The organism is Corallococcus sicarius, from assembly GCF_003611735.1.
GTDB lineage: Bacteria > Myxococcota > Myxococcia > Myxococcales > Myxococcaceae > Corallococcus > Corallococcus sicarius.
Map to the genome: position 1 here is coordinate 1 of NZ_RAWG01000025.1, position 53212 is coordinate 53212.

Annotated in this window: 39 protein-coding genes; 25 read left to right on the forward strand and 14 right to left on the reverse strand. The window is 69.5% G+C overall.

Annotated features, from left to right (window positions below; genetic code table 11):
* The 16 genes from D7X12_RS05845 to D7X12_RS05920 all read left to right on the forward strand — a co-directional run.
* Positions 1 to 1040 (forward strand): type VI secretion system domain-containing protein (locus D7X12_RS05845; protein WP_208718841.1); only part of this gene is annotated, 1040 nt, incomplete at its 5' end.
* Positions 1041 to 1067: 27 nt separating this feature from the next.
* Entirely contained in the window at positions 1068 to 1580 is a 513-nt protein-coding gene (tssB, locus tag D7X12_RS05850; RefSeq protein ID WP_120624270.1) for a type VI secretion system contractile sheath small subunit, read from the forward strand.
* A gap of 18 nt (positions 1581 to 1598) precedes the next feature.
* On the forward strand, positions 1599 to 3089 hold the full coding sequence (gene tssC / locus D7X12_RS05855; protein WP_120624271.1) for a type VI secretion system contractile sheath large subunit: 1491 nt from the start codon (positions 1599 to 1601) through the stop codon (positions 3087 to 3089).
* Positions 3090 to 3217: 128 nt separating this feature from the next.
* On the forward strand, positions 3218 to 3709 hold the full coding sequence (gene tssD, locus D7X12_RS05860) for a type VI secretion system tube protein TssD (RefSeq protein WP_120624272.1): 492 nt from the start codon (positions 3218 to 3220) through the stop codon (positions 3707 to 3709).
* A 63-nt stretch (positions 3710 to 3772) separates the two neighbouring features.
* The gene (tssE, locus tag D7X12_RS05865; protein ID WP_120624273.1) at positions 3773 to 4168 is read left to right on the forward strand and encodes a type VI secretion system baseplate subunit TssE; all 396 of its coding nucleotides are present in this window, start codon (positions 3773 to 3775) and stop codon (positions 4166 to 4168) included.
* A gap of 37 nt (positions 4169 to 4205) precedes the next feature.
* Positions 4206 to 5957 (forward strand): type VI secretion system baseplate subunit TssF, encoded by a 1752-nt coding sequence (gene tssF / locus D7X12_RS05870; protein WP_120624274.1) that lies wholly within the window; start codon positions 4206 to 4208, stop codon positions 5955 to 5957.
* Entirely contained in the window at positions 5921 to 6967 is a 1047-nt protein-coding gene (tssG, locus tag D7X12_RS05875; RefSeq protein WP_208718843.1) for a type VI secretion system baseplate subunit TssG, read from the forward strand. The genes tssF and tssG overlap by 37 nt, the downstream gene beginning before the upstream one ends.
* 115 nt (positions 6968 to 7082) lie before the next feature.
* Positions 7083 to 9683, forward strand: coding sequence for a type VI secretion system ATPase TssH (gene tssH / locus D7X12_RS05880; protein ID WP_279637150.1), 2601 nt, complete (start codon positions 7083 to 7085; stop codon positions 9681 to 9683).
* A 17-nt stretch (positions 9684 to 9700) separates the two neighbouring features.
* Positions 9701 to 10720 carry a hypothetical protein gene (locus D7X12_RS05885; RefSeq protein WP_147443537.1) on the forward strand — a complete coding sequence of 340 codons (1020 nt, stop codon included), beginning with the start codon at positions 9701 to 9703 and terminating at the stop codon, positions 10718 to 10720.
* A gap of 64 nt (positions 10721 to 10784) precedes the next feature.
* Positions 10785 to 13385: a type VI secretion system Vgr family protein gene (locus D7X12_RS05890; protein WP_120624277.1), complete on the forward strand. Its 2601-nt coding sequence runs from the start codon at positions 10785 to 10787 to the stop codon at positions 13383 to 13385.
* 9 nt (positions 13386 to 13394) lie between these two features.
* Positions 13395 to 13892 carry a hypothetical protein gene (locus D7X12_RS05895; RefSeq protein ID WP_120624278.1) on the forward strand — a complete coding sequence of 166 codons (498 nt, stop codon included), beginning with the start codon at positions 13395 to 13397 and terminating at the stop codon, positions 13890 to 13892.
* Positions 13893 to 13900: 8 nt separating this feature from the next.
* A complete protein-coding gene (locus tag D7X12_RS05900; RefSeq protein ID WP_147443538.1) occupies positions 13901 to 14401 on the forward strand; it encodes a hypothetical protein in 501 nt (166 codons plus the stop codon).
* Between the two features lie 17 nt (positions 14402 to 14418).
* On the forward strand, positions 14419 to 15105 hold the full coding sequence (locus tag D7X12_RS05905) for a hypothetical protein (protein ID WP_120624280.1): 687 nt from the start codon (positions 14419 to 14421) through the stop codon (positions 15103 to 15105).
* Between the two features lie 12 nt (positions 15106 to 15117).
* Positions 15118 to 16134 (forward strand): DUF2169 family type VI secretion system accessory protein, encoded by a 1017-nt coding sequence (locus tag D7X12_RS05910; protein WP_120624281.1) that lies wholly within the window; start codon positions 15118 to 15120, stop codon positions 16132 to 16134.
* Positions 16135 to 16162: 28 nt separating this feature from the next.
* On the forward strand, positions 16163 to 16627 hold the full coding sequence (locus tag D7X12_RS05915; protein ID WP_120624282.1) for a DUF4150 domain-containing protein: 465 nt from the start codon (positions 16163 to 16165) through the stop codon (positions 16625 to 16627).
* A 24-nt stretch (positions 16628 to 16651) separates the two neighbouring features.
* Positions 16652 to 19252: a TIGR02270 family protein gene (locus D7X12_RS05920; RefSeq protein WP_120624283.1), complete on the forward strand. Its 2601-nt coding sequence runs from the start codon at positions 16652 to 16654 to the stop codon at positions 19250 to 19252.
* Between the two features lie 9 nt (positions 19253 to 19261).
* On the opposite strand, the gene D7X12_RS05925 is transcribed toward D7X12_RS05920, so the two are convergent.
* The 14 genes from D7X12_RS05925 to phnD form a co-directional block, all read right to left on the reverse strand.
* Entirely contained in the window at positions 19262 to 20002 is a 741-nt protein-coding gene (locus D7X12_RS05925) for an Imm49 family immunity protein (RefSeq protein ID WP_120624284.1), read from the reverse strand.
* A gap of 35 nt (positions 20003 to 20037) precedes the next feature.
* On the reverse strand, positions 20038 to 20646 hold the full coding sequence (locus D7X12_RS05930; RefSeq protein ID WP_120624285.1) for an imm11 family protein: 609 nt from the start codon (positions 20644 to 20646) through the stop codon (positions 20038 to 20040).
* 17 nt (positions 20647 to 20663) lie between these two features.
* Positions 20664 to 21341, reverse strand: coding sequence for an AHH domain-containing protein (locus D7X12_RS05935; RefSeq protein WP_120624286.1), 678 nt, complete (start codon positions 21339 to 21341; stop codon positions 20664 to 20666).
* 17 nt (positions 21342 to 21358) lie between these two features.
* Positions 21359 to 21925 (reverse strand): DUF6484 domain-containing protein, encoded by a 567-nt coding sequence (locus D7X12_RS05940; RefSeq protein WP_147443539.1) that lies wholly within the window; start codon positions 21923 to 21925, stop codon positions 21359 to 21361.
* Positions 21926 to 22051: 126 nt separating this feature from the next.
* Complete coding sequence (locus D7X12_RS05945) at positions 22052 to 23269, reverse strand: glycosyltransferase family 4 protein (RefSeq protein WP_120624288.1); 1218 nt, start codon at positions 23267 to 23269, stop codon at positions 22052 to 22054.
* A 91-nt stretch (positions 23270 to 23360) separates the two neighbouring features.
* Complete coding sequence (locus D7X12_RS05950) at positions 23361 to 25226, reverse strand: hybrid sensor histidine kinase/response regulator (RefSeq protein WP_120624289.1); 1866 nt, start codon at positions 25224 to 25226, stop codon at positions 23361 to 23363.
* A 129-nt stretch (positions 25227 to 25355) separates the two neighbouring features.
* Positions 25356 to 28511 carry an efflux RND transporter permease subunit gene (locus tag D7X12_RS05955; protein ID WP_120624290.1) on the reverse strand — a complete coding sequence of 1052 codons (3156 nt, stop codon included), beginning with the start codon at positions 28509 to 28511 and terminating at the stop codon, positions 25356 to 25358.
* 13 nt (positions 28512 to 28524) lie between these two features.
* The gene (locus D7X12_RS05960; RefSeq protein WP_120624291.1) at positions 28525 to 30120 is read right to left on the reverse strand and encodes an efflux RND transporter periplasmic adaptor subunit; all 1596 of its coding nucleotides are present in this window, start codon (positions 30118 to 30120) and stop codon (positions 28525 to 28527) included.
* Positions 30117 to 31364, reverse strand: coding sequence for a TolC family protein (locus D7X12_RS05965; RefSeq protein WP_158619975.1), 1248 nt, complete (start codon positions 31362 to 31364; stop codon positions 30117 to 30119). Before D7X12_RS05965 ends, D7X12_RS05960 begins: the two co-directional genes overlap by 4 nt.
* Before the next feature lie 51 nt (positions 31365 to 31415).
* Positions 31416 to 32402 carry a M56 family metallopeptidase gene (locus D7X12_RS05970; protein WP_120624293.1) on the reverse strand — a complete coding sequence of 329 codons (987 nt, stop codon included), beginning with the start codon at positions 32400 to 32402 and terminating at the stop codon, positions 31416 to 31418.
* The gene (locus tag D7X12_RS05975) at positions 32399 to 32791 is read right to left on the reverse strand and encodes a BlaI/MecI/CopY family transcriptional regulator (protein ID WP_120624294.1); all 393 of its coding nucleotides are present in this window, start codon (positions 32789 to 32791) and stop codon (positions 32399 to 32401) included. The genes D7X12_RS05970 and D7X12_RS05975 overlap by 4 nt, the downstream gene beginning before the upstream one ends.
* Positions 32792 to 32878: 87 nt before the next feature.
* Positions 32879 to 34501 (reverse strand): methyl-accepting chemotaxis protein, encoded by a 1623-nt coding sequence (locus D7X12_RS05980; RefSeq protein ID WP_120624295.1) that lies wholly within the window; start codon positions 34499 to 34501, stop codon positions 32879 to 32881.
* Complete coding sequence (locus D7X12_RS05985; RefSeq protein WP_120624296.1) at positions 34498 to 35769, reverse strand: ABC transporter substrate-binding protein; 1272 nt, start codon at positions 35767 to 35769, stop codon at positions 34498 to 34500. Before D7X12_RS05985 ends, D7X12_RS05980 begins: the two co-directional genes overlap by 4 nt.
* A gap of 47 nt (positions 35770 to 35816) precedes the next feature.
* Positions 35817 to 36809 carry a phosphate/phosphite/phosphonate ABC transporter substrate-binding protein gene (phnD, locus tag D7X12_RS05990; RefSeq protein ID WP_120624297.1) on the reverse strand — a complete coding sequence of 331 codons (993 nt, stop codon included), beginning with the start codon at positions 36807 to 36809 and terminating at the stop codon, positions 35817 to 35819.
* Positions 36810 to 37472: 663 nt separating this feature from the next.
* Between phnD and D7X12_RS05995 the strand changes: the two genes are divergently transcribed.
* From D7X12_RS05995 to D7X12_RS06035, 9 genes are all read left to right on the forward strand, one after another.
* Positions 37473 to 37886 (forward strand): PaaI family thioesterase, encoded by a 414-nt coding sequence (locus D7X12_RS05995; protein ID WP_158619976.1) that lies wholly within the window; start codon positions 37473 to 37475, stop codon positions 37884 to 37886.
* A gap of 170 nt (positions 37887 to 38056) precedes the next feature.
* Positions 38057 to 41785 (forward strand): AMP-binding protein, encoded by a 3729-nt coding sequence (locus D7X12_RS06000; protein ID WP_158619977.1) that lies wholly within the window; start codon positions 38057 to 38059, stop codon positions 41783 to 41785.
* A 61-nt stretch (positions 41786 to 41846) separates the two neighbouring features.
* Complete coding sequence (locus D7X12_RS06005) at positions 41847 to 42677, forward strand: fatty acid desaturase family protein (protein ID WP_120624300.1); 831 nt, start codon at positions 41847 to 41849, stop codon at positions 42675 to 42677.
* Positions 42678 to 42738: 61 nt separating this feature from the next.
* Positions 42739 to 43581: a hypothetical protein gene (locus tag D7X12_RS06010; RefSeq protein ID WP_120624301.1), complete on the forward strand. Its 843-nt coding sequence runs from the start codon at positions 42739 to 42741 to the stop codon at positions 43579 to 43581.
* A 74-nt stretch (positions 43582 to 43655) separates the two neighbouring features.
* The gene (locus D7X12_RS06015; RefSeq protein ID WP_120624302.1) at positions 43656 to 46472 is read left to right on the forward strand and encodes a type I polyketide synthase; all 2817 of its coding nucleotides are present in this window, start codon (positions 43656 to 43658) and stop codon (positions 46470 to 46472) included.
* A gap of 17 nt (positions 46473 to 46489) precedes the next feature.
* Positions 46490 to 49774 carry an aminotransferase class III-fold pyridoxal phosphate-dependent enzyme gene (locus D7X12_RS06020; RefSeq protein WP_120624303.1) on the forward strand — a complete coding sequence of 1095 codons (3285 nt, stop codon included), beginning with the start codon at positions 46490 to 46492 and terminating at the stop codon, positions 49772 to 49774.
* The gene (locus tag D7X12_RS06025) at positions 49771 to 50172 is read left to right on the forward strand and encodes an acyl carrier protein (protein WP_120624304.1); all 402 of its coding nucleotides are present in this window, start codon (positions 49771 to 49773) and stop codon (positions 50170 to 50172) included. Before D7X12_RS06020 ends, D7X12_RS06025 begins: the two co-directional genes overlap by 4 nt.
* 41 nt (positions 50173 to 50213) lie before the next feature.
* A complete protein-coding gene (locus tag D7X12_RS06030) occupies positions 50214 to 51794 on the forward strand; it encodes a long-chain-fatty-acid--CoA ligase (RefSeq protein WP_120624305.1) in 1581 nt (526 codons plus the stop codon).
* Positions 51795 to 51829: 35 nt separating this feature from the next.
* A partial coding sequence (locus tag D7X12_RS06035) for a type I polyketide synthase (protein WP_147443541.1) occupies positions 51830 to 53212 on the forward strand: 1383 nt, incomplete at its 3' end.

Here is a 53212-nt window from a genome sequence, read left to right on the forward strand (position 1 = left end):
CGCCGGTCCTCTCCCTGCCGCCGGCTCCCAGCACGGAGCTGGCCAGCCCCGAGGCCGCGACGGACTTCCTGCGCAACGTGGGGGCGTCCCTCGCGAGCGCCGCGGGCCTGGTCCGCCGGGCGAACACGGCGGATCCGCTCGCCTACCGGATGCTCCGCACCGGCCTGTGGCTGCACCTGTCGCAGCCGCCCGCCCCGGGCGCCAACGGGCGCACGTCGCTGCCCCCCTTCCCTCCCGCGATGCGGGAGCGGCTGGAGCGCATGGCCACCCACTCGCGGTGGGCGGAGCTGCTCGAGGAGGCGGAGTCCGCCCTGGTGCAGCACCGCTTCGCGCTGGAGCTGCAACGCTACGTCGCCAACGCCCTGGCGGGGCTGGGCCCCACGCACGCCACCGCGCGCGAGGCCCTGGTGTTGGAGTTGACCGCGCTGCTGCGCCGGATGCCCGGCGTGGTGGAGCTCATCGCTTCGGATGGCACGCCCCTCACGGACGCCACGACGAAGCAGTGGCTCGGCACAGAGGTCCTGTCCCAGCAGGCCACGCCCTCCGCGCCGCGCGCCCAGAACGTCTTCCTGCCGCCGCTCCAATCCGAGACACCGGCCCCCGCTGGCGGAAGCGCGGCCCTGGAAGAACAGGCCCGTGTCTTGTTTGACACCGGCAAGCCCGAGGAAGCCCTCGCGCGGCTCCAGGCCGCGGTGAATGCGACCACGACCGGACGGGCGCGTTTCATGGCACGCCTTTCCCTGGCACGCATGTGCGCCAACTCCGGCAAACTCTTACTTGCCCAGACGCTGTTCGAGCAGCTCGACGCGGAGTGCAGCGCGAAGCAGCTGGATGCCTGGGAGCCAGCGCTCGCGGCCGCGTGTCTTGAAGGACTCCTGACGTCTGTCATCGCGCAGGCAAAAAGCGAGACACGTCTGGAAATGAATCTACAGCTTCGCTATCGTCGTCTCGCGCAACTGGATGCACCGGCCGCGTTGCGCGTGCGCGTCGAACGACTGGAAGCGACAGCGGAGTCCAACCCGGACCCGACCGCTTCCTAACCCTTTCACCCCAGGAGAAAGCCGAAGATGAGCAAGGAAAACTCCGTCGCCCCGACCGAACGCGTCAACATCGTCTACAAGCCCGCCACTGGCAATGCGCAGGAGCAGGTGGAGCTGCCGCTGAAGACTCTCGTGATGGGAGACTTCACCGGCCGCGAGGACGACCGACCGCTGGAGCAGCGCGCTCCCATCAACGTCGACAAGAGCAACTTCAACGACGTGATGGCCCAGCAGGACCTGCGCGTCACGCTCTCCGCCGCCGACAAGCTCTCCAACGAGGCGGGCGCCACCATGTCCGTCACGCTCCAGTTCAAGAACCTGTCTGACTTCGCTCCCGAAAGCGTCGTCAACCAGGTGCCGGAGCTGAAGAAGCTGCTGGAATTGCGCAGCGCGCTCAACGCCCTCAAGGGGCCCCTGGGCAACCTCCCGGCCTTCCGCAAGAAGTTGCAGTCCATGCTCAACGATGAGGAAGGCCGCAAGAAGCTCATCGAGGAACTCGGCATCAAGCCGGAAGCCATCGCCGCCGCCCCGACCAAGTAATCCGAAACGAGCGCGAACATGAGCACCCAGACCCAGACCCCCAATTCCGCCGCGGAAGCCGCGATCGCTCTTGGCTCCCCCTCGTTGCTCGACGAAATCCTCTCCGAGGCGAAGCTCAAGCCCAAGGACGAGGGCTATGACATTGCCCGCAAGGGCGTGCAGGCCTTCATCACGGAGATGCTGGCGCCGGACCGTGGCGAGGAGCGCATCGACAAGGCGCTGGTGGACGCGATGATCGCGGAGATCGACCAGCGCATGAGCGCGCAGGTCAATGAGATCATCCATGACAAGCAGTTCCAGACGCTGGAGTCGTCCTGGCGCTCGCTCAAGTTCCTGGTGGACCGCGTGGACTTCCGCGAGAACACCCGCGTGGAGATGCTCAACGTCTCCAAGGCGGACCTGCTCAAGGACTTCGACGACGCCCCGGAGGTCGTGAAGTCGGGCCTGTACCGCATCGCCTACTCCAACGAGTACGGCGTCTTCGGCGGCAAGCCCTACGGGCTCATCACCGGCAACTACGACTTCGGGCCCGGCCCGCAGGACGTGGACCTCTTGCGCAAGTGCGCGTCCGTGGCGGCCATGGCGCACGCGCCGTTCATCGCCAACGCCAGCCCGGAGTTCTTCGGCGAGGAGAGCTTCCTCAACCTGCCGAACCTCAAGGACCTCAAGTCCTTCTTCGAGGGCCCCCAGTACGCGCGCTGGCACTCCTTCCGGGAGAGCGAGGACGCGCGCTACGTGGGCCTGTGCCTGCCGCGCTTCCTGCTGCGCCTGCCGTACGGCGAGAAGACGGTTCCGGTGAAGGCTTTCAACTTCACCGAGGACGTCGTGGGCCACCATGACCGCTACCTGTGGGGCTACGCCTCCACGGCGTTCGCCACGCGCGTGACGGACTCGTTCGGCAAATTCCGCTGGAGCCCGAACATCATCGGGCCGCAGTCCGGCGGCGCGGTGGAGACCCTGCCGCTGCACCAGTACGAGGCGATGGGGGAGATCCAGACCAAGATCCCCACGGAGGTCATGCTCACGGAGCGCCGCGAGTTCGAACTCTCCGAAGAGGGCTTCATCGGGCTGGTGTTCCGCAAGGACGCGGACAACGCGGCGTTCTTCTCCGCCAACTCCACGCAGAAGCCCAAGTTCTTCGGCTCGTCGCCGGAGGCCAAGGCCGCGGAGACGAACTACCGGCTGGGCACGCAGCTGCCCTACATGTTCATCATGACCCGGCTCGCGCACTACGTGAAGGTGCTGCAGCGCGAGCAGATTGGCAGCTGGAAGGAGCGCGCGGACCTGGAGCGCGAACTCAACCAGTGGATGAGCCAGTACATCGCGGACATGGATGATCCGGCCCCCGCGGTGCGCTCCCGCCGTCCGCTGCGTGCCGCGCGCGTGACGGTGGAGGACGTGGAGGGTCAGCCGGGCTGGTACCGCTGCAACCTCCAGGTGCGCCCGCATTTCAAATACATGGGCGTGTCCTTCACGTTGTCGTTGGTTGGAAAGCTCGACAAGGAGTGAGCCCCTCACAGCTGAAGTCGCCTGTCGCATCGCCCACGTAGTCAGGGGGGGCTCCATCACACCCGATCCGCCCTCCCGCGGGCCGGGTCCAACGCGCAAGAAGCCAAACGCGCACGAGGTGGCCGAAAATGGCTGAGACAGTACACCTGTACCTGAAGGCGAACGGCAGCGACATCAAGGGTGAGAGCACCCAGACGAGCCTGGGGCGCGAAGGCTCCATCGAGTGCGTCTACTACGAGCAGGAGGTCATCACGGCCCGCGAGGCGGGCTCCGGCCTGGCCACGGGGCGCCGCCAGTACCCGCCCCTGCTCATCCGCAAGCGCATCGACAAGAGCTCGCCGCTGCTCATGAAGGCGCTCGCGGAGAACCAGGTGGTGGAGGGCGTGCTGAAGTTCTTCCGCCCCAACCCCACCGGTGACGGCACCACCGAGCAGTTCTACACGGTGGGCTTCGCGCAGGGCCGCATCGGCAGCATCAAGCAGACGGTGCCCAACACCATCATCCCCGCCACCTCCACCGAGCCGCCCCTCGAGGAGGTCACCTTCGTGTTCCACACCATCAACTGGACGTACACGAACGGTGGCATCACGCACGAGGATTCCTGGGCGACGCAGCGCTAGTCGCAGCCTTCGCGGGGCGTCCTTCCCACGCGGGAAGGACGCTTCGCGGCTGCCCTCTTCCCCATGGCTGAACGAGGACTGCTCTCCCGACTCGCCGCCGGTCAGGGCTCGCTGGTGTCCCAGGGGGACATCGTCGAGTCGGTGGCCGCGCACCTGCGCGTGCTGCTCAACACCCGCCGGGGCGAATCCGCCGCGGCACCGAACTTCGGCATCCTCGACTTCAACGACGTCGTGCACACGTATCCATCCGCCATCCCCAAGATGCAGCAGTCCATCCGCATGGCCATCCAGGAGTTCGAGCCGCGCCTGAAGGGCGTGGTGGTGACGCACCAGCCCAACGAGGACGACCCGACGGCGCTGATGTTCGACATCAGCGCGCAGCTGTCCTGGCGGGGCCAGCGCGGCGCCCTGCGCTTCCACACGCACGTGCACCCGGGCGGCAAGGTGGAGCTGTGGTGAGCCGGGGCCGCGCCACGCGACAAGAGGGGGGACGGGGATGTTCAGCAAGTACTACCTGAGCGAGTTGTCCTACCTGCGGGAGATGGGCCGCGCCTTCGGGCTGGCCAATCCCAGCGTCGCGGGCCTGCTGGTGGAGCGCGGCGCGGATCCGGACGTGGAGCGGCTGCTGGAGGGCTTCGCCTTCCTCACCGCGCGCATCCGCGAGCGCCTGGACGACAACGTCCCGGAGATGGTGCACGGCCTCACGGAGCTGCTGCTGCCCCACTACCTGCGGCCGCTGCCCGCCACCACCATCGTGGAGTTCACCCCGCAGGTGCGGGCGCTGCGCGGACGCTCGCGCATTCCGGCCGGGGCGGAGGTGGCGTCGCAGCCGCTCGACGGCACGTCCTGCGTCTTCCGCACCACGACGGACGTGGACCTGCTGCCGCTGACGCTCCAGGACGCGGTGCTGGATCGCTCGTCGCTGACGTCGCCCGTGCTGCGCCTGTCCTTCCAGACGCACGAGCAGGGCCGCGCGGAGGTGTTCCGCGCTGCGGGCGTGCGCCTCTTCATCCAGGGGGAGTTGTCCGCCAGCTCGCTCGTGCTGCTGTGGCTGTTGCGCTACTGCAAGGCCGTGCGCGTGCGCGGGGCCTCCGACAGCGGCCCGGGCGTCCGGCTGCCACCGGACGCGGTGCGCGCGGCGGGCTTCGAGCGCGACTTCAAGCTGCTGCCCTGGCCCAAGGCCACGGAGGGCTACCGGCTGCTCCAGGAGTACTTCACGCTGCCGGAGAAGTTCCTGTTCTTCGACGTGCGGGGCCTGGACGCGGGCGCCTCCATCGCGGAGGACCGGTTCGAGATCGCCTTCGAGTTGGAGCGTCCGCCGCCCATGGACGCGCGAATCACCCGGGAGATGTTCCGCCTGCACTGCGCACCGGTCATCAACCTGTTCCAGGTGCCCGCGGATCCCATCCTCCACCACGCGTTGGACCGTGAGCACCTGCTGCGGGCCTCGGACCTGCCGCCGCAGCACGCGGAGATCTACGCGGTGGACGCGGTGACGGGCATGCAGGCCGGCCGCAACGAGCGCCGCGCGTACCGGCCCTTCTTCGACTTCGAGCACACCCGGGGCGAGGGCGCGGAGACGTCCTTCTTCCGCGTGCGGCGCGTGCACTCGCCCATCGACGACGGCATCGACACCTACCTCACGCTGGAGACGCCCCGGGACGTGGCGCCGCTGCTCGGCTCGGAGGAGGTGCTCTCCATCGACCTGACGTGCACCAACCGCTCCCTGCCCTCGCGGCTGCAGGTGGGCGACCTCACGGCCTCCACGTCGGCGTCGCCCACGCAGGCGAAGTTCAGGAACATCGCCCCGGTGAGCCGGCCCGCGCGCGCGCCCCTGGGCTCGGAGCTGCACTGGCGGCTCTTGTCGCACCTGGCCGTGAACCAGCGCTCGCTGTCGGACGCGGCGGCGCTGCGGCGGCTCTTGGACCTCTACAACTTCCAGGCGCTGGCGGACAACCTGGCCTCGCGCGCCAGCCGGCAGCGCGTGGACGCCGTGCGGGCGCTGAACGCGAAGCCCGTGACGCGCTTCCTGGAGGGCTCGCCCCTGCGCGGCAGCCTCACCGTCATCGACGTGGACGAGAAGAACTTCCAGGGCGTGGGAGACGCCTTCCTCTTCGGCTGCATCCTGGACGAACTGCTGGCGTCGAACGTGACCATCAACTCCTTCAGCGAGCTGAACGTCCGCCTCCACCCCTCTCAGACGGAGTTCTCGTGGCGCCCGAGGAACGGCTCCCAGCGCATCTCGTAGAGGCCGGCCGTGAACTCGCGGACGCCGCACCCCGGCTGGGGTTCTTCCCGCTCGTGGCCTACCTGGAGCGCCTGACGGAAGGCGCCGTGCGGGTGGGCGACGTGGGGCCGGTGAGCGAGGAGATGATCCGCTTCCGGCACGACCCTTCGCTGGGCTTTTCTTCCGGAGACGTGAGCAGCGTCACCCTGCGCGAGGTGCCCGTGCGCGCGGAGGACCCGTCCGCGCGCCGTCCCCTCTTCGAGGTCGCCACCCGCTTCCTCGGGCTCACCGGCACCGTCAGCCCGCTGCCCATGTACCTGGCGGAGGAGGTGGCCCAGGAGGACCCGGACCACGCCGTGCGGCGCGAGTTCCTGGACCTGTTCCACCACCGGCTCCTGTCCCTGCTCTACCGGCTGGAGGCCCGCTACCGCGTCACCAGCGAGTCCAACACCGGCTTCACGGACCAGTGGTCCCGGCGGCTGCTGGCGCTCGCGGGGTTCGACACCTACGAGCAGCACGCCGACAGCAAGCTGCCCACCGCGCGGCTGCTGCGAATCGTCCCGCTCCTGGCCAGCCAGGTGCGCACCGCGGAGAAGCTGGAGGTGGCGCTCCAGGAGGCGTTGGGCGAGGACCTGGAGGGGGCGTCCGTCACCGTGCGCCAGTTCATCGGGCGCTGGGTGGATATCGACGCGCGGACGCGGCTGGGCCACTCGTTCCACCAACTGGGGCGCAACATGCTCCTGGGCGGCAAGGCGTTTGACAGGACGGGGAAGCTCCAGCTCGCCATCGGCCCGCTTCCGCCGCGCGCCTACAAGCGCCTGCTGCCGGACGGGGACCTCTTGCCCCTGGTGCGCGAGGTGATGGCGCTCTTCCTGCGCGACCCCCTGGAGTACGAGCTGGAGCTGGGGCTCACCGAGAGCGTCCGTCAGACGTTCTTCCTTTCGATGCACGACCACAGAGCGTCGCGGCTGGGCCGGGACACGTGGCTCGGCAACGGCCAGCAGAACCGTTTGAGCGTCCCCGGCGCGTGACCTTCGCGCCACCGGCTCCCTGGGGCTCACGGCCCCCAGGGAACCCGGGCCCCCGTTTCATGCCGTCGAGGAGGGTGTTCCCATCCGTGTCGACCCCAAGGCGCTCGTCCGTCGCCTGACGCCTACGTCCACCCGCCTGTTGGAGGCGGCCGTCGCCCGCGCCAGCACGGGACGCTTCTATGAAATCGTCGTCGAGCACCTGCTCGCGCAGTTGCTGGAGGCGGAGGACTCCGACGTCGCGCGCATCCTGAGCCACTTCCAGGTGGACCGCCGGAGGCTGGCCACGAGCGTGGACCGCGCCCTCCAGGGCATGCGCGCCGGCACCCCGGGCCGGCCCGTGTTCTCCGAGACGCTCTTCCAGTGGATTGAGGACGCGTGGTTGCAGGCGTCCGTGGAGCAGGGGGCCACGCGCCTGCGCTCCGGCGTGCTGTTCGCCCAGTTCATCACCCGGCGCAGCCGCTACACGGCGGAGCTGTTCCCGGAGCTGGACGCCATCTCGCGCGACGAGCTGATGGACTCGCTGGAGGTGGTGCTGCGCCCGTCCGCGGAGACGGTGGAGGTGGCGCCGCCGGAGGCTTCCACGGGAGGAGGCGCGCAGGGCGCGCAGGCGGGAGGGCGCGGGGACGAGTCGCTCAAGCGCTTCACCACGTCATTCACCGGCCGCGTGCGCGAGGGGAAGATCGACCCCATCTTCGGCAGGCACCGGGAGATCCGCCAGATGGTGGACATCCTATCGCGGCGCCGGAAGAACAACCCCATCCTGGTGGGCGAGCCGGGCGTGGGGAAGACGGCGCTCGTGGAGGGGCTGGCGTGGGCCATCGTGAAGGGCGAGGTGCCGGACGCGCTGAAGAACGTGGAGCTGCTGGGGCTGGACCTGGGCCTGCTGCAGGCCGGCGCGGGCGTGCGCGGTGAGTTCGAGAACCGCCTCAAGGCCGTCATCTCCGAGGTGAAGGCCTCCCCCACTCCCATCGTGCTCTTCATCGACGAGGCGCACACCATCATCGGCGCGGGAGGCTCCGCGGGCGGCAGCGACGCGGCGAACCTGCTCAAGCCGGCGCTCGCGCGAGGCGAGCTGCGCACGCTCGCCGCCACCACCTGGAGCGAATACAAGAAGTACTTCGAGAAGGACGCCGCGCTGGAGCGCCGCTTCCAGCCCGTGAAGGTGGAAGAGCCGGGCGTGGAGGACGCGGAGCTGATGCTGCGCGGCCTGAGGGCCACCTACGAGGCCGCGCACGGCGTCACCATCCGCGACGAGGCCGTCACCGCCGCCGTGCGCCTGTCCCAGCGCTACATCTCCGGCCGGCAGCTTCCGGACAAGGCGGTGGACCTGCTCGACACCGCGGCGGCGCGGGTGAAGATTGAACAGTCCACGCGGCCCGACGAGCTGGTGGCCCTGGAGCAGCAGATCGCCGGCCTGGAGCGCGAGCGCGATGCCCGCCAGCGCGACCTGTCCGAAGGCCACCCGGGTGACGCGGGCGCGGTGGAGCAGGTGGAGGAGCGGCTGGCCGCGGTGAGGGATCAGCTCGCCACGCTGCACGGCCGCTGGGAGGTGGAGCGGGCGGCGGTGGCGCGGCTGTCGGCGGCACGCAAGGCGCTCGCCACGTCCGCGCCGGATGCGGACCGGCAGCCGCTGCGGGCGGAGGTGGACGGGGCCTCCGCGAAGCTCTCGCAGGCGCGCGGTGAGGAGCCGCTGGTGCACGCGGACGTGGACGCGGACATCGTGGCGCGCGTCGTGTCGAGCTGGACGGGCGTGCCCGTGGGCAAGATGCGCAGCGACCTGATTGAAGCGGTGCTGAGCCTGGAGACGAAGCTGGCCTCGCGCGTGCGCGGTCAGGACGCGGCGGTGCGCAAGGTGGCGGAGATCATCCGCATCTCCCAGGCGGGCATCCGCAACCCCGACACGCCCATTGGCGTGCTGCTCTTCGTGGGCCCCAGCGGCGTGGGCAAGACGGAGACGGCGCTCGCGCTGGCCGACAGCCTCTACGGCGGCGAGCGGTTCATGACGACGCTCAACATGAGCGAGTTCCAGGAGAAGCACACCGTCTCCCGGCTCATCGGTTCGCCCCCGGGCTACGTGGGCTACGGCGAGGGTGGCCTGCTGACGGAGGCGGTGCGCCAGCGGCCCTACTCCGTGGTGCTGCTCGACGAGTGCGAGAAGGCCGACCTGGAGGTGATGAACCTCTTCTACCAGGTGTTCGACAAGGGGATGCTCACGGACGGCGAGGGCCGCGCCGTGGACTTCCGCAACACGGTCATCATCCTGACGAGCAACCTCGCGTCGGAGCTCGTGATGCGGATGTTCGAAGGGGACGCGACGCCCACGTCCGACCAGGTGACGACGGCGATCCGCCCCGCCCTGAGCCAGCACTTCAAGCCGGCGCTGCTGGCGCGCATGACCATCGTGCCCTTCGGGCCGGTGCAGCGCGACGTGATGCGGCAGATCGCCGAGATGAAGCTCGACAAGCTGGTGGGCCGGCTGCGCACGGCGCACGGCGTGGAGACGACGCTCGCGCCGGAGCTGTTGGACGAGCTTGCCCGCCGCTGCACCGAATCCGAGACGGGCGCGCGCAACCTGGAGCAGATCCTCCAGGGCTCGCTGATGCCGGCCCTGTCGCGTGAATTGCTGCAGAAGCTGGCGGGCGGCGCGGTGCCTCCCCGCCTGCACATCGCACTGACCGCCGAAGGGGACTGGGCCCTCCAGTTCTCCGGAGCCTGAGCCGGATGGCGACCTCCATGATGAAACGACAGGGATTGCTCACAGCCGTCGCGCTGGGCCTGCTGGTGGGGTGCGCCACCACCGCGCCCGCGCCCCGGCTCTGCCAGAAGGACGCCGGTTTCAACGAGCGCTCCGCGCCCACGCCGGACCTGTGGTTCGCGCTCTTGCTGCACGGCTACGACAAGGACCGCAACGTGGTGCCCCGGCCCGCGGTGGACTGCTCGGGCGCGCCCGTGGTCTGGCAGGACCCGAACCAGGACGAGTGCCGCGAGCCGGGCCCGCCCTCCGAGCCCCTGCCCCCGCCGGCGCAGCTGACGGAGCAGGACCTGGTGCTGGAGACCCTCCAGGCCCGCGAGCGGCTGGTCTGGGTCATCACGCGCCGGTACACCAACGGCGAGGGCGTGGGCCCCGTCGCGAGGGTGCACACGACGGAGACCGGCTTCTCCGTGGAGGCGCTGGGCACGCTGCGCGCGCTGCCGCTGCACGCGAAGCTGCGGATGGAGCGCGTGGCCGGCACGGAGGTCCTGGTGGCGGAAGGGGACGCCTGCACCACCGACGCGTCGGAGGAGCAGGTCTGCCGGCGCGCGGTGCGCATCATGCCCCTGCGCAGCCACCGCTTCTTCGGGGAGGCCGTGTCCAGCAAGGACAAGGCGTGCCTGGGCGCCGCGTGGTTCCCGCTCAGCCGCGAGCTGTCGTTCACGCTGCCCAACGGCCTGCGCCGGACGTATGAGCTGGCCTCGACGGTGTCGTTCAAGTCCGACGGCATCACCGTGCAGGAGCAGGTGCAGGTGAGCGATTCGGATCCGAAGCAGCCGGCCGTGGCGCCCCGCCTCTACCGCCGCGCGCAGGACCACCGGGAGCTCACGGTGCAGGACAGCGTCCTCACGGGCAGCGCGCCGTCGCTGTGGGTGCGGATGATCGAGCAGCAGGTGCTGGCCGGAGCGAAGCCGCTGCCGGAGCAGGTGGTGGTGCCGCTCGAGGCCCCGCCCGAACCGAAGGACAGCGCTCCGAAGACGGCGTCCGGCGCGAAGCCCTGAAGCTCTTGCCGTAGCGATTCCACCTTCGTCGGAAAAACGCCCGGGAATGCGGGCGGGGGGCTGTATGGCACGAACGCAAGCACCGGCCTATTCGCTGCAGGTCGGCTCCCACGGGGCGGACACCCTCGTCGTGAGCCGCTTCTCCGGCACGGAGGCCCTCAGCCGTCCCTATGAGTTCGTCATCGACTTCCACGCCATGGACGGGGAGCCGCTGACGCACGCGGAGCTGATCAACACCCCCGCGCTGCTCCAGGTGCGGGTGGGCCAGGCCGCCGCGAGGAGCGTGCACGGGCGCGTGTTCCGCGCCGAGTCCCTGGGACAGGTGGGCGGGCGCTGGTGCTACCGGGTCTGGGTGGGCCCGCGGGTGCTGAGCCTCCAGCACGTGCGCCGCAGCCGGCTCTTCCAGCACCAGACGGTGCCGGAGGTGGTGAAGGCCGTGCTGGACGAGGCGGGCGTGGAGCTGAATCTCTCACTCCAGGGCAGCTACACCGCGCGCGAGTATTGCGTGCAGTACCGCGAGTCGGACCTCGACTTCGTCCGTCGGCTGCTGGAGTGGGAGGGCATCTTCTTCTACTTCCAGCACACCGGGGACTCGCACACGATGGTGCTGGGAGACAGCGCCGGTGCGCACGAGCCGCTGCCCGGGGGGAGCACCCTGCCGCTGCGCGACGACGACGGGCGCACGGTCGAAGGCGAGTACCTCCACGCCCTGCAGGCCGTCCGGCGACTGCGCCCGGGCGCCGTGCACCTGAAGGACTACGACTTCGAGAAGCCCGCGGTGGACACCTCCGCGAAGGCCGCGTCGGAGGGCGTGGCGGCCCTGGAGCTGTACGACTACCCCGGCGAGTACGTCGCTCCTACCACCGGCAAGGGCGCGGCGAAGGTGCGCATGGAGGAGAAGGCGCAGGGCAGCCACACCTTCGCCGGCGAGAGCGTGTGCCCCAGGCTGACGCCGGGCTACCAGTTCGACGTGGACTCGCCCGGGGACGGCGCCTTCGCCGGGGAGTACACGGTGGTGGAGGTGGTGCACACGGGGCTGCAGCCGGACACGCTCGGGGGGGCTGAAGCGCTCCAGGGGCTGTACCAGAATCACTTCCGCCTGCTGCCCGCGAGCGTGCCCTTCCGGCCCCGGCGCCTCACGCCCGTGCCGCACATCTCCGGCGTGCAGACGGCGACGGTGGTGGGGCCCGCGGGAGAGGAGATCCACACCGACACGCACGGCCGCGTGAAGGTGCTGTTCCACTGGGACCGGGAGGGCGCGCGGACCGACAAGTCCTCGTGCTGGGTGCGCGTAGGCCAGGCCTGGGGAGGCCCGGCCTGGGGGCATGTCTACCTGCCACGCATCGGCCAGGAGGTGCTGGTGCGCTTCCTGGAGGGCAACCCCGACCGGCCGCTCATCGCGGGCACCGTCTACAACGGCGGCAATCCCACGCCGTACGCCCTGCCGGACGAGAAGACGAAGTCGACGCTGAAGAGCGCCTCCAGCCTGGGCAGCGAGGGCTTCAACGAGTTCCGCATCGAGGACGCCGCGAGCGACGAGGAGATCTTCATCCATGCGCAGAAGGACAAGGACCTCCTGACGGAGAACGACAAGGCGCAGGCGGTGGTGGGCTACGAGGACCTGCTGGTGAAGAAGGTCCGCGTGAGGACCATCGAGGGTCACCAGACGCTGTCCGTCTCGCTGGATGACGCAAGCGTCGTGGAGGGCGACCAGACGCTCCAGGTGCGCGGCAACCGCTCCACGGGCACGGTGGCGGACCACGCCGAGGAGGTGGAGGGCAACCAGTCCGTCGTCGTGGCGAAGACCTTCACGGGCTCCATCACCCAGGCGGCCCTGGAGACGGTGGGCGCGGCCAAGGCGCTCACCATCGGGGGTGGCTACGCCGTCAGCGTGGGGCTCGCGATGAACGAGGCGGTGGGCGGCCTGGCGTTCCGTCAGACGGGCGCGGCCTACACGGAGCTCGTCCTGGGCAGCCGCCAGGAGACCATCGCGAAGGACAAGGACGCGAAGGTCGGCGGGGATTGGAACTCGGAGGTGACCGGGGGCGCCACGGTGACCGTGGGCAAGGACACGGGCGAGAACAGCAAGACGACCCACCTGCAGGTGACGGAGCCGGCGGCGTGGCTCGCGAAGACCTTCCAGTTGAAGGCCGACACTTTCTCCATCATCGTCAACGGCAAGCGCGTCATCCACGTCGAGAAGTCCGGCAAGGTCCTGCTCCAGGCGAAGACCTTCACGCTGGACGGCTCCTCGGACATCAAGCTGAAGGGCAGCAAGGTCCAGATGCTCGCTGCGGCCGCCCCGCCCTCCGCGCAAGTGCAGGCGCTCAAGCTCGCCGCCATCCCCGTCAACAAGCCACCCAACCCCCATGGGAAGAAGGGAGGGCCGGAACACCAGGCCAAGACCCAGGAAGTGGTTGACGGCATCAGATCACGAGGTCTTCAACCACGCCCGGAGTACCGGGTGAAGACTCCCGGCGGTGCCAAGAAAGCGAGATATGTCGATGTCGTGGGCATAGACCGTGATACAAAGCAAGTGGTCGAGATGCACCAGATCGGTCGACAGACAATGGGGGGCAACCCGGTTTCGCGCGAGGTGAAGGCGCTCGACGACATCCAACGCGCCACCGGAGTCCGGCCTCAGTTCCATCCCTACAATCCTTGAGGCACATCCATGGGACGGCAGATTGCACTTTGCCTTTTGGACAGCGACTTGGAGCTCTTGGAAGGGGAGCTTCGGAAGGGAGAAGACTTCCGGATCATCCAGGACCTGTCGGACAGGCCTGAAGCCACCGAGGCGGTGGGGGGACTCCGCCAGCAGCGGCAGATGGCATTCCTGGTCCTGACCAAGGACCTGCCGCACGTCCGGCTTCGACCGATTCCGGGCAAGACGAGCTACTACGTGGACCAGCTCACGTCCCCAGTCATTGAGTTCTCCGCGTGCTGGTGGAATGGCTCGGAGATGCGCCCGGGGCGATTGTTCTTCGACCCCAAGCCCTATTTCGAAGGGACGACACAGGTTGAGAAGCCCGAAGGCTTCCTGAAGTGGTCGAACTGGATCATGGCCACCAGCCGAAAGGTCCTGACCTTTGATCGCGAAACGGGGGCACTCTGGGGAGCGGAAGCCAGGAGATTGCGTGACGCATCGGGAGTGAAGCTGCTTTCCTTGTGACGCAGCCCATGGACGCCCTGACCGCCCTCAAGAAGCACCCGAAGTTCCCCTTCTCCGGCTACCGCGAGGACGAGGAGCAGTTCCTGATGTCGCAGATGTACTGGCTGGAGCTGTTCAAGTCCGTAGCCCAGCAGACGAAGGACTCCTGGACGGGGTGGATGGCGCCCCTTCCGGACAGGGACGGCTCACTCATCTTCAGCACGCTTTGCCCCGAACTCGCCCGCGGAGTCATCTTCAATCAATACACTCCCACTGTGGACGACGTGCTGCACGACCAGGGGGGCAATTACCATCCTTTCGTCGCCTGGGTGGCCGAGTTCGGGGATGCTCAGGATGGACCCGTTATCGAGCACCTGACCATCAACAGCGAGATCTCCGCCGGGTGTGAACCGCTCTGCCTGCGCTTGTTGACGGCATATGTCGTGGAGAAGCGCTCCCGTCCGGAGATGGAGGAGATGATCCGCACGCTGGAGGAGCAGCTCTACGGCCCGGTGGTTTCCCCTCCCTGATTCTCTGCCAGGAGCCCATGCGCATGGACAACGTGCAGCGGTTGGTGGCGCGGCGGGTGGAGAAGCTGCTGGAGCAGCTCGCGTCGCTGGTGGCGCGGGGACGGACGGGCGAGGACCTGCCTGCCATTGGCGTCACGCTGCACCTGGCGCATGGCCATCAGGTGAGCGGCGAGCTGCTGGACTACCTCCCGAAGGAGGCGGTGCTGCTGGCGTTGAAGAAGGAGGCGCTGTCACGGTCCGAGTCGGTGACGTACGTGGACCTGGCGTCGGTGGTGGCAGTGACGGTGACGGACGCGGGCCGGCTCGCACAGGTGCCCGGGATGGTGCGGCCCCTGCCCACGCGCTCCGACCTGCAGAAGCTGGCGGAGCAGCTCGCCAAGGGCATCACCGAACAGTTCTGGCCCAGCGAGGGAACGCTGGGCGGGCAGGTGCTGCGCTTCGAGGTGGACTGGGTGGGGCTGGACGACGAACCGGGGCGGCTCGCGATGGAACTGGCATTGAACGTCGCCGCGCATGCGTTGAGGGAGCTGGGGCGGAGCGAGAAGCACGGACGTGACGCCATCCGGAGCATCGCGACCGTGCGCTTCGTGAAGGGCAAGGAGACCGCGGCGAGCCTGGACGGGGACACCGGCACCGTGACGGTGGGCCCCGGGGGCGCGCCCACGGTCCAGGCATTCCGAAAGGGCTTCACCGCGGGGCGGTGAGCGCATCCATCCATGGGACATCCCTCCATCGAGAACGAGACGCCGTTCGCCCACGCCCTGATGGGGCTGGCGGACGAGGAGGGGCGTCCCCTGCTCCTGATCGTGGTCAAGGCCACGTACACGTTGACCGCGACAGGGCTGCGACTCGCGGAGCAGCAGGTGCCCGTCAATTGGAGTGGCGAGTCCTGGGGCAAGCCCGGCGAATCCAGCGAGCGGTACGAGTCCGAGGGGGCCTTCTTCAAGCCCGCGACGGACGTGGTGCTCCTGGGCCATGCGTATCCGGAGCGCAAGGGCGCCACGGAGGCGCTGGTGGTGCTCCAGGCAGGCCCGCTGAAGAAGGCCGTGCGCGTGGTGGGCGAGCGCACGTGGTTCAAGAGCCTGGGACGCGTCGCCGCGACGAAGCCCCTGCCCTTCGACAGGCTTCCGCTGACATGGGAGCGCGCGTTCGGAGGTTGGGACCGGACGGACGCGCAGCGGCCCGCCTTCGAGCCACGCAATCCCGTGGGCACGGGCTTCCGGGCCAGTCCCCGCCACTTCGAGGAAGGGCTGATGCTGCCCAACCTGGAGGACCCGGTGGACCCCGTGCGCGACTTCGGCCAGCGGGTGACGCCAGCGGGGTTCGGCTTCACGTCGCCGCACTGGCAGCCGCGCGCGAAGTACGCCGGCACCTACGACGACGCCTGGCACCAGACGCGCAAGCCGCTGTTGCCCAGGGACTTCGACCGGCGCTTCTTCAATGCGGGAGCGCCGGGGCTTGTCGCTCCCGGCTACCTGAAGGGTGACGAGCCGATCATCATCGCGGGGGCGTCCCCCCTGGGCCGACTGTCCTTCACGCTCCCAGGTCAGTCACCCGAGGTGACGGTGGAACAGGCCAGCGCAGAGGACTCCAGGCCCGGCATGCCCCTGGACACGGTCATCCTGGATCCAGATGAGAACCAGGTGCTGCTGCTGTGGCGAGGACACGTGGTGCTGCGGGACGGTATCCATGACGTGCGAGGGCTGCGCATCACGGTGGCGAAGCAGCCTTGAGGCAAACCAACAACGTTGGAGGTAACCCGTGCCTGTCAATACCGGAGTGAACAAGCTGTCCGTGGTGACCAAGGACAGCGGTGGTGTCACCACCGCATTCCCGGACGTGTGCAAGACGCCCAGTCCGGCGGGCCCCATCCCCATTCCCTATCCCAACATCGCGCAGTCCTCGGATACCGGGAAGGGCACCAAGAAGGTGTCCGTGGCGGGCAATCCGGTATGCGTGAAGGACTCGAACTTCAGCACCAGCACGGGTGATGAAGCGGGAACGGCCGGGGGCGGCGTGGCCTCAAGCAAGACCAAGGGCAAGGCCGAGTTCATCAACTACTCCTTCGACGTGAAATTCGAGGGCAAGAACGTAGCGCGCGCCTTCGACCTGATGCTGCACAACGACAAGAACACGCCCCCCTTCCCGGTCATGCAGGGTCCCATCATCGCCATGGGCGGTGATGCTGGGCCGGCCAGGTGCCTCTGCTGCGAAGAGGATGTCTAGGCAGGTTGCCGGAAGGACGCGCTGATGCTCTCCATGGAAGCCCATCGCCGCACCGACGCGACCTCCGCGCCGCACGATGCCTCCCCCCGAATGGACATGGCGCGGGACTTCCTCGCGGATGCCGCCTTCTTCTGGGCGCAGCGCGAACAGGCGCTGGTCGCTCCCGACTACACCCTCCAGGAGCTCCTGGAAGGCCCCGAGCAGCGGCTGCTGGCCTGTCTTGATGCACTGGTATTGGGTGGACCGACTGTCACCCGGAAGCTGCTGCGGCCTGCCCTGGCTTCGGAGGAACTCGAGACCGTCGCCTGCGCGTGCTCCGCCCTCCTCATGCAGGATGGAGCGGAGGAACTTGATGCCGTGCTCACCGCGCTCCGTGTCGATGCAGAGCCGACGGGCCAGGGGGCGGCACGGGCCCTGGCGCTCACCCGTCGCGTGGAGGCGGTGGCTCGGCTGCAGGGGCTCCTGAAGGACGCCCCCCCCGGGGTCCAGGCCCGGGTACTTGGCATCCTCACGCAGTGGGAGGCGGATCCCGGTCAAGACCTGGACGGGCTCCTCTCTGCGGACAATGCACCGCTGGCCTGTGCGGTACTGCGTGCCGCCCGCCGCTTTCCCGCGCGACTGAGGTCCCTCTCGATTGATCGCGCCCTGGGTTCGGACGTGCCGGAGGTGCGCAACGCGGCCCTGGAGACCGCCTTCCTGCTCGGGCATCCCGGCGCCTGGAGCACCTGTGTCGAGGCCGTCCGCCGCCGGGGGCCGGGCTGGGGTGGGCCGGCGTCGCTGCTCGCGCTGGGCGGCGACCTTCAGGATGTGGACCTCCTCCTCCAGATGCTGTCGGAACCGGCGCTGCGGCGGGATGCGCTCTGGGCCCTGGGGCTGAGCGGGCGCGTTGCCGCCGTGGGGCCCCTGCTGGAGGCCATGCGAGACGAGAGCGTCGCGCCCCTGGCCGCAGAGGCCTTCTGTTCCATCACGGGTCTGGTCCTCACCGGGAACCTCGCGGTGTCTCGCAAGGCCTGGACGCCCGAGGCTCCAGAAGAGGAGGAACCCACGCCGCTCGGCCCCGAGGCCGCGCTCCCCTTCCCCGAACTCCAGGGCGTGGAGCGCTGGTGGAAGGAGATCCAGGGGAACTTCCCGCCCCAGGGGCGCTACCTTGCAGGGAAACCTTATGGAGCAGAGCCGCTCCTGGAGGCCCTCACCGCAGGCCCGATGCGCAGGCGCGCGACGCTTGCGCTGGAGCTGGCCGTGCGCTCCCAGGGAGCCTGGCAGCTTTCCACCGGAGACTGGGCGCTGCGCCAATGGAAGGTGCTGCAGGCCCTGCGGCCCACGGTGCGTGGGACCCTGGCCCTGGGCCCCTTCCGCGCGCTACCGCGCACCCTCGCCGTCCCGGAGGCGTTGCGGGTGAAGGACGCACCGCTCCTTCCGCCCGTGTTCCGCCAGCGCCCCCCACCTCCGGGTGCCCTCGCGGTGACAGGGCTGGGGCTGGTGTCGTCCCTGGGAGATGGTGTGGTGGGCAGTTGCGCGGCCGCGCGGGTGGGCGTGGCCCGGCCGGGGGCGATGGAGGGCACTCCGGTCGTGGACGAGGACTCGGGCGAGGAATTGCCGGTCACGGGGCATGCCATCCCCCACCTCACGCAGGGATTCAGCGGCGTGGGGCGGCTGGTGCGGCTGGGTGTTGCAGCCCTCGCAGACCTCGTCCACCAGACCGGACTGACCGCGGGACCGCGCACGGGCCTCTTCCTCAACCTGCCGAGCGGCTTCCTCCTCGCCGCCGCGGAGCGACATGCGCGCGAGGCCGCGAAGCAAGAGGCGGCCGCCTCGAGGCAAGAAGAGGACTCCGGAGAGGCGGAAGTCTCCGAGGAGGAGCCCCTGCTCGCGGAGGTGCTGCGAGAGCGGTACTCCGGGACGCTGCTGCCCCGGCTGCTCGCCCAAGCCACGTTGCCAGGCGGTGTCTCTCAGCAGGAGCTCTTCTTCGGCGACTCCCCTGGCTTCGTCACCGCCTTGCGCGCGGCGGAGCGCGCGCTGAGGTCCGGCGCGGTGGAGCGATGCATCGTGGGCGGTATCGACAGCCTCGTCGAGCCGGAGTGGCTGGACGCCTTGGAAGAGCTGCGACTGCTGAAGACACCCAACCGACCTACGGGATTGATGCCAGGGGAGTGCGCGGCCTTCGTGCTGGTGGAGCAAGTGGGCACGGCGGCCCGCCGGAGCGCACCTGTCCACGCGTACATTGATGCGCTGGCCTCCGCCTCCGAGCCAACCCACCTGTTCTCCGGCCAGCCCCACCTGGGCGTCGCGCTGACGTCGGCGCTCTCCGAGGTGCTCGGGAAGCTGGAGGACCGGGGGCGGGAGACGGGCCTCGTCTTCGCGGACGTCGACGGCACGATGCAGCGAGCCCAGGACTGGGGCTACGCCCAGGTGCGACTGGACGGCTTCCCGCTGAAGGAGTTGCCCCAGTGGACTCCCGTGGACGCGTGGGGCGGCGTGGGGGCGGCAACAGGTGCCCTGGCCGTCTGCATGGCGGCGCGAAGCTTCGCGCGGGGCCATGCACCGACCTCCGGCATCCTGGCATGGCTCTGGGGGTGGTCGGGGGAGCGGGCAGCGCTCCACGTGCGGGCGCCCACGGCGCAATGACGTGGGGCGTCAGCGCCGGGCGAGTCCCGGCATCATCCGGTATTCGGGCTGCATACGAAGGCCGCATTCCTCCGCCAGCCGCAGCAGGGCCAGTCCCTCGATGAAGACATGGCGCTCGGTGTGGAAGCGCTGGGGATGCAATGGAAGGCCCGCGTTCCGGAACTCCGCATCGCGCTCGACGAGCAGGTCCTCCAGGGCGGCATCGAAGGCGTCCTGATCCCGCTTGGAGAGCGCCTCACACACGGCGAGCCGCGGGGAGCCACTGTCGCCGGAGCATTGCTGGAACGCCGCGAGCGCCCGCTCCGTACCTGGGGAAGGGGCCTTCGCGTCCGCGTGCAGGTGCTCGCGCCAGAAGTCGGCGTAGCGGAAGTCGTCCTCGAACTCCTCGTCCGCCACCCAGCGATGTGGAGCATGCTGGGCGAGGTCGCGCGCGAGGCCGACCTCACCGGCGGCGAGCGCGTCGAACAGGGGCTCCACCCGACCGGCGCAGCGGAACCGGCTCGGGGCCGCCGGGTCCGAGTCGAGGAGCAGCAGCTCCCGGCGGGCCATCGCGGACAAACGCAGGTCATGGCGGAACGCCGTGACGTCTGCCTCCGACAGCAGCGCGCCAATGGCGGCGATACGGCGGTAGGTGGAGAGCCGGGTCAGCAGCTCTTCGCGTTGGAGGGGCGTCAGGGGCTGGCGGAGGCCGTCCTCGAGTTCTTCGACGGCCGTGAGCGCGTTCTCGCGAATGAGGTCCATCTGGAGCATGAACTGTCGCCTGTCCTCCGCCGGTCGCGGAGTGTCTACGTGCCAACCCGCCCGCGGAACTGGGAGCCGTAGTCCTCCAGCTCCTGGAAGATCATCCCGGTGCAGTCCTCGTCGATGATGGTTTGACCCAGATCTTCTCGGATGAGGATGAGCCGGGATTGCTCCGCCAGACGGAAAATCTTCGCGTCCTTGGGAATCTTCTTTTCCTGGAGCACCAGCCGCCGGAACCGTTGCACCTGGTCCTTGATGATGGAGTCCATGGTGAAGTCTGACTTCTTGGCATCCATGCAGGCCACCGTGCCCAACACATTGGCGATGAAGTAGGGCGTATCCAGCGTTTTCTTGCGCGGGGTGCGCAGACGCACCGGCAGGAATTCAATGGTGCCTTGGGGCGTCTCCTTCTCCAGGATGCCTTTGAGCTTCGCGGACACCACGAGCAGCGCGGAGGTATTGGGGATGCTGTCCGTCAGCTTGCTGCCCCGCTCTTTCGATAAATCGAAGATGAGTCCCTCCGGGAACCAATCCTTGCAGGGCACTCCCTTCGTCAGCAGGTACCCATTGCCGTCCATCGGGTCCTTGCGGAGCGCGTCCATCCACGCGAAGGACTCGTCCTCGTCGTCTCTCACCCAGGGGTAGTAGCTCACCGGAATCGACTCCTCGCTCAGGGCTTCTTGCTCTTCGTGATGCCCTTCTTCTTGGGCGCAGGCCTCGCGAACGTGTTGATGGAGATGGGGCCGGCGATGACCAGCATCCTCCAGTAGTCCTTTTGGAGACTCATCAGCTTGTCCTTGAGATCCTCGGGAGGATTCCACGCCTTGTGCTTCTTGTCATTCTTCAGGGCCTCATCCAGTGCGCGTCTGACTCCCTCCATATCCTCGTCGACCTGCCCGGTATAGGCCGGATGGCTGCCCTGGTGGAACGGTAGTTGGTGGAACTCCGTGTCTCGCTTCCTCGCGGGGAGGAAGATGATGTTCTCCCCGTTGTTGATGTTGTAGTCCACCCCCTGGAGCATCCGGAGTTGGTTGCTGTCGAAGAAGGAAAACGCCTCTTCCGGAAGCAGGTGGTGCCCCTGGTTGATGTACGGGGACTGCCCGATCTGGAAGTTGTTGCCATACGTGAAGGTATAGCGCCGAGCGTGGAGCCTGCTGCCCGCCTTCACTCCCTTGTCACGGGCACGCGTTCCACGCGTCTGGAGCACGTTCTGAATGACCTCGAGGTCCGCGTAGACGATCTTCCGCCCCCCATTGCCTTTGATGTGCTTGTAGCCCGTCTTCCGATAGTCGCGATCGCGCTTGAGCCGTGCCTTCAACTTGCCCGCGCCCGAGAGGTGCTTTCCCATGCGTGTCTCCGTAAGACTCAGTTCAACTCGATTTTACCACCGCGGATGAGCTGGAGCCCCGAGGCACGGCTCTCCACCCGGACGCCTCGCAGGAGGATGGTACCGTCCCTGCGCAGCGTGATGCTCGCCTCGCCCACCTGAAGCACAAGTTCCTTCTGGGCGCCCAGGACGACACGATCCTCCGGCACGGAGTTCTTTGCCCTGGTTTCCGTGGCGGGCGCGGGTTCAGCGGGCGTGGGAGCCTTGGCACTCTCGGGCCGCGCCGCCTCCTCCAGGAGCTGCTCCAGCAGCGAAGGAGGATGGGAGTCCTGCCCCATCGCGACAAGCAGGGGCCGCGCCGGGTCACCCTCCTCGAAGAGCAGGACGGCCAGCCGCTGCTCACCTGCGGCAACGCGGAGCTGCGCCATGTCGAGGGCGACAAAGTTCCGTGCCGGAACCGGTCCGGGACCGCCTTCAAACTGAACCAGGGGAAGTCCCTCCAGACTCACGCCGACAAGTCGACCGACGCGTGCCCCCAGGATGGGCTGCTGCGACCCGGTGCGGGCATCCTTGTCAGGCGTGCTGCCATCGTCAGGTGAAGGCATGGGAAACCTCGGCGAGGCATGAGCCTCTCGTAACTTTCGTCCGCACGCTATGTAATGATTGTGTTCACATGCTGAATAGCACCCGGCGGCACAGCAAGTCATTGACGGACGCGCAAACGACCCCACTCAAGCACTCAGCGCCGTCAGCACCCGGGACGCCACGGCATCCCAGGAGCGCTCGACCGCCGCGGCGTGGATGCGCTGCTCCAGCGCCCTTCGCGCCACCTCTCCCAACCGGGCGACCTGCCCGAGCACCTCCGAGAGCCGCTCGGCCGTCAGGGGCGCCACGGACCAGCCGGCCCCGGTCTCCTGCACGTAGCGGTGGAGGTCCGGCGGGCCTCCCGCGATGATCGGGCGGAGGAAGGCGCGGGCCAGCTGCGCCGTCCCGCTCTCATGGCGGATGCTCGCGTCGTAGATGTTCAGCACGGCGTCCGCCGCCCAGAAGAACCGGGGGTGCTCCTCCACGCGGACGAAGCCGGGGAACAGGTGGACCCGCTCCCGGACGCGCGCCTGCTCAATGAGGGCCTGAAGCTCCCGGTACGACACGTCGCCCTCCGGGCCCGCGATGATCAACTCCCACCCGGGACTGCGCGCCAGCGCTTCGAAGACGACGCGGAAGCGCTTGTCGGCGCGCAGGGTGCCGAAGGCGAGCGCCAGCTTGCGCCGCGTTGGAATGCCCAGCTCCGCCCGTGCCGTGGCACTGTCCACGCGGATCAGTGTGTCGGGATGGGGCGCCCCATACGGAAGCACCTCGACCTTGTTGGCGAAGTCCTGCCCGGGGTCGATGTTCTCGAGCAGGTTCTCCCGCATCCCGGAGGTGTGCACGAAGCACGTGTCCACGCTGCGCAGGATGTGCCGCGCGAAGGGACGGGCCAGGAGCTTGTAGGCGCCCGCGAGGAGCGAGGCGTGCGTCAGGTTGAAGTGGGTGTCGTGGAAGATGCAGAGCCGCCGGTGAGGTGCCCTGGGCACCCGTGAGAGGTGCGCCGCCAGCGTCAGGTACTCGAAGGTCTCGAACAGCAGCGGCGGCCCTCCGAGTGAGCCGTGCACGCGCTCCAGCTCGTTGAGCAAGCCCAGCTGGCGGGTGAGGCGTGAGGTGCCCCACACCACGTCTCCCAGCGGTCCCAGCCGCGCGCGGTACTCCGAACGCAATCCGGCCCCGGTGTCCTTTCCAGACAGATGGGGGACGATGGACGGGGGATAGCGCACACTTCCTGTCAGACCGTGGACGTGGACTTCCACGTCGAGGCGCGCGAGCGCCTCACCCAGGCCGGTGAGGTACGACTGCTGGTGTCCCGCGGGATGGAACGCTGTGGGGCTGAAGACGAGCAGACGGTTCGACGGCATCGGGAGGCCCTCGCATGGCCGCCCACGCCACCGCGACTTCCTCCCTGCGACAACCCCCCCCGCGAGACAGGCCTTGCGTCCGATAGCGGTCTCATCGCGGCAGGCTCACGCGGAGGGTCGTTCCCTGCTCCGCCGTCGAGTGCACGCGGATGGTGCCTCCATGGGCACGCACGATGCTCTCCACGATGAAGAGGCCCAGGCCGATGCTGCGCGAGGAATGGGCCGGCAGCACGGCCCCGCGCTCGAGGGACTGGAACAGGCGCTCCAGTCGCTCCGGTGGAATGGGGTCGCCCATGTTGTGTACTTCCAACACGAGGTGGGACGCCTCCGCGCGCGTCGTCACCCGCACCGGAAGCCCCGGGACGCCGTAGACGAGCGCGTTGGTCAACAGGTTGGACAGCAATTGGGCGATGCGGTCCGGGTCGAAGACGCCCTGCGCCTCACCCTCGGCCACGAAGTGCACCTCCTGCCCGGGGTGGACCAGGGCCACCTCGTCCACCACCTGGCGCACCAGGGCGTTCAGGTCCGTGAGACGGCGCTGCACGGCCAGCCCCGTGCCCAGGCGCGCCTGGGTGAAGTCGAGCAGGTCGTGCACCATGCGGCGCATGCGCTCGGCCGCCTTCAACATGCGCCGCAGCACCTTCTCCTGGCGCTCGTCCAACTCGGGGCGGCTCAGGAGCGTCGTCGCGGACAGGAGGATGGCGTTGAGGGGGTTGCGCAGGTCATGCGACACGATGCCGATGAGCTGGCGCTCCACGTCCGCGCGCACCTGGAGCTCGGCCGCGAGCCGCTCGGAGGCCTGGCGCGCGAGCACCTGATCCGTCACCTCGAAGGCGCAGACGAGCACGCCGTTGACCTCGCCCTGGGGCCCGCGCATGGGCTGGAAGACGAAGTTCATGTAGTCCACGGTGTCCGGCGCGTGGTGGGGCAGCGTCACCGGAACCTCCGTGCCCACGTAGGGGACGCCCGTGGCCACGACCTGATCCAGCAGCCTCGCGAAGCCCTGCTCAGCCATGCCCGGCAGTGCCTCCGCCAGCGGCTTGCCGAGGATGTCGGCGTCGGGGACGAGCTTGAGATAATCCGGATTGGCGAAGGCGGTGAAGGCGCCCGAGGCGTCCCACTCCAGGATGCCGATAATGCCGGCCTCGGTGAGGCGGCAAAAGCGCTCCTCGCTCTCGCGCAGGGCCGCCTCGCTGCGCCTGCGCTCGGTGACGTCCTGCACGAGCGACACGTAGCCCCGCAGCTCCCCGTCCGGCCCGCGGTAGGGCACATGCGTGCCGTGGATGTAGCCCCGGCGCCCGCCTCCGAAGATGAAGGGCGCCTCGTATTCCACTGCCTCCCCGGCGCGTGCACGCTCGAGCAGCGGGGCCAGGTGCTGGTAGTTCTCCTCTCCAATGACCTCTCGCACCGTGCGGCCCCGGAGCGCCCCCACCTGCACGCCGAACCACTCGGCGTAGGCGCGGTTGTTGAGGACGTAGCGGCCCTCGGCGTCCACGAAGTTGATGAGGGACGGGAGGGTGTCGATCACCAACTGCAGGCGCACCCCGCTGTCGAGCAGTGCGTCGGTCACCGCCTGCACATCGCCCAGCGCACCCTCGGCGAGGGCGCGCGCGGCCTGGGCGTCCGCTTCACGGATCCGCAGCGCGTCCTCGCGCTCACCCAGCGCCTCCGCCTGGGCACGCACCCGCACCCGCGCGAGCAGCTCCACGTCGTTGTAGGGCTTGGGGACGAAGTCGTTGGCCCCCGTCGAAAGGGCCACTTCCAGGGTTTCGCGCGCCGGGCTCGCCGTCAGCACGAGGACGGGCAGGGACACCTCATCGAAGCGCTCGCGCAGGAAGGCGAGCGCCTCCCTGCCTGAGAGGCCCGGCAGCTGCCAGTCGAGCAACAGCACATGGGGCAGGCGCCCGTGCTGCAACAGCCGCTCCACGGCGGTGGCCGTCAGGCACCTGCCTGGCATGCTTGCGACTCGGAAAGTCAGGCGACCGAGGAAACATGGCCAATAATATAGAGGCGCCCATGCCCGACGACGGGCGGTGCCAGCCCATGAGCGCCGGGCGCTCGCTGGGACGCCTGCGCTCCTCCCTCCCTACCCCGTGGCCCCCTCCAAGGGCACCGCGGCGGCGGGGCGTTTGGGGGGGCGACCGAAGCGCCGGAAGAGCACCGGCACCACCAGCATGTTCAGGAAGGTGGAGGACAGCAGACCTCCCAGGATGACCACGCCCATGGGGGCCTGGATCTCATTGCCCGGCGCGTCGCCCGCGATGACGAGCGGCACCAGGGCCAGGCCCGCGCACATCGCGGTCATCAGCACGGGGGCCAGCCGCTCCAGGGAGCCCTGCACCACGGCCTCCGCGAGCCCCCTTCCCTCCTCCACCATCAGGTGCTCGTAGTGGCTCACCATGAGGATGCCGTTGCGCGTGGCGATGCCGAACAGGGTGATGAAGCCCACCAGCGACGCCACGCTCACCACGCCCGAGGTGAGCGCCACCGCCAGCACTCCGCCGATGAGCGCCAGGGGCAGGTTGATGAGCGTGAGCAGCGCGTTGCGCACCGAACCGAAGGCCACCACCAGCAGCAGGAAGATGCCCACCACCACCGCCACGCTCAGCCAGGCGATGCTGCGCGTGGCCGCCTCGGCGCTCTCGAACTGGCCGCCATAGTCCACGAAGTAGCCTGACGGCAGGGGCACCTCGCGGGAGATGCGGGCCCGCAGGTCGTCCACCACCGTGGACAGGTCGCGTCCCGCCACGTTGGCCTGCACCACCATCTTCCGCTGCACGCCCTCGCGGCTGATGGTGTTGGGGCCCGACTCGCGCGTGAGGCTCGCCAGCATCTTCAACGGGATGGGCGGACCCACGGGCGTGTCCACCAGCGTGGCGGCGATGGCGTCCACGTCCGCCCGCGAGGCGTCGTCCAGGCGCACGGCGATCTCCACCACCCGCTGCCCCTCCAGCACGGTGCCGACCGTCTCTCCGGCGAAGGCCCGCTCCACCGCCTCGGCCACCTGGCCCGTGGTGAGGCCGTAGCGGGTCACCGCGTCGCGGTCCGCGCGGATCTCCAGCTCCGGGATGTCCACCTGCTGCTCGATGGCCACGTCCACCGCGCCCGGGGTGCCCTCGGCCACCTTCTTCACCTGCTCGGCCAGCGTGCGCAGCAGGTCCAGGTCGTCGCCGTAGAGCTTCAGCGCGATGTTGGCCCGCGTGCCCGACAGCATGTGGTCGATGCGGTGACTGAGCGGCTGGCCAATGGTGATGATGACCCCGGGCACCTGCATGAGGGCCTTGCGCAGGTCCTCCAGCAACGCATCCTTGCCGCGGCTGACCCTGGACAGGTCCAACCCCACGTCCAGCTCCGCCGCGTTGACGTCCTGGGCGTGCTCGTCCAGCTCGGCGCGGCCGGTGCGCCGGGCGGTGGACACCACCTCCGGGAAGGACAGCAGCACCTCCTCCACCCGCCGGCCCAGCTTGTCCGACTCCTCCAGCGACGTGCCCGGCAGCGTGACGGCGTTGATGGTGAGCGTGCCTTCGTTGAACTCGGGCAGGAAGGAGCGCCCGAGGAACGGGACGACGGCCAGCGTGGCCACCAGCGCCAGCGCCGCTCCGGCGAGGATGGCCCGCGGACGGGAGAGCGCCCCCAGCAGCAAGGGCCGATAGCGCTCCTTCAGCCAGCGCAGCACGGGGCCCTCCTCCGCGCCCAGCGCCCGGGCCCTGGGCAGCAGCCACGCGCACAGCGCGGGCGTCAGCGTCACCGCCACCACCAGCGAGGCGGCGATGGCCACGATGTACGCCAGCCCCAGCGGCGCCAGCATCCGTCCCTCCAGGCCCGACAGGAAGAAGAGCGGAAGGAAGACGAGGATGATGATGAGGGTGGCGAAGACGATGGCGTGCCGCACCTCCACCGACGCCCGGTAGATGACCTCCAGCGCGGGCCGGCGCTGTCCTTCCGGCAGGTGCGCGTTCTCCCGCAGGCGCCGGAAGACGTTCTCCACGTCGATGATGGCGTCGTCCACCATCGCGCCAATGGCGATGGTGAGCCCGCCAATCGTCATGGTGTTCAGCGTCACGCCCAGCACCCGGAGCACCAGCACGGCGGAGACCAGCGACAGGGGGATGGCGGTGAGGGAGATGAACGTCGCCCGCGCGTTCATCAGGAACACGAGCAGGATGACGGCCACCAGGAGGGCCCCATCCCGCAGCGCCACGGACACGTTGCGCACCGCCACGGAGATGAAGTCCGACTGGCGGAAGATGTTGCGGCCCACCACCAGACCCTGGGGCAACGTGGCCTGGGCCTCGTCCAGCACCGCGTCCAACCGCCGGGTCAGCTCCAGCGTGTTGGCGTCCGGCTGCTTCATCACCGCGAGGATGACGGCGGGCTGCGCGTTGGCACTTCCCTCCCCGCGCTTGATGCGAGGCCCCACCCGCACGTCCGCCACCTGCGCCACGGTGATGGGCACGCCCCCGCGGACCGTGACGACCGTGCCCGCCAGGTCCTCGATGCCCTTCGCCCGCCCCACGGCCCGCAGCAGGTATTCCTGCCCGCCCTGCACGTAGAAGCCGCCGGAGGCGTTGTGGTTCGTCGTGCGCAGGGCGGTGGCAACCTGCTCGAAGGAGACATGGAACGCCTGCAGCGCCTCCGGGCGCAGCAGCACCTGGTACTGCTTCACCGCGCCACCAATGGGCACCACCTGGGAGACGCCCGGCACCGACAACAGCCGCTTGCGCAGCACCCAGTCCGCCACGCCTCGCGCCTCCATCATCTGCGCCTCGCGGCCCGCCGCGTCCTTCGCCAGCGCTTCCTCCTTCCAGGAGACGGAGAGGAAGAGGATCTCCCCCATGACGGAGGAGATGGGCGCCATGGAGGGCGGGGGCACGTCCGCGGGCAGCTGCGCGGCGACCAACTGGAGCTTCTCGTTCACCACCTGGCGCGCGGTGTAGATGTCCGTGCCCCAGTCGAACTCCACCCAGATGATGGAGATGCCCACGCCCGACGCCGAGCGCACCCGGCGCACGCCCGTGGCGCCGTTGACGGCCGTTTCAATGGGGAACGTCACGAGCGTCTCCACCTCCTCGGGCGCCAGGCCGTGGGCCTCGGTGAGGACGGTGACGGTGGGCGCGGTGAGGTCCGGGAAGACGTCCACCGGCATGCTCCGGGCGACCTGGATGCCCAGCACCAGCAGCAGCACGGAGGCGGCGATCACCAGCAGCCGGTTGTCGATGGACCAGCGGATGAGGCGATTCATCGTCGTCGTGCCTCTAGTGCTGGTGGCCGTGTTCGGGGATGGCCCCGGTGGCGGTGGACAGCTTCAGCTCGTAGGCGCCCCGCGAGACGACACGCTCACCCTCCTTCACGCCGTCCAGCACCTGCACCCAGCCACCGGAGCGCACGCCGGGGCGGATGGCGCGCTTGAAGAAGGACTCGCCGCCCTCCATCACGAAGACGGTGGGCCGGCCGTTGTCGTCCACCACCGCGGACTCCGGGATGGCCACCGCGCGCAGCGTCTCTCCCGTGTAGAGCGTCACCTTGGCGAACATGCCCGGCTTGAGGGCACCCTCCGGGTTGGGCAGCTCGAAGAGCACGGGCACGGTGCGCGTGGCAGCGTCCACCACGGTGCCCACCGCCACGCGGCGTCCCGTCTTTTCATCCACGGTGAACTCGCGTGAGAAGCCCGCCACCGTGAAGGAGGCACCCGGCGAGCGCTCCACCTTCGGTGCATCCGCCTCGTACACCTTCGCTTCCAGCCACAGCCGCGACGGGTTGATGACGGACACGAGCCGCTTGCCTGGCTCCACCACCGCCCCCGGGGTCACGTCCGCGAAGGACACGACCCCGTCCAGCGGGGAGCGCAGCTCGAAGGTGGAGCCCCCCGGCCCGCCCGCACCACTCTGCGTGCCCCGGTACAGCGCGAGCTGACGCTCCGCCGCCGACGCCCGGGCCGCCGCCACCTCCCGCGCCACGCGGGCTGCGTCGAGCTGCTTCTCGGGAATGGCCCGGGCCGCGAGCATCTCCTCCGCGCGCGAGACCTCACGCTCGGCCAGCCCCAGCTCGGCACGCGCCCTCGCGGCCTCCATCTCCACGGTGGCCAGGTCTGTCGTCCCCGCCATGGCGGTGGGCACCAGCCGCACCAACACGTCGCCCTTCTTCACCGCCTGCCCCAGGTGCGCCACCGGCCCGCCCACGAGGACGCGTCCGGCCACCGGCGCGGACAGCTCCGCGGCCTGCCCCGCCACCGGCTTCAGCTCCCCGTTGGTGCGCACTCCGCCCTGGAGCACGCGGGCCTCCGCGGGCGCGGTCGCGTACTGCGTCTTCCATTGCTGCTCCTTCAGGAAGGGCATCGCGGGCTCACCCACCTCCTCGGGAGGCGCGGCGGCCACGGCCGCGGCCACGGTGGGGTGCACCGTCACCTTGCCCGCCTCCACCGTCCCGGCCACCTGCTCGCCCTCCAGCCGCAGGGTGAGCGTGGCCTCGCCGGGCTTCGTGGGCCGCACCTCCGGCTTGAAGATGCCGTCGCGCAGCAGCTTGTCCGCCACGAAGCGCTCCTCGGCGCCATCGGCGTAACGGAGGGTGGCCGTCACCCGCCCCTTCGTCACCACCTTGAAGCCCTCCGGATTGCGCGCGTCCGTGAAGTGGGCCACCAGCGGCGAGGGCTGCCCCACCACCAGCGACGGGTACTCCATGAACAGCTCCAGGCCGTCCTGGTACGCGGTGACGGAGAGGTCCGGACGCTCGGGCTCCGCGCCGCCGTCCTCATGGCCATGGGCGGCCTCGCCCTCGTGGCCGTGACCGCGCTCCTTGCAGGACACGGCGAGGGCGCACGCAAGGGCCAGGGCGAGAAGATGCAGGCGGCTCATGGCTGGGCACTCCGGACGTCGGCGCCATCCCAGGCGCCCGAAAGAAGGAAGAGCGTGGCTTCGGCCTCGGCGACACCGACGGCCAGGTCCACCGCCGTCAGCCGCGCCTCGCGGACGGTCCGCTCCGCATCCACCAGCACGAGGAGGTCCGCGCTTCCGCCCCGGTAGGCCGCGTGGGCAATGCGGCGCAGCTCCTCGGCACGACTCAGCACGCCCTCACGCTGCCTCACGCGCCGCTCCCGCCGGCCCGCCACGTCCTCCAGCATCGCGCTGAGATGGGAGCGCGCGGCATGCAGCAGGGCCGCACGGCGGGCCTCCGCGAGCTGCCGTCGCGCCTCCGCCTGGGCCTCCTGCCCCTGCCTCCGCTCGAAGAGGGGCAGCGGAAGGGTGAGTCCCACCACGTACCCCGCTCCAGCGCCGGGCTGCCCCACGTTGAGCAGCTGGGCCCCTGCGTTCACCGTGGGCTCTGGAATCCATCCCCGCGCCGCCGCGCGGCGGGCCGTCCGCGCGCCTTGCGCCTCCAACTCCAGCGCGCGGGCATCGGCGCGGCGGGTCTCCAGCTCGGCCAGGAGCTGGGTTGCGGCGGGCAGGGAGCGCTCTGGAGCGAGGGGACCCTGGAGTGGAGGCAGCGCCTTCGCGCCGGGCCCCAGCAGGCGCAGCGCCTGGGCCCGAGCCTGACGCTCATCGAGCACCGCTCCGCTCAGCGCGTCCTCCACCGTCGCGGTCTCCGTCTCGATGCGCAGGCGGTCGTAGCCCGCGGCCTCCCCCGCCCGCTCTCGCACGGCGATGGCCTCCGCGAGGCGCCGCAAAGCGGACACGGACTCCTCCAGGATGATCCGCCGCTCCTGGGCCGCCAGTGCGGCGACGAAGGTGCGGACCGCCTCATGCCGCAGCTCGCCCCGAGCCCTCGCGAGGTTCGCCTCCGCGGCCTGGGCCCCTCGGGCAGCGGCGTCGGACTCCAGGCCCAGGCGTCCGGAGAGCACCAGCGGGAGGGAGACATTGAAGATGTCCTGGCTCGCCGCATCCGTCGCGCCGGAGGTGGCCTTCTCGCGCTGCCACTCCAGCGTGGGATGGGGCCACCGTCCCACCCCCACCGCCGAGGCGCGGCCCACCGCCGCCTCGGCCTCCGCGATGCGCGCCTCCAGGCTCGCCGCCACCACCTGCTCCGCGTACCGCGCTTCGGTCAGCGGGGCCTGTGCCGACGCAGCTCCGGCCAGCAGCACCAGGAGGATACTACTGGCCATAGTAGGTGGGGACGAAGGGCTGCGGAGCGTGCGCGTGGGCATGGCCGTCGTTCAGGAGAAGAAGTGGAGGGCGGTCTCCACCGCGTGGTGGAGGACTGCCGCGTGGAGCAATGCGACGCAGAGCACCCCGGCACCCACCCCCGTCGCGAACAGGAGTGCGCGGGACGGCACGGCCGGACGCACCTCCGCGTCCAGGAGCTGCCGCACCCGCTGCTCCAACGCCACCTGGCCGAAGGCAGGGACACCGGCCACGCTGGACGCACGACGCTGGAGGGACGCCATCTTCACCAGGGCCCCCGCCACCACCGTCCCGTCCCCGACGGCGAGCACCGCTTCCGCGTCACACGCCTCCTCGGCCGCCGTCTGGTAGGCGGAGAGGAAGACGCGCGCCAGGGGCGGTGGCACGAGCAGCCCCGCGAAGGAGAGCAGCAGCGCCGCCAGGGGGTCCCTGCGCCGCAGGTGGGCCTCTTCATGGGCCAGTGCTCCACGCAGCTCCAGCGGGGCCAGGGCCCCCTCCAGGCTGGCGGAGATGAGGATGCGACGGTGGAGGACCCCGGCGGCATGGCACAGCCGGGGCGCACCCGGAACGGCCACCACGGGGAACAGGCCCGGGCGCCAGGAGCCCAGCGCCTCCAGCGCGGCCAGCCGGGACCGCGTGCGCATGACGCGCCAGACGAGCCCACCCGCGCGGAAGCTGAACACGGCGAGCGACAGCGCCCCCACCACCGCGAGCACCGGCCGCAAGCCCGACGAGTGAAGGATGCACAGGTGGAGGTGGTGCCCATGGCTGCCACAGTGGTCACGACTCCAACCCAGGACCGCGGACAGGGACGGCGCGGCGGCGGCGGCCACCACCGCCAGCGCCACCACGGCGGGCAGCGTGCCCAGGACGAAGGCCCCCTCCGCCCGGAGCGCCGGGCGCGAGCGCGGCACGCCCCACGGCAGCAGGAAGACGCCTGCCACCAGCAGCGAGGCCAGCACGCCGACAGCGGCCGCCACCGCCGCGCACTCCAGCAGGAACGCCAGGGCCGCGATCATCGCCGCCCCCGCCGTCGCTCCGCGATGAGCTGCGCCAACCGGTCGAGCAGCGACTCATCCACTTCGGCCGCCGCATCCACGAACGCGGCCAGCGCCGCCTCCCCGTGCGACTGGAGGATGTCGGTCGCGATCCCGTCCGCCAGCGCCTTCTCGAACTCGGGCTGGGAGAGCGCCGGGGTGTAGCGCCAAGCCAGGCCATCCTTCTCACGCACCAGCAGCCCCTTGCGGTGCAGCCGGTCCATCGTCGTCATGATGGTCGTGTAGGCCCGCTCCTTGCGGCCCGTCATCCGGTCGCACACCTCCCGGGCCGTGACGTGCGCTTGCGTCCAGACGACCTTCATCACGGCCGCTTCCAACGTGCCGAGCGGTTCCCAGGTGCGCTTCTTCACGCGGACGAGTCTGGCCCTGACGCCCTACTACCGTCAATAGTACCTGTGGGCCCTGCCGGTGTTCGGAGTTGCCCCCTTGCGTGGCGCTCAGGCGTTGTAGTGGCTCACCAGCTCCGACACGTTCACGGAGAGGTCCTTCAAGGCGCTGGCGGCCTTCTGGGTGGAGGCGACCCGGGGTGTGGTCTCCAGCATCATCGCGTCCAGGCTCTTGAGCGCGGTGAAGATCTCATCCACCCCCAGGCTCTGCTGGTTCACCGCGGCGGCGATCTGCCTCACGCCCGAGGTGCTCTCCGTGAGGATGCCGGACAGCTCCCGGAGCTTGTCGCCGGACACCGCCACCTGGGACAGCCCCACCTGCAGCCGCAGCGCGCCGTTCTCCGAGTTCTTCACGGCCTGGGCCACGGTGTCGCCCACCTCGGAGAGGATGGCGGTCACCCGGTGCGTCTCGCGCATGGACTGGTCCGCCAGCGCTCGAATCTCCCGGGCGACGACGCCGAAGCTGCGGCCGGACTCACCGGCCCGGGCCGCCTCGATGGCGGCGTTGATGGCCAGCATGTTGGACTGGGCGCCCAGCTGCCTCACCGTCTCCGCGATGCCGTGGATCTGCGCGGTCCGCTCCCCCAGCTGGGTGATCATCCGCGCCATCTGCTGGACGACGCCCTGGATCTCGTTGAGCCCTCCCAGGGTCTGCTGGAGCGCGTCCTCGCCGGTGCGGACCACCTCGTCCGCGCGCTCCGCCACCTCGAGGATGGACTTCGCGCGGCCGGACGCCATCCGCGAGGTCTGGCTGATCTCCTCGATGGTGACGCGCGTCTGCTGCAGGGCCGCGGCCTGACGGTTGATCATCGCGCTCTGCTCGGAGGTGTCCGCGTCGAGCCGGCTCGCCGAGTCCTTCAGCACGCCCACGGATCCGCGGAGGCTGGATTGGAACTGCCGCAGCTTCTCCACCATCTTCGAGAACGAGCCCGCCAGCTGGCCCAGCTCGTCCCGCGAGGTCACCGTCACGACCTGGGCCAGGTCATTGGACTCCACGATGCGGCCCGTGACGTGCGCCAGGTGCCGCAAGGGCCGCAGCAGCATGAGGGTGTAGGCGAAGTAGCTCAGCAGCACCCCGAGCAACAGGATGACGCCCGCCCAGAGCAGCAGCGCCCATCGCAGGGAGGCGACCTCCGCCGCGATGGCGTCCAGGTCCATGCCGACGTGCACGGTGCCCAGCGCGCCGCCGGAGATGGGGGCCGCCACGTCGATGGCGCGGATCTCATCGCCGTAGGCCGTGAACTCAAGCTCGGGGTTCACCTTCACCCGCTTGCCGTCCGACAGCTCCCCGAGGGCCACCGGGTTGATCCGCTCGATGCCCACGGGAAAGGTGGGGACGAAGGTGTGCGCCACCACCGACCCATCGGACTCCTCGATGTAGATGTAGCGGACGTTGGCGAGCGTCTGGCCGGAGTCGATGGCGCTCTGGAGCAGGGCGATGTTGCCGCCCACGCTCTGCTCGGCCGCCGAGGCCAATGACAACGCAAGCGCCTCTCCATTCGCGGTGAACGCGTTCCGCATCGTCGTGGTCAGCCGGGAGGAGGCCTGGAGCATCAACGTCAAGCAGACCAGGAGCGTCACGCCAGCGCTGAGGGACATCAGCTTGGCGGCGAGCCCGAACCTCAATGACAGCAGGTTCCTCAGGAGCACGCGCGCCTTTCCCGGGCCGCTCATCGGAGCACCGTCCCTGGCGCGGACGTCGTCCGCCAGCCTTCGGCCGTGAAGTGGGTGAACCAGACCTTGCTCAAGACCTGGTGCCGTGTGGGCGACAGCTCCCCGACGGCACGCAGCCCCAGGTCGAACTTCCCCATCGCCTCGGCTGCCTCATGGAACCGCTGCCGCGTCAGCTCCGGGCCCACCTTGTCCAGGACGGCCAGGAACGCCCGGGCGCTGAGATAGCCCTCCAGCGAGCCGAAGCTGTAGAGCGCGGGCGGGGTATAGCCGCCTCCCACTCCCGCGGGGGCCGTGGGGCGGTAGCGCTCCATCGCGGCCCGGTACTGCTGGACGGCCTCGAGGTCCGTGTCTTCGTAGGACGGGACGACCTGGGTGAAGATGAGGTTGTCCAGGAGCGGCTTCTGCACGCGCTGCTCCTCGGCGCGCAGGAGCGAGACGAGCGCATCCGCGCCCACCACGGAGGGGCTGTGGATGGGGATGTCCCAGCCGGACAGGCGCGCGTCGCGGATCAGCGCGGCGCAGGCCTGGGACGTCCCGATGGCGATGATGACGTCCGCTCCGCCAGCGCGCAGCACGTCGAGCTGCGGCCGGGTGCTGGCGGCGTACTCCTGCCCCTTGCGGTAGGTGGCATCCGCCACCGGCTTGATGCCGTAGTCCTGGAGGGCGCGGAGGATGGCATCCCGGCCAATGGCGCCGAACGCGTCGTTCTGGACGAACAGTCCGATGCGCCGACGGCCCAGGGCGATGAAGGCATCCACGATGGCGCGGATCTCCTGGCGGTAGGAGGCCCGGACGTTGAACACGGCCGGCTCCCAGGGCGGCTCGCGCTGGGGCTGCGCGCCCGACGCCGGGGCGAAGTAGAGGGCCTGCTCCCGCTGCGAGGCGCGCAGCAGCACCGGGAGGACCTTCATCAGCGTGGCATCCCCCACCCCACCGAAGAGGGCGAAGACCTGCTGGTCCTTGAGCAAGCGCAGGGCGACCGGGGCCGCCTGCTCGGGGTTGAACGCGTCATCGGCGGCGACGATGCGGACCTTCCGGCCGTGGACGCCGCCCGCGTCGTTGGCCTCCGCGAAGGCCGCCGAGGCCCCACGCCACATCTCCACCCCGAGCCCCGCAGACGGGCCGCTGAACGCCGCCGGCTGACCGAGCACCACCTCCGTCGCGCTCACACCCGGGCCTGCCAGCGCCGCCCCGGCGCACGTGAGGGCGCCCAGCAGCAGCCAGCGGGCCCAGGCCCGTAGGGGCTTCAATTCGCGTCGAGGCGTCATGCGTCGCTCCGTTTGGAGGGGGGCCGGGTGAGAGCGCGGCGGGCCCGTCACTTGATGGTGGTGAAGCCCGCCTTCACGGCGGCCTGGTATTGCTGACGGACGTCGTCGTAGTTGCTGTCGTCCACCTCGACGAAGCGCTCGACGAGCGCGTCATCGAGGATGCGGCGCCCATCCGGGTCCTTGTTCATGGTGAGGAGCGCCTGCTTGATGCGCTGGCGGACCTCCGCGGACACCTTGCCCGAGACGACCACCGGGGGAATGCCCGCGGGCCCGAGCGAGTCGAGGACCTTCACCTCGCTCGCCCAGCCGTTGCCGGTCTCCCGGTCGAAGTCGATGACCAGGCTGTCCACGTAGCTCGCATCCGCCTTGCCAGTGGCCACCAGGCGGATGGACTCCTCGTGGGAGCCCGAGCGGATGACCTTGCCGAAGAAGCCCTGGGTCAGGCCCAGCTTCAGCATCTTGTAGCGGGGCAGGTTGTAGCCCGAGTTCGAGGCCTCCTCGTTGTAGACGAACGTCGCGCCGCGCAGGTCCTCCAGCTTCTTGAACTTGCTGTCCTTGCGGACGATGAGGTCGGAGAAATACTTGGGCTTCTTGCCGTAGCGCGCGGCCTTCATCACCGGCGCGGCGAGCAGGTGGACGGAGTCCTTGTTCGCGTCGTGCTTGAGGACGTAGGGCAGCCCACAGACGAAGGCGACCTCCACGGCTCCCGCATCCAGCATCTTGTCCACCTCACCGTAGGACTGACCGGTGATGAAGCTGACCTCCGAGCCCAGCTTCTTGCTGAGGTACGTGGCGATGCGGCCGTAGACCGGCATGCCGCTCTCCGACACGAACGCGGCCGTCATCGCCATGCGCACCTTCGTGGGAGGAGCCGGGGTGCTCTTGCTCGTGGCAGCCGCCGGAGCGCTCTTGGGAGCGGGGGCTTGCGCCCGGGCCGGCAGGCTCGCCGCGGACACCCCGAGGGACACGAGCAGCGTGGCCATCCGGGCAAGGGGGTAGCGACGCTTCGAGAAGCGGAGGACAGCACGGGCGGGCGTCATGGAGGACTCAGGGGAGGGAGCAGGGAGGCAGCCGCCGCCCACGGAAGGCGGAGGGAGGGCGGCTGAGGAGACAGGGGGCCGTTGTGTTTCCCTGTCGTGTCAAAATTGTAACACGATTGAAACACCGCAAGCCAGATGCCAATGCCCCATTTATGAGAATCCAGTGACCTGGGGCACGTGCGGCGGGGTCACGAAGGACCGTTTGGTGGGTTGCGACCTGGGTGCAAAAAAACCGGCCCTCGCGACCTCTTCCGGAGGGGCACGGGCGGCCCGGTGCACCAGGCGGTTGCACGGCACGAGTCCCGAGCCCACCGCCCCAGGTAGTGCGCGGCCAATCACAACCCACCAGGTGACCCAGACACGGAAAGCCATGAGCGCGCCACCCAACCGCATCTGTCATTGGGAGAGCTGAGGCAAGATGCGGGAGGTGGTGCCTGATGAGATCCGAAATCTCACGTGTCGGGCCCTGGTGAGATGTTTTCAGGGGCGGTACTAGTACCCCCCTCGCCACGCATTGCGTGCACCGGATCTGTTGCGGGTGTGGATCAGCTGCTTGTGTCGAAGCAGCGGATGTCAGACCCCTGTTATAGCGTGTTTTCCGGGGACGCGCCTGGCTGCGCCTGTGGTAGGAGGGGCCGGTCTCACCTCTTGAGGAGATCAAGCATGTCAAACCCACTCCACGCATTCCTGATTGAGCAGTTCACTGAAGCACCGCTGAACAAGACGTTGGGTGTCACGCTCGAATACAACGCCCAGGGCGAGGCTGTCTGCCGTTGGAAGCGCAAGCCGGAGTTCGACCACGGCGGCCAGGACACGCACGGCGGCACCCTGATGACGTTGCTGGACATGGCGGGTTGGTTCACCGCGGCGGCGCAGAGCGGCGCCATCGTCGTCACGTCGGACATCAACGTGCGCCTCCTGTCTCCCGCGAAGCAGCAGGACCTGGTGGCGACCGCGAAGGTCATCCGCGATGGCTCGAAGGCCGTCATCGTGGAGATGACGGTCTCCTCCCCGAAGGGTCTGGTGGCCATGGCCAACGGCTCCTTCGCGAAGATCGGCGAGTTCCCCAAGGGCTGATCCCCTGACGGGGCCTGGCCCTTCGAAACCCATCACCCTCTCACCGCGGCAATGCCGCCGCGCCCTCTTGCGGGCGCGGCGGCAGCGCTGCCCCACATGGAGTCATGACGCACGTGCAGCCACAACAACGGGTCATCGAGAATCCAACCGGGGCCGGCCGAGAGATGGTCATGGCCGCCCCTGGGGACGCGCTCCAGTTCTCCCCCACCCTCGTCCATGCGTTGCGGCACTGGGCGCAGGTGCAGCCGGGGAAGAACGCCTACACGTTCCTGAGCGGTCGCGACCAGCCCGAACAGCTCATCTCCTATGAAGGGCTGGCGCGGACCGTGTTCGGGCTCGCCGCGCACTTCCGCCGCGAGGGGCTCCAGGGGGAGCGGGTCCTGCTCGTGATGCGCTCGGGGCTCGAATACATCGTGGGCTTCCTGGCCTGCACCGCGGCCGGCGCCATCGCGGTGCCCCTCTACCCTCCGGCCAACGACAAGGACGGCGTGAAGCTGCGCGCCGTGTTCCGCGACTGCCAGCCCCGGGCGATGCTCGTCCAGCGCGCCGTCGAGGCCAGCCACGGTCCGCAGCTCGCCGAGTTCCCGGGCTGCCGCGCCCTGATCATCGAGGAGTTGATCGCCGCGCACGGCGACGTGGACCCCGCGACCGTCGACCTCACCCCGCCCCTGCCCGACGACCTGGCGTTCCTGCAGTACACGTCCGGGTCCACGGGCGATCCCAAGGGGGTGATGGTCACCCACCGCAGCATCGTCCACAACAACCACATGGTCGCCGTGGCGATGGGGAACACCCGCGACAGCGTCATCGTGACGTGGCTGCCGTTGTTCCACGACATGGGGTTGATCGGGATGATCCTCCAGTCGTTGTCGCTGGGCGCGCGCTCGGTGCTGATGGCCCCCAAGTCGTTCGTGCGCGACCCGGCGATGTGGCTTCAGGCCGTGTCCACGTACCGGGGCACCTGCGCGGGGGGGCCGAACTTCGCGTACGACCTCTGCATCGAGAAGGTGGACGACAAGGTCATCGACACGTTGGACCTGTCGTCGTGGCGGTCCGCGTTCAACGGCGCGGAGCCCATCAAGGCGCAGACGCTGGAGCGCTTCCACCGCCGGTTCGAGCGGGCCGGCTTCCGGCGTGAGATGTTCTTCCCCTGCTACGGGCTCGCGGAGGCCACGCTGTTCGTCGCGGGAGGTCCGCGCGGCGAGCCGCCGACGACGTTCGACGTCCAGCGCGACGCCATCCACCGGGGCACGGTGGTTCCGGCCAGCGCTGGCACCGGGGACGCGACGCGCATCCACACGCTCGTCGGCATGGCCATCGACGGGCGCGAGCAGGTCGTGAAGATCGTGGACCCGGGGAGCTGGACGGTGCAGCCCGACCTGCGCGTCGGTGAGATCTGGCTCAAGAGCGACAGCGTGACGCGGGGCTACTGGAACCGGGCCAAGGCGACCGCCGACGCGTTCCACGCCTACACCACCGACACCGGCGAGGGTCCGTTCCTGCGGACCGGCGACCTGGGCTTCGTCCGGGACGGCCACCTCTTCATCACCGGCCGCATCAAGGAACTCATCATCGTCAACGGCTTCAACCACTACCCCCAGGACATCGAGGAGACGGTGCAGACGCTGTCGGACGACTTCCGGGTCCACTGCGGCGCCGCGTTCAGCTTCGACGACGAGCGGCTGGGCATCGTCCAGGCGGTGGTGCGCGGCAAGGACGTGGCGGAGCGCTTCGAGGAACTCGTCGCCCAGATCCGCCGTGAGGTCCTGAAGGTGCACGGCGTGGCGCCCGCTTACATCGCCCTGGTCAACCCGGCCATGGTCCCCAAGACGAGCAGCGGGAAGATCCAGCGCGGCGAGGTTCGGCGGTCGTTCCTCGACAAGCAACTGGAGGTCCTCCACGCCTGGGAGGCCGAGCGTCCCCGCCAGACGCCCGCGCCGGTGTCCGCGCCCACGCCCGCGAGCGCCCCCAGGGCGGTCGTCGAGCAGAAGCTCGCGTGGATCCGCGACTACTGCGCGACGCGGCTCAATTCCTATCTCATCGACGAGCGCCGCACGGTGCCACCGTATGTCGTCCTCGACTTCGGCAACCAGGGCCTCTTCGGGATGCTGGTGCCCGAGTCCTACGGCGGGCTCGGCTTCTCCACCCGCGAGTTCCTGAAGGTCATGGAGCTGCTGGGCAGCAAGGACATGACCCTGGCGTTGTTCGTCGGCCTGAACAACGTGCTGGGCGTCCGGCCCGTCCTGCGCTTCGGCAGCGAACGGCTCAAGGAGCAGTTCCTTCCGTCGCTGGCGCGCGGCCGGGAGCTGGCCGCGTTCGCCCTGACGGAGCTGGGCGCGGGGTCCAATCCCCAGGCCATTGAAGCGACCGCGCGTGCCTCCGGTGATGGGTACCGGGTGAGCGGGACGAAGATCTGGAGCGGCTCCGCGGCCTGGTCGGGGTTGATGAACGTGTTCGCGAAGAACGTGGACGCGAACGGGCACCCGGCGGGCATCACCGCGTTCGCCATCCCGCAGACGAGCGCGGGCGTGCGGCAGGGGCCCGAGGCGCTCACCATGGGCCTCCGGGGGATGATCCAGAACACGGTCTTCTTCGAGGAAGTCGCGGTCGAACCGTGGCAGGTGCTCGGGGAGTTGGGGCAGGGCATGACCGTGGCGCAGGACACCCTGTGCTACGGGCGCATGGCCATCGCGTCCCTGTGCCTGGGTGCCACGCGGCTGTGCGTCCAGCTGATGCTCCAATACGCCGGGGGCCGGCGCGTGGCCACGGGCCCCCTCCTCCACAACCCCTACACCCGCTCGGTGCTCACCGAGGCGATGCACCAGATCGCCGCCATCGAGGCGTTGGTGGACGGGGCCGCGGCGCGCGTCGACGCCGGCCAGGCGGTGGCGCCGGAGGTGCTCGCCGTGTGCAAGTCGGTGTCCACCGAGCTGCTGTGGACCACCGTCGACCGCACGATGCAGCTCGCGGGTGGACGGGGCTACATCGAGTCCAACTTCATCCCCCAGCTGTTCCGGGACGCGCGCATCTTCCGCATCTTCGAGGGGCCGACGGAGACGCTCAACCACTTCGTCGGCACGTCGGTGCTGCGAGGCCGGCCCGTCATCCGCGCCTACCTGCGGGAGCTGCTGGACGAGGACACGGTCAGGACCCACTACGACGCGGTCCTCGGCCCGCTCCTGGCCACGCAGCCGGGCGAGCGCGACGCGTCCCTCGACGACTGGCAGGGGCAGCTGATCGGCGAGTACGTCAATCACCTGGTGCTGTACGCAGCCTCGGCGGGACGTGGCGGCGACGCGGCCGCGACGCGCTGGCTGCTCGAGCGGCTCCAGGCGGCCCGGGCCCGCGTCGACAGCGCGGCGCGCGCCTTCCCCGCCCTGGCCAGCGTCGACGCGCTCCGAGCCTTCGGTGACGCCGTGGACCGCGAGTTCGGGCGCCGGGAGAACCCCACGGCGATGCCGAACACGTCGCTCGACGCGCTCTTCACCGCCCCTCCGGGCGGCGCGGTGAAGCCGCCTCCCGCCGCACCGCCGCGACAGGCCGTCACGACGCCGGTGCCGGTGCCGGTGCCGGTGCCGGTGGCGGAAGCGCCGCGTCCCCCCACGATGCACGTCGTGGCGCGGCCGGGCCTGGTGAGCCGTCCGGAGATCGAGGCGTTCATCCGCCAGTGGATCTCCGGCCGGTCCTCGCAGCCCGTCGCGTCGCTCAGCGCCGACGTGGAGTTCGCCATGCTCGGGCTGGGTTCGGTGGACTCCATCGACCTGGGCGCCGCGCTGTCAGAGGAATACGCGCTGACGGTCGATCCTTCTGTGCTCTTCAGTTACCCGAACATCCGGGAACTCGCCGGCTTCCTCCTGGGAAAGCTGAACAAGCGAACCGGCTCGACGGCGGCTGAGTAGTCCCGCCGCAACCCACGCGGCGGTGCTCCGCCGTCTGTGATCAACTTCACGAGGCAATGCCATGCGGAATAAGCTGATCCCCTACCCGGCGGACGCCTGGGCGGTGCTCCTTATTGTCTTGACCTTCGCTGCTCAGCTGTCGCTGTATCTCTTTGTCGACAGCGTTGGATGGCTGGTGGCCGGCACGCTGGCGCTGGTGCCGTTCTGTCTTTCGGTCGTCGCGTACAACCACAATCACATGCATACGCGGACGTTCTCGTTCCAGCCCCTCAACCGGCTCCTCGAGCTGCTCATCTTCCTGGAGACCGGGTCCTCCCCCTTCAGCGGGACGCTCAACCACATCGTGGGGCACCACGCGAGCTACGACCAACCGGAGCTGGACACGCTCAACTGGCGGCGGCGCGACGGCACGGCGATGGGGCGCCACGAGTTCGCGGCCCGGTGCCTGCTCTGGCACTACCCGTCGTGCTTCGTGCTGGGCAGGAAGAACCCCCGCCTCAGGACGGAGTTCCTGGTGTACCTGGCGCTCGGGGTGGCCTGCCTCGCCGGGTTGATCCTCTACCGCCCCATCCCGGCGCTCATCGTCTTCGTCGCGAACATGCTGCTGATGCTCTACGCGCTGAAGTGGTCCGCGTATGCCCATCACGCCGGCCTGCCGTATGGCGACGACTACACGGCGTCACGGACGCACACCGGCCGGTTCTACAACTGGTTCACGTGGAACGCGGGCTACCACGCCGCGCACCACTTCAAGCAGGCGCTGCACTGGACGCTCCTGCCCGAGTACCACCAGGGCACCCTGGCATCGAAGATCCCCGCCGAGCTGCAAGGGCCCGGCTGGGGCGAGGAAATCAAGCGGCGAAAGCCGACGCCCGCCGCCCAGCGCGGGTGACGTGGCGTCCGGCGCTCGAATCCCGAAACAAAGGCAGACCTTCCCGCAGCAGGAGACCGACATGACCTTTCCGATCGAGAACCCCAGGGACACCTCCCGCCGCATCGTGCGTGAGTCCATTGCACCAGAGCTGTGGCGCGACAACGAGGCCTTCACGCAGAAGCTCGACCGCACCATCAAGGGCTCGCGCCTGTTCAACCATCCGGTCATCGCGTCGTTCGCCCGGAAGGAGTTCACGCTCAAGTCGATGGGCATCGTGCACTCGGAGGTGCGCCACGCCTTCGCCGAGCACTTTGGCGACGCGCTCATCCGCCTGATGGAGACCACCGGCACGCTCGAGCGCAGGCTGGGGGCGAAGCCCAAGATGGCGGCGCGCTTCCTCATCCAGCTCAACGTCCTGGAGGAGCTGGGCTACAAGCCGACGCCGCGCGGGAAGACGGGCTTCGTCGGGCACCCGGGCTTCTCCCACTACTGGCAGCTCGTCGACACGCTGACGGCGGTGGGCCACCCGGAGCAGAGCTGGGCCTCGTACGCGCCGTCGCCGGAAGCGGACGCGGTGCGCAAGTCGCTCTTGGGCAGCTTCGGAGATCACCTCCGCCTCGCGGTGGTGCTCGCCGGCATCGAGACCGCGTTCATCCCCTACTACGGCCCGTGGGCGGACAACACCATCGCCGTCTGCCCGACGGACATCTCGAAGGGCTACCACAGCATCCACGTCGAGGATGACGACGGCACCATCGTCGATCACGACCACTCCGAGGACAGCTGGTACATCGTCCGCCAGGCGCTGACGCCGGACCGCTACGCGGAGATTGAGACCTTCCTCAACGACGTCCTGGAGGAGTGGGCTCGCTTCGTCGACATGCTGGCGGCGAAGGACCGCGACGTGAAGCGCGCGGCCTGAAGCGCCGCGAGGCCCGCGCCGGACTCCGGTGCGGGCCCCTGCAGGGGCCCTGGGGACGGAACCTGGATCGGAACATGGGACAGCGCATGACATCGGCCGAGCAGGGCAGGTTCGCCGTCGTTGGAGCCGCGGGGCGGTTTCCCGGCGCCGCGGACCTGGGGGAATACTGGCGGCTCCTCGTGGAGGGGCGTGTGGCGGCGGCGGAGCCGGACGCCTCGCGCGGCGACCTGTGGAAGGCCGCGAGGGATCCGGTCCTGGGCCCGAAGATCACGACGCTTCGCGCGGGCTACCTCTCCGACGTGGCGGGCTTCGACGCCGAGTACTTCAGCGTGTCGCCGCGCGAGGCGCTCAAGCTCGATCCCCAGCAGCGCCTCCTGCTGGAGGTGACGCACGACGCGCTGGAGGACGGTGGCATCACCCGGGCGGAGCTTCAGCGCTCGAACGTCGGCGTGTTCATCGGGGTCGGCAGCTCGGATTACATGAGCCTGGACTCCGGCCAGAAGCAGCACGTGGACGGGTACTTCGGCATCGGCAACTCGCACAACCTGCTGGCCGGGCGCATCTCCTACTTCCTCAACCTCAAGGGCCCCAGTCTGGCCATCGACACGGCGTGCTCGTCGTCGCTCACCGCGCTGCACTTCGCGATGCAGTCGCTGCGCGGCGGTGAAATCGACCTGGCCATCGTCGGTGGCGTCAACGTCATCCTGTCGGCCGACCTGCCGCTCGCGTTCTCGCAGGCGAAGATGCTTTCGCCCAGTGGGCGCTGCAAGACGTTCAGCGCCGAGGCGGACGGCTACGGTCGCGCCGAAGGCGTGGCGGTCGTCGTCCTGCGCCGCGTGGCCAGCGAGGCGCTCGCGCGGCATCCCGTGCGGTGCTTCATCGCGTCCACGGCCATCAACCAGGATGGTCGCAGCAACGGCATTGCCGCCCCCAACGGGGCCAGCCAGATCCGGGTGATCCGCTCCGCGCTCGAGCGCGCCGGGCTGTCGCCCGCGGACATCGCGTACGTGGAGGCCCACGGCACGGGGACGCCACTGGGGGATGCGATTGAACTCAACGCGCTCCAGGAGGTCTTCGGCGGGGCTCCCGGAGCGTCGTGCTTCGTGGGTTCGGCGAAGGCCAGCATCGGCCACGCGGAAGCGGCGGCCGGGCTCTGCGGGCTGTTGAAGGGCATGCTGATCCTCGAACACGGGGTGATTCCGCCGCACCCGGTCCAGCGCCCGCATGCGCCCTTCTTCCGCGCGGACGACTGCGCGTTGAGGATCGCCGAGCAGGCCCTGCCGCTGCCGGAGCACCTGCGCCATGTCGGCATCAGCTCGTTCGGCTTCGGAGGCTCCAACGCCCACGTGGTGCTGGAGCGCCACGTCCCCCAGGGCTTGGCCGCAGTGGAGACCGGACGTCCGGTGTTGTTGCCCCTGTCGAGCCACTTCGCTGGCGGCCTGGCGGAGGACGCGGCCGCGCTCGCGTCCCACCTCGCCGCGTCGGAGGGCGCGCTCGAACCCGTGTCGGACACGTTGATGTTCACGCGGGAGCACCTGACGCACCGGCGCAGCTGCGTCGCGCGGACCCGTGCTGAAGCCATTGAAGCCCTTCGGAAGGAGCACGCCCAGGCCGCGCCGCTCCCGGTCGCGGCGGGCGAGAAGCCGAAGGTGGCCTTCATGTTCACCGGCCAGGGCTCGCAGTACGTCGGGATGGGCCGCGATCTCTACGAGGCGCCCGGGCCGTTCCGGGACGCGTTCGATGCCTGTGACGCGCTGATCCTCCAGCGTGCGGGCGTGTCGATGGCGCAACTCGTGTACGGGCCGGCCGAAGGCGGCAACGAGCGTCTGACGGGGGACACCCACGCCGCCCAGCTGTCCCTGTTCGCCTTCGAGTACGCGCTGGCGAGCCTGTGGACCGCGCTGGGAGTCACCCCGGCGTTCGGCATCGGGCACAGCGTGGGCGAGCTCGTGGCGCACACCGTCTCCGGCTCATTGTCCCTCGCGGATGGCGTGGCACTCGTCGACGAGCGCGGGCGGCTGATGCAGTCGGTCTCCCACGACGGCGCGATGGTCGCGGTGTCCATGGACCTGGCGTCGCTGACGGCCCTGCTCCGTGAGCTGGGGGAACCGCTCCACGTCGCCGCCGTCAACGGCAGGCAGCGCGTCGTGGTCAGCGGTGAGCGCCAGGTGGTGGAGCACCTGTGCAAGCGCCTGGAGCGGGAGCAGGTGCGGTTCCGCGCGCTGCGGACGCGGCACGCCTTCCACTCCCCCACCTTCGACGATGCCGCGGCCCGGCTCGCGGAGCGTTCCCGGAACCTCGCCATTGGAGCGGGTGCATTCCCGGTGGTCGGCAACCTCGACGGCGCGGTGGTGCCCCCGGGTGCGCTCGGCGGCGACTACTGGGGCCGACACATCGCGATGCCCGTGCAGTTCTCCCGGGGAGTCGAGACGCTGACCGGGCTGGGCGCGCAGGTGTTCCTCGAAATCGGTCCGGACCGGGTGCTCTCACAGCTCGTCGCCGCGGACCATGGCGCCCGCGTGCGTGCGCTGAGCAGCGTCGTGCGCGACCGGGATGCCCGGGAGTCGCTGCTCCGCGCGGTCGGCGCGATGTACGAGCTGGGGTTCGACCTCGACTTCGCGCCGCTGGGCCACGCCGCGCCGCCTGGCCGGATCTCCCTCCCGGCGCGCCGCCTCGCGCGCAAGCGCTACTGGACCGCGAGCGCCACCGACTTGAGCGCGCCCATGCCGAGCGCTCCCGTGCACGTGACGCCCGCCCACCCGCCTCCGCGCGAACGGGCCGTGATTCCCGACACCGGAACGCACGGTGAGCCGGATGCCGCCGTGCACGCCCTCATCGATCGACAGATCAACGTCATGCGACAGCAGCTCGCGCTGCTGGACGACCAATAGCCCCCAGGGGAACTGACATGAGCCTCGAAACGTCAAGCAACGACGCGGTGTCCCGGATCACGGACTCGGTGCTCCGCGAGGTCGCGTACTGTCTCAAGCAGGCGCCGGAGAACATCGACCCGCACCTGCCATTCGCCGACATGGGGGCGGATTCGCTGATCCTCCTGGAGGTGCTCCAGGAGATCAACGCGCGCTTCCACGTGTCGCTCACCGTCCTGGAGATCTACGAGCGGGTCAACACGATCGCCAAGGTCGCGCAACACATCCACGAGCAGGGCACCTCCACGGAGCCCTCCACGGCCACCGAGCCAGCCCCGGAGTCCCCTGCCCTCCCCGAGCTCGCGCTGGCGAGCCTGGCGCCGCGAGGCGACGGCAGCCGCCAGGGCCTGGAGGACATCGTCCGGCAGCAGCTGGACCTGATGGCGCGGCAGCTGAGCCTCTTCGGCAAGCGGCCGGCGGGGGCGGCGGCGAATGAGCGCACCCCGGAGCGCACCGCGCCCACGTCGCTCCAGCGCGTGAACACGCCGGAGCGCACCGCGCCGGTCCGCGCCGTGCCCGCGGCCCCCCAGGGCAAGGCCGAGGCCGACCGGTTCAGTGCCTTCTCCGTGAAGCTGGGGAAGGACGAGCGCGAGGACGACGTGGAGAAGGTCGCGCACATCCAGCAGCTGACCGCGAGCGTGACGGCCAAGGCGCCGCAGTCGAAGCGGCTGGCCCAGCAGTATCGACAGGTCCTCGCCGACAACCGGGTCTCCGCCGGCTTCCGGCCCCTCCTGAAGGAGATGGTCTTCCCCATCGTCGCGGAGAAGGCGCAGGGCGCTCACGTCACCGACGTCGATGGCAACACGTACCTCGACTTCACGATGGGGTTCGGAGCGCACTTCTTCGGCCACTCCCCCGACTTCGTCGTCCAGGCCGTCAGGGCACAGATGGAGCGCGGGATGCCCATTGGCCCGCAGTCGCCGCTGGCGGGACGGGTCGCCGAGCTGATTTGTGAGCTGACGGGCCACAGCCGCGTGACGTTCTGCAACACCGGAACCGAAGCCACGATGACGGCGGTGCGGCTCGCCCGGGCGAAGACGGGGCGGGACAAGGTGGTCATCTTCCGCAACTCGTATCACGGCACGTTCGACGCCTTCCTCGCGCGAGGCAGCGCGTCCAGCGACGAGAGCCGGCCGGCCAGCCTGGGAACGACCGCGTCCCTGGTCAAGGACACCGTGGTGCTCGACTACTGCGAGCAGAGCGCGCTCGACTACATCGAACGCCACGCGAAGGAGATCGCCGCGGTGTTGGCGGAGCCGGTGCAGAGCCGCGCGCCGAGCCTGCAGCCCGCGGCGTTCCTGCGCCAGCTCCGGAAGCTGACCCAGGAGCGCGACATCGCGCTCATCTTCGACGAGGTCATCGCCGGCTTCCGCTGCGCCAAGGGCGGCGCCCAGCAGCTGTTCGACGTCCGCGCCGACATGTGCACCTACGGCAAGGTCGTGGGGGGCGGGATGCCCATTGGCGTCGTCGCCGGCAGTGCCGCGTACATGGACGTGCTGGACGGTGGGTTCTGGCAGTACGGCGACGCGAGCTTCCCCGGCACACCCACCATCTTCTTCGCTGGCACGTTCACCAAGCATCCGCTGGCCATGGCGGCCTCGCTCGCCGTGCTCGAACACATCCAGGGGCTGGACGACCAGCTCTACCGCTCCATGAACGAGCGGACCGAGCGGCTCAGCACCCAGCTCAACGCCGCGTTCGAGGCCGAAGGCGCGGACGTCACCGTCGAGCACTTCTCCTCGCTCTTCCGGTTCTCCACCAAGGGGAGCCTCGATGTCTTCTATTACCGTCTGCTGGAGGCGGGGTACTTCATCTGGGAGGGGCGCAACTGCTTCCTGTCGACCGAGCACACCGACGAGGAGCTGAGCCGCTTCGTCGAGTCCGTGCGGAAGATCGCCCATGAGCTGGTCGCGCACCGGCTCCTCCCGGTGCGGGACGCGAGCAAGGCCGGTGCGCTGGCGGAGCGCCCCATCGCCGATGCGCAGCGGCGCTTCCATGAGCTCGTGCGGAGCGGGCCCGACGGCTCGGTCGCCTGCAACCTCTGCTACGGGCTGCGCTTCGACGAGGCGGTGGACACCGACCGGCTGTCGGCGGCCATCGTCTCGGTGCTGAGCGGACAGGAGGCCCTGTGGTACCGCTTCGACCTGGAGCGGCGGACGCAGAAGCTGCTCCCGGCCTCCGAGCGGCGCGTCCACATCGAGCGCGTCGAGTCACCCGAGCGCGCGAGCGAGTCCGGGCTCATCGAGCGCCTGATGGCGGCCGAGCAGAAGACGCCGCTGTCTCCCGATGCAGGCGCGAATGTTCGCGTGCGCATCACGCGCTTCGCGGACGGCGCCACGCTGGTCAGCCTCTGTGTGCACCACCTGGTCTGCGACGGTTGGGCGCTCGTCTCGGTGTTCGAGCGCATCGCGGCGCTCTACAGCGGGAGCCCGGCCTCCAGCGCGAGCGCGGCGAACGTGCCGTATGCGCGGTGGATCGAGCACGAAGCGGGCTATCGCCAGGGCGAGCAGTACGCGAGTGACAAGCGCTTCTGGCAGGGGGCCATCGACGCCATCGCGGGCTACCAGCGCGCCCAGGCCTTCGGTCCCATCCGGCATCGGAGTGCCATCGGGGGTCGCCCGGGAGGCCGCGCGCGGCTGAGCATCGGGGAGGAGGTCACCTCGCTGTTCAAGGCGCAGGCGAAGGCGGACGGCGTGACGCCCTTCACCGCGCTGCTCGCGGGCTTCCAGGTGTTCCTGCATCGGGCCTATCGGACGCGCCTGCCCGTCATCGGCATCCCGTTCGCCAACCGCACGATGAGGGACCTCAAGCAGATCGTCGGGACGTGCGTGAACCTGCTGCCCCTGGTCCCCGTGCAGGGCCAGGACGCGACGTTCGACGCCATCCTGGCGCGCACCCGGACTGAGATGACGGAGATGTTCAAGCACTCGATGTTCCCGTACGCGGAGATGTGCGAGCAGTACCGCGCGGCGACGTCGGAGGCCCAGGGGGCGCCGGTCGAGGTGACGTTCAACGTGGAGCCGGTGAGTCAGCTGCCGCGCTTCGACCGTCATCAGCCCGCGTTGGTCTCCGCGGCGAACGACCGGATCGAGTTCGACCTCAGCTGCAACGTCTTCGTGCTCCCGACGGACATCACCCTGGAGCTGGACTACGACACGACGCTGTTCGCCGAGGATGCCGTGTACGGCCTGCTCAACCTGTACTCGAAGATCGTGGAGAACTACGCGAAGCGGGCGGCCACGCTCGCCCGGGGGGCCGCATGAACTCCCTCCTCGGTCTGCGCGACCGGCTCACCACCGCGTCCCCGGCCGCGCGGACGAACCTGCTCGTGGAGTCGATCCTCCGAAGCCTCCGTGACGAGCTGGGCGTCGAAGAGGGCGAGCTGCATCCGCGCTCGCGCTTCGAGCACCTGGGCATCGACTCGAAGCGGGCGCTGGAGTTCAAGGAACTCCTCGAGGAGGAGCTGGGGTGCCCGCTGCGCACGACGCTCCTGTTCGACTATCCCAGCCCGGAGAGCCTGGCCGCGTACGTCGTGAGCGTCGCGTTCGGAGAACCGGCAGGCGAGGACACCGTCCGCGAGCCGCAGGACGATGGCGCAACCGCTTCACTGGACTCCATCGAAGAGCAGCTCCGGAAGAAATTGGAGAAGTACGAGCTCTGAGTCGTCCGGCCCCCGCCGCCTCAAAGAGAGAGCAAGCCACCATGCTGGAGCACTACGACGCCGTCGCGACCCTGGCCGACATCCCGGGCCTCCACGCACGCGCGATCCCTGATCACACCGCGCTCATCGCCGAGGGGCGCCGCGTTTCGTACGCCGCGCTGGAGGAGCGCAGCAACCGCGTCGCGAATGCGCTCATCGCCGAAGGCATCCCCCGTCAGGCGCGCGTCGCGATGCTGGGGACGGACAGCGAGTCCGCATACGAGCTGCTCCTGGGGTGTGCCAAGGCCGGGAGGGTGATGCTCAGCATCAACTGGCGGCTGGAGGCGGGAGAGATCGCCTACATCGTCCAGGACTCGGAGGCCGAGCTGCTGTTCATCACCCCGGAGGTGGCTCCGATGGTGGAGGCCTTCCTGCCTTCGTGCCCCCGACTGAAGCGCGTCATCCTGCTCGAGGGGTCCTCCGAGCGTTACCCGGCCTACGCAGCCTGGCGGGATGCGCACTCCGCACAGCACGAGGCCGGCCCGATCGACAAGGACGCGCCGGTCGTGCAGGTCTACACCAGCGGCACCAGCGGGAGGCCCAAGGGCGTGGTGCTGTCCCATGGGTGCTTCCTCGACGTCATCCGGGAGGTCGTGCGCTCCGGTGACGAGCTGATCCACTGGAAGGACGGCGACATCACGCTGCTCGCGCTGCCCACGTTCCACGTCGGGGGCCTGTGGTTCGGGGTCCACGGCCTGGTCAACGGCGCGACGAACGTGATCATGAAGGCGTTCACCGGCGCCGCCGCGCTGGAGCTCATCGAGAAGTACGCCATCACCAAGGTCGCCTTCGTCCCGGCGATGATCCGCTTCATGTTGTCGGAGCCGGGCAGCCGGACCGCGAACCTGTCCTCGGTGGACCAGCTCGTGTACGGCGGCTCGCCCATGCCCCGTCCGCTCCTGGAGCGTGCGCAGGGGCTGTTCAAGTGCCGCTTCACGCAGAACTACGGCCTGTCGGAGACGACCAACATGGCGGTGTTCCTGCCCTCGGCGGAGCACCTGGACCCGGCCAACCCGCGGCTCAAGTCCGCCGGCCGGCCGCTGCGGGGCGTGTCCGTGCGGATCCTCGGCCCGGATGGCAGCAGCCTGCCGCCCGGACAGGTCGGGGAGATCGCCTTCAAGACCGCGGGGCACATGCTCGAGTACTGGAAGCTCCCCGAGGAGACGCGCAAGACGCTCGTGGACGGTTGGATCCACACGGGCGACGCCGGCTACGTGGATGCGGATGGCTTCGTCTACGTCACCGACCGCATCAAGGACCTGATCATCTCCGCCGGTGAGAACATCTATCCCGCGGAGCTGGAGCGCATCCTCGTCCAGCACGAAGAGCTCGCGGACGTGGCCGTGATTGGCATCCCCGACGACCGCTGGGGCGAGCTGCCCATCGCCATCGTGGTGCGGCGTCCCGGTTCCACGGTCACCAAGGCGGACGTCATGGCGTTCGCACGCAAGCACCTGGCGAGCTTCAAGATGCTGCGCACGGTGGAGTTCGTCGACGCGCTGCCGAGGAACCCGAGCGGCAAGGTGCTGAAGCGCGTCCTGCGCGAGCCGTACTGGGCAGGCCGAGAGAAGCGCGTCAACTGACTCAAACCTCCCAGGCACGCAGGAGCCATCACGTCATGTCGCAGACCGTCCGGGAGTCAGAGAAGGTCCTCCGCATCATCGAGCGGCTGGAGAACGAGGTCGCGGTCCTGCGAAGAACCCAGGACGAGCCCATCGCCATCGTGGGCCTGAGCTGCCGCTTCCCCGGCGCGGAGGGCCCGGATGCGTACTGGTCCCTGCTCCACCGGGGCGAGCCGAGCATCACGGAGGTGCCCCCGGAGCGCTGGAACATCCAGGCGCTGTACGACGCGGACCCCGACGCGCCGGGCAAGATGTCCACGCGCTACGGCGGCTTCCTCGAACAAGTGGACCGGTTCGACGCGCCGTTCTTCGGCATCTCTCCGCGCGAGGCGGCGCTGATGGACCCGCAGCAGCGCCTCCTGCTGGAACTGTCATGGGAGGCGCTGGAGAACGCCGGGCTGTCGCCGGACGCGCTGTACGGTTCGCCGAGCGGCGTGTTCGTCGGCGTGTGTACGTCCGACTACTGCCGGATGGCGCTCCAGAACGTGGAGAACGTCACGGCCTACCTGGGGACGGGCAACGCCACGAGCGTCGCCGCCGGGAGGCTCGCGTACACCTTCGGTTTCAACGGGCCGTGCGTGTCACTGGAGACGGCGTGCTCGTCCGCGCTGGTGGCGGTGCACTACGCGGGTGAGAGCCTGCGCAAGGGGGAGTGCCGGGTCGCGCTCGCGGCCAGCGTGAACCTGATCCTCGCGCCTGAGATCACCGCGGCCTTCTCCAAGGCGCGGATGATGGCGCCGGACGGTCGCTGCAAGACGTTCGATGAGCTGGCCGATGGCTACGTGCGCTCGGAGGGGGTCGCGGTCCTCGTGCTCAAGACGCTGTCCGCGGCCAAGGCGGACGGCGACCGCATCCTGGCGGTCATCCGGGGGTCAGCCCTCAACCAGGACGGCGCGAGCTCCGGTCTGACGGTCCCCAACGGTCCGATGCAGGCGGCCCTCGTGCGCCGTGCGCTGGCGCGCGCCGGGGTGAAGCCGGCGGAGGTCGACTATGTCGAGGCCCACGGCACCGGCACCGCGCTGGGAGACCCCATCGAGGTGGGCGCGCTGGCGGAGGTCTTCGGTCCCGGCCGCCCGCAGGACCGGCCGCTCCTCTTGGGTTCGGCGAAGACCATCGTGGGCCACACGGAGATCGCCGCCGGCATGGCGGGGCTCTGCAAGGTCATCCTGTCGCTCCAGCACGAGACCGTTCCGGGCTACCCGACCCTGGGGGCGCTGAGCAGCCGCATCCCGTGGAAGGACCTCCCGGTGGCCGTCCCGCGTGAGCCCGTCGCGTGGCCCCGAGGCAAGCGGGCGCGCATCGCTGGCGTCAGCTCCTTCGGGTTCAGCGGCACCAACGCGCATCTCGTCATCGAGGAGCCACCCCGCCCTCCCCCTGCT

What these genes read in the sequence shown, in the direction of transcription:
- tssD (WP_120624272.1), top strand. Translation starts at nt 3,218, where the DNA reads ATGGCTGAGACAGTACACCTGTACCTGAAGGCGAACGGCAGCGACATC.
- D7X12_RS05945 (WP_120624288.1), bottom strand. Translation starts at nt 23,269, where the DNA reads ATGCCGTCGAACCGTCTGCTCGTCTTCAGCCCCACAGCGTTCCATCCC.
- phnD (WP_120624297.1), bottom strand. Translation starts at nt 36,809, where the DNA reads ATGACGCCCGCCCGTGCTGTCCTCCGCTTCTCGAAGCGTCGCTACCCC.
- D7X12_RS06015 (WP_120624302.1), top strand. Translation starts at nt 43,656, where the DNA reads ATGGGACAGCGCATGACATCGGCCGAGCAGGGCAGGTTCGCCGTCGTT.
- D7X12_RS06025 (WP_120624304.1), top strand. Translation starts at nt 49,771, where the DNA reads ATGAACTCCCTCCTCGGTCTGCGCGACCGGCTCACCACCGCGTCCCCG.
- D7X12_RS05985 (WP_120624296.1), bottom strand. Translation starts at nt 35,769, where the DNA reads ATGACGCCTCGACGCGAATTGAAGCCCCTACGGGCCTGGGCCCGCTGG.
- tssC (WP_120624271.1), top strand. Translation starts at nt 1,599, where the DNA reads ATGAGCACCCAGACCCAGACCCCCAATTCCGCCGCGGAAGCCGCGATC.
- tssE (WP_120624273.1), top strand. Translation starts at nt 3,773, where the DNA reads ATGGCTGAACGAGGACTGCTCTCCCGACTCGCCGCCGGTCAGGGCTCG.
- D7X12_RS05935 (WP_120624286.1), bottom strand. Translation starts at nt 21,341, where the DNA reads ATGGGAAAGCACCTCTCGGGCGCGGGCAAGTTGAAGGCACGGCTCAAG.
- D7X12_RS06005 (WP_120624300.1), top strand. Translation starts at nt 41,847, where the DNA reads ATGCGGAATAAGCTGATCCCCTACCCGGCGGACGCCTGGGCGGTGCTC.
- D7X12_RS05920 (WP_120624283.1), top strand. Translation starts at nt 16,652, where the DNA reads ATGCTCTCCATGGAAGCCCATCGCCGCACCGACGCGACCTCCGCGCCG.
- D7X12_RS05900 (WP_147443538.1), top strand. Translation starts at nt 13,901, where the DNA reads ATGGACGCCCTGACCGCCCTCAAGAAGCACCCGAAGTTCCCCTTCTCC.
- D7X12_RS05955 (WP_120624290.1), bottom strand. Translation starts at nt 28,511, where the DNA reads ATGAATCGCCTCATCCGCTGGTCCATCGACAACCGGCTGCTGGTGATC.
- D7X12_RS05905 (WP_120624280.1), top strand. Translation starts at nt 14,419, where the DNA reads ATGCGCATGGACAACGTGCAGCGGTTGGTGGCGCGGCGGGTGGAGAAG.
- tssF (WP_120624274.1), top strand. Translation starts at nt 4,206, where the DNA reads ATGTTCAGCAAGTACTACCTGAGCGAGTTGTCCTACCTGCGGGAGATG.
- D7X12_RS05995 (WP_158619976.1), top strand. Translation starts at nt 37,473, where the DNA reads ATGTCAAACCCACTCCACGCATTCCTGATTGAGCAGTTCACTGAAGCA.
- tssB (WP_120624270.1), top strand. Translation starts at nt 1,068, where the DNA reads ATGAGCAAGGAAAACTCCGTCGCCCCGACCGAACGCGTCAACATCGTC.
- D7X12_RS05940 (WP_147443539.1), bottom strand. Translation starts at nt 21,925, where the DNA reads ATGCCTTCACCTGACGATGGCAGCACGCCTGACAAGGATGCCCGCACC.
- D7X12_RS05925 (WP_120624284.1), bottom strand. Translation starts at nt 20,002, where the DNA reads ATGCTCCAGATGGACCTCATTCGCGAGAACGCGCTCACGGCCGTCGAA.
- D7X12_RS05950 (WP_120624289.1), bottom strand. Translation starts at nt 25,226, where the DNA reads ATGCCAGGCAGGTGCCTGACGGCCACCGCCGTGGAGCGGCTGTTGCAG.
- D7X12_RS05970 (WP_120624293.1), bottom strand. Translation starts at nt 32,402, where the DNA reads ATGATCGCGGCCCTGGCGTTCCTGCTGGAGTGCGCGGCGGTGGCGGCC.
- D7X12_RS05885 (WP_147443537.1), top strand. Translation starts at nt 9,701, where the DNA reads ATGATGAAACGACAGGGATTGCTCACAGCCGTCGCGCTGGGCCTGCTG.
- D7X12_RS05960 (WP_120624291.1), bottom strand. Translation starts at nt 30,120, where the DNA reads ATGAGCCGCCTGCATCTTCTCGCCCTGGCCCTTGCGTGCGCCCTCGCC.
- D7X12_RS05890 (WP_120624277.1), top strand. Translation starts at nt 10,785, where the DNA reads ATGGCACGAACGCAAGCACCGGCCTATTCGCTGCAGGTCGGCTCCCAC.
- D7X12_RS05965 (WP_158619975.1), bottom strand. Translation starts at nt 31,364, where the DNA reads ATGGCCAGTAGTATCCTCCTGGTGCTGCTGGCCGGAGCTGCGTCGGCA.
- D7X12_RS05895 (WP_120624278.1), top strand. Translation starts at nt 13,395, where the DNA reads ATGGGACGGCAGATTGCACTTTGCCTTTTGGACAGCGACTTGGAGCTC.
- D7X12_RS06030 (WP_120624305.1), top strand. Translation starts at nt 50,214, where the DNA reads ATGCTGGAGCACTACGACGCCGTCGCGACCCTGGCCGACATCCCGGGC.
- D7X12_RS06020 (WP_120624303.1), top strand. Translation starts at nt 46,490, where the DNA reads ATGAGCCTCGAAACGTCAAGCAACGACGCGGTGTCCCGGATCACGGAC.
- D7X12_RS05910 (WP_120624281.1), top strand. Translation starts at nt 15,118, where the DNA reads ATGGGACATCCCTCCATCGAGAACGAGACGCCGTTCGCCCACGCCCTG.
- D7X12_RS06000 (WP_158619977.1), top strand. Translation starts at nt 38,057, where the DNA reads ATGGCCGCCCCTGGGGACGCGCTCCAGTTCTCCCCCACCCTCGTCCAT.
- D7X12_RS06010 (WP_120624301.1), top strand. Translation starts at nt 42,739, where the DNA reads ATGACCTTTCCGATCGAGAACCCCAGGGACACCTCCCGCCGCATCGTG.
- D7X12_RS05980 (WP_120624295.1), bottom strand. Translation starts at nt 34,501, where the DNA reads ATGAGCGGCCCGGGAAAGGCGCGCGTGCTCCTGAGGAACCTGCTGTCA.